Below are 55,545 nucleotides of genomic sequence, written 5' to 3'. Positions count from 1 at the left end.
CATTTGATTACATCATGGCTTGCCTTAATGAACTGTGCCAACCAGCACCGGATATAGACAGCCTGTTACCATGGAATTTTAAAAGATAGGTGTAGTTGCCCGGACGCTTACAAATAATGTATCGACGGGGTTATCTGAACTTGGCATGTCGGCCGCTATGACAGACTTATTCGAGGCGAGTGTTAATGACAATAGAGCAACTGTGGCTAAGCGATAAAAATAGGGGTTCATATCCTCTCCGTGAATATTTACAGTAAATTGATATAACATGCACTAATGGTACAAATCGCAGGCAAATCGCAGGCAAATCGCAGGCAAATCGCAGGCAAATTTTACACCGAATAAAGAGTTACTATTAATCAATTTGGGGACAGGTTTAAGTCATCTGCCTTGCCCCCATATTTCTTATATCCTACTGCGTAAACGTAAAGCTAACCGCTTTAATATCGGTCCATTTCGCTTCCCCTTTGATCAAATCATTAGGAGCGTCCAGCATTTGCATGTTTGGATGTAAATCGGGCTGGGTAAAACCCGTATCTGGATAGCGATCTTCATGCGTTTCAGATGACCAGTTCCAAGGGCCATCAACCCAGCCATCAACTATCGCCGTTTCTGGTTGCGGATAACTAATGTAACTATAAATAAAAATCGGAGTAGATTGATCAATAAATCCCAACAGTGGATGTGTAGTCATATCAACATTAAACGTCAGCACAGAATCGTTTTGTATTACCTGAACCATATGCTCACTACTGCTCGACGCTGTAGTACCGTACCCCTGCGCCTGCTGTCTCGGGACAAAATTCCAAATATTCGCTTTGAGATTTGTTAACGGGGTATCTTCGGTATAACTATTAGCTGATTTGAAGTGATGCAGGTGTACTGCTACGTCTCCAGGATCGACTTTATTATTGCGGTTTATATCAAAATGAACACCGTATTGATATTCCACTCTACCCGTTTCTTGTACGTGGCGATTGATGCGAACGACAGGAGGCAGATAATCCAGTTCTATCGAAAAAGTCATCCGATTAATGTCTGAAGCATTAGTACAGCCATTTGATATATCGGGAAAATCTCCACGAGAAAACTCAAGTGTCATATTTTCTTCCGTAACCAGTAAATTGGTTCCATTCATCGCAAAGCGAGATGTACTACGCTCGCCACTAACTACATCTTCAGAGACTACCGAGTTAGTTGTGCTGGAGACGATATTAAATAAACTGACTTCCGTGCAGCCTAGGACCGGATCATTGATATATGTGGTGATAGAGTGTTCGGAAATACCGACATATGTGTCACCATAGAGTTGCCAGATGCCATAATACGCAGTGCTTAGAGGGGCTGTTTGTCCACCACTACCATTTGTGTCAGTGTCAGCAGAATCCGAACCACCACAAGCTGCCAGCAACCATACGCCAGATAGCCCTAGTATTATTTTATTAAAATCCATTTTTATCCTCTGTGTAAAATGTTGACTTAGAGTTAAATATCAGCAATGTAGCTATGCTATAAACTTCGCCATCAAACATATCCAACACTAAAGGCTTAAGCAATATCATTCGTTGAAATATTGTTGTTATTGTTAAATTTATAAATCAAAATTTAATATTACTTCCTGAAACAAAGTAATAAGTACGCAAACATAATGAGTACAATTTTGCTGTACTCACTTTTACTAAGATGGCCTCGATTATCTGACTATTGATCTTGCCAAATCATCACTTGTGCAGGTTCGCCATTACTGCGAGTTGCACGGTACATTCCTTCAGTATTAAAAGGCGTTGCAATATTGCCTCTGTGATCGACAGCAATCACCCCTCCCGTCCCTCCGGCGGTGATTAAACGCTGATTAATCACCTCATCAGCAGCTTGAATTATCGACTTATGCTGATATTTTACTTTCGCGCAAATGTCACCTGCGACGTGGTAGCGAATAAAATACTCACCATGACCAGTTGCTGAAACCGCGCATACCCCATTTTCAGCATAGGTGCCCGCACCGATTACGGGCGAGTCACCAATGCGGCCAAACCGTTTTGCCGTCATGCCACCCGTCGATGTGCCTGCGGCTAAATTGCCATTTTTATCTAAGGCCACAGCGCCAACGGTGCCAAATTTATAATCGAGATCCTTCGTCTCAATACCTGCAATTTGCGCTGATTTCTCTGCTGTTTGGAGTTTTTGTCTTGCATCGAGTAACTGTTGATAACGCTCATCCGTATCAAAATAGCCATTTTGCACTAAGGTAAAACCTTGGGTGAGAGCAAACTCCTCAGCCCCCGCCCCCGATAACATGACGTGTTCAGACTTATTCATCACGGCTAACGCTAAATCAATAGGATTGGCGATATGACGAACACCAGCAACCGCGCCCGCATTCATGGTTTTGCCATCCATAATAGAAGCGTCTAGTTCATGGCCGCCATCGAAGGTATAAACAGAACCGACACCCGCGTTAAACAAGGGACTATTTTCTAACACATTGATTGCCGTTTGTACGGCAAGCAGGCTATCCCCGCCTTGCTCTAACACTTTAGACCCTTTATCGACAGCCTCCTTTAACTTGTCTTTATATGCTTGACGTTGCTCTGGAGTCAAATTGGCCTTAGAAATCGTGCCCGCACCGCCATGGATAGCGATAGCGAACGGTTTATCATTGGCATTAGTGTTATACGACATAAAAAGTACACTCGAGATAATTAAACTAAAGGTGGCTGATTTTATTTTCATTCTTTACATCCCCTTAAACAGTAACCTCCTTTGTAACCATTTCAATGACTAATTTCAATCATCTCCTTGCCTGTTGCTTTTATTCTGGCGACAATAAAGGCACATCACATGGAGCATAAAGTGCAGCTATTCTTTCAAATCACATCATTATCTTTTCGTCTTAATTTGATTGTTGGTCTGAGTCTAGTCACATCAGTAGCGACTGCCGACAATTTTTTGAAGTTATCTGTATCTGGGGTTGATGAATCGCTGCAGCGTAACATTGTGGCACATTTAGGTACTCTGCCCGACTCAGAAGTTCAACGCCGAGCCTTTTTGTTTAATGTCGAGGAAAATGTCAGTACAGCTTTAGAGTCCATGGGGTATTACCATGGCGAAGTCGAAGAAAAACTAATCGAAAACGAAAAAGGCCCATGGGAGTTGAAGCTGGCTGTGTCAGCAGGAGAACCGACTAAAGTTCAGTGGGTCGATATCAATTTTTCGGGGGAAATGCTAAATGATAGAGCCTTCGAGCAATGGTTATCTCGAGTCAGTATCAAACCAGGAGATACCTTAAATCATGGTCATTACTCTGAATTAAAATCCCAACTTGTCGCCCTTGCTCTCGCCCGTGGTTATTTCGATGGCGAGTTCACGCAATCACGAATTCAGATCAATCGGGATTTAAATACCGCCCAAATCAGCCTGCATTTTGATTCTGGCCAGCGCTATCACTTTGGCCAAGTGAGTTTTGATGGTCATACTTTAGAACCGGATATTTTAACTAAACTGATCCCCTTTAAAGAAAATGCGGCCTATTCGACTCGCCGTGTCAGTTCCCTCAACCGCCAACTACTGGACACTGGCTATTTCGCCAATATCAAAGTTATCCCACAGATTGATTTAGTCGAAGATAACCAGATCCCCGTCAAGGTTGAGTTAACGCCTAAGGCAAGCCATTCAATTGAAGTGGGCCTCGGGGGAGATATTGGTCAGAGTGCTGATGAAACCTTTGATCCAAGGGTACGGTTGACTTGGCGTACACCACAAATCAACAAGTATGGTCATTCCCAAGAAACCAGTTTGGAATGGTCACCCGATCGCCCTAAGTTTTTAACCTCCTATACCATTCCACTGACGCATCCCTTGGATGATCAACTTAAAATCCGTTTAGGATTGTTGCGGGACAAATATGGCGTCACCCAAATTTATGAGCCAAAAAATCGGGATTTTCGCAATACAGGTCAACTCGAATCGACGAAATATTTGCTGGGGTTACTTCGTCAGCAAAGGCTCGATAATCAATGGTTAATGAGTTATTCGCTTGATGCCATTCGTGAAGAATACAATCAATCGGATACCGACTATTTCCCGAGCTTTTATCTGGCTGGGATTAACTTTTCCAAGACAACACGGGGTGATAACTCCCTCGATCCTAAATCGGGTTTTAGACAAATTTATAGTCTCGATTACGCCGATCCCTATTTAGGCTCAGAGACACGCTTGGCAAGGTTACAAGCAAAATTTAAATGGATTGATACCTTCTTCGATAACCACAGAATCGTCGCTCGTATCGATTTAGCCGCTAACATAGCTAATGAAAATGAACTGGCTTTTATTCCTCCCTCGCTCCGTTACTTTGCGGGGGGCGATCAAACCGTGCGTGGTTATGGGTATCAAGAGCTCGGCCCTTATTTGGATTATATCGATACTGACGGTAATACGAATCGCGAAGTTATCGGTGGCCGTTATTTAATGGTCGGAAGTGTAGAGTACCAATATTACCTCACGCCCACTTGGCGGCTCGGCACCTTTATAGATGCGGGTAACGCCTTTGATAATAATCAATTTGAACCTGTAGTCTCTGTCGGGGGTGGTATTCACTGGATATCCCCAATTGGTCCCATTAAATTAGATTTAGGAATAGGTTTGAAAGAAACTGACACTATAGAAAGGTCATGGCGGATCCATTTGACTATGGGAACAGAGCTATGAACCGTCGTCCTGTCAATGATAAAACCAACGAGCAAGTTGATGCGGTATCAATGGAATCAACAGGATCCGCTCAATCTGTTACTCCTGTTTCGGGATTTCAACGTATTTGGCGTTCATTTAAGCTCTTTACTCGCATTATTGTTTATGTGCCATTAACGATTTTAGTACTTATTGCCCTGTTAATAGGCACTGAGATGGGATCGAGGCTCAGTGTAGGGTTAGCCAATCAATTCGTTCCCGATCTGGAACTCACGTACACTTCCGGAGCACTTAATAAAGAGCTCAACTTAGCCCACGCCGTTTGGTCAATGGATGGAATTAAAGTACAACTTGAAGCATTGCACCTTGCTTGGCAACCCACCTGTTTATTGCAAAAGCAATTATGTATAAGTGCACTTACCGCGGCTAAGGTTGAGGTACAAATTAACTCGGAGCAGCTTGCATCAAATCCTGCAGCAGCTTCAGACATAGAAACCATCGATGATACCGAGTCACAACTGACCCTTCCCTTTGGAATAATCCTCGATACCGCTCAGCTTATGGCGGTGAAAGTGCAAGTGGATGAAATGCACTTTACGGCTAATAGTATTGAGACAACAGCCACTTGGCTTACTGAAGGACTCACAATAAAACAGCTCAACAGCGAAGGACTGTCAATATTAATCCCCCTTGATGACGGTTCTAATACTGCGACAAAAACAACAACCAATACGACTAAAGTGAATAGCCCGCCTAATCCAAAGGATGTCACCACGGCGGTGCGAGTAAATGATGCCATTTCTAATACAAACAGCACATCAACAACATCAAACGCTCCACTAAACCCATCAATAGATTCAGTAGATTGGCCGCTAGCCCAATTACCCCAAGTGTTTATGCCTTTCCCTGTGATGGTAGAACAGCTGAACTTGGAAAACACCACCCTTGAAATTGGTGCACGCAAAGATATCTTTAGTCATGCAGAGCTACAGGGCAGCTTCCAACAATATCAATTGACCTTAGCGCATTTACTGATTGAACATACCGATGGTAAAGCCGAAGTCTCTGGGACACTCAACCTCGAGAATGATTATCCACTTTCCCTTGATATTAATGTCACACTTCACCAACTCGCAGAGTTACCTGAGCTTACTCGGCAGGAGCTGGTCTTAAAACTCAGTGACAGCCTAGGCCAACTGCGCATTAATGCACATGCAAAGGGAGATGCGGACTTTATCCTCGATGGGCAGATCACGCTCAAGGATCCAACACTGCCCTATAAAGCCAAACTGGAACAGGCAAGGCTACAGTGGCCGCTAAAGACTGCTGAATATTTTGTCAGCAACCTGAGCATAGACACCCAAGGTAGCCTTAATAAACAGGATGCTAAGGTACAAGGACAGCTAGTCACTCCTTTTAATAAAATGCTCGCCATAGAGACCCTACTTCATCATCAGGATTCAAAACTCACCATTGATAGACTCAACGCCAAGGGTGATATTGGCTCTGTAGAACTACAGGGTGAACTCGATTATCAACAAGCAATCAGTTGGAAGGCCAAAGTACAGCTTGATGCCATAAAACTACAGGAAATATCCCTGCCACAAACAGAGTCTGCCGATGCCTCCAATTTGCCAAATAGCCTGATAAGTGGAAAACTGCACACCATTGGCAAACTCGATAATAACCGTTGGCAAGTCGCACTAACAGAGACGACACTAGAAGGTACGTTGCAGGGATATCCATTTGATATCACAGGTGATATCAGTGTAAATGATGCATTTTATGTCAGTTCCAAGGGACTTAATGCTAACGTGCTCGGCGCAACCTTAGCCCTTAAGGGGGAAGCCAATGCTAACTGGGATTTACAGGGTGAATTACAAGTACCCGATTTTGGCCTTTGGTTACCTAAAGCCAGCGGCCAATTACAGGCCAATATTAATGTGACTGGTGATGCTAAACACCCACAATTAGAAGTCACTGCGCAATTGGTTGATCTTCTCTATCAAAATATCAAATTACGGGAATCAACCCTTAAAGCTTACTACAAACCGTTAGAGCAACATGAATTTGCGCTGTCACTTAAATCCAAGGCACTACACTTAGGCGGGCAAGTACTCGACACTATTACCCTTGGTAGTAAAGGGGATATCAACACTCAAAAGTTAACCCTAAATGTCAGCGGCGATCTGGGGTTAGATCTCAGTGTAGCCAGCCAGTTTGACAAGAAGAAATCACATCTACAAGCCCAAATTAATCGACTCAATCTTGTAACACCGCTCGGACTATGGCAATTGGATAAGGACGTGAGTATTGGCTGGGATCAAAACAAAAGCCAAGGTAATATCACGCCCTTCTGTCTCGTCAATCCCAATAGCCGGCTATGCCTAAATAATCAAACAGTGCTTGGAGAAACCGGAGATGCCCAACTCAGTTACTCAGGTAACCCGGGGAAATTACTCGCGCCCATATTACCCGGCAATGTGAACTGGGATGGTAATGCAGCGTTATTTGCCAACTTCGCTTGGGCAAAAGGACGTAAGCCCATTGCCGATCTGACCCTTAATTTTGCCCCGGGCAGTATTCTGCTCAAACGAGCCAAAAACCGCGAAGTCACCCTTAACTATCAACTACTAACTCTAAATACCACCCTAGATGCAAAACGCCTTATCTCCTCTGTGAATTTTGAATCTGAGGGCGTTGCCAGCTGGCACAGTGAAGTTATCGTGAATGTGACACCGGATCGCATCCTTTCTGGTTATGCCAATATTAAACAGCTCAATCTACAGCCATTAGGTGAATTTTTTCCTCAGTTAAATACTATCGAAGGCCTACTCACCAGCAAATTAAACTTTGCAGGCACACTTCAGGATCCAGAAGTATCGGGGAATATCACACTCACTCAAGGTGCTCTTGCCCTTACTGCAAACCCAACCTTAATCGATAAAATCGATATGTCGATGGATCTTGGTGGACAGCAGGCTGAGCTAAAAGGCCGCTGGATGATGGGTAATGGGTTAGGTCGGGTTTCAGGCAATCTACGTTGGCCACAGGGACAATTTAGCGGAGAACTGGCTATCCAAGGTGATAAACTCGCCGTGATCCAGCCACCGCTAGCCATTCTCGACATATCCCCCGATCTCAGCTTAAGTTTTAGCAGTGAACAGCTAGAGGTCAAAGGCATAGTCAACATTCCTTCGGGTAATATTAAGATAATACAGCTTGCCGAAGGCGGTGTTGCACTATCCGAGGACGTGGTTTTCAATGACTCTATTGCAGCGGCTCAACCTAAAAGCAGTCCCTACGCCATTGTCGCAGATCTTAATATCAACGTAGGAAATGATCTTAGAGTCGATGGTATGGGACTTAAAGGCAAGCTGCAGGGAACACTTAAACTGCAGCAACAAGCGTTCCGTCCCCCGCTCCTATTTGGTGATATAAAAGTACGACAAGGAAGTTATAAATTTATGGGACAAACCCTTAGTATCCGCACAGGAGAAGTACAGTTCGTCGGCCCTGCCTCTGTACCTAATCTGAATATTGAGGCTATTCGAGAAATTAAGAGTGAGGATTTAGTTGCGGGAGTTCGCGTAACAGGAACGCCCGCTCGACCAGTAGTGACCCTCTTTTCCAATCCAGCAAAAGAGCAAGCTGAGATCCTGTCCTACATTATTAAAGGCACTGGTTTCAACAGCACCGATAACGAACAGAATAACTCCTTAATGATGGGAGCCGCCTTAGGGTTAAGTTCACAGGTCGGTGGTGGAGCAATCAATAGTATCGGTAATACTGCCACAGGACTTATTGAAGAATTTGGTTTTTCAAACGTCCAACTCGATACCAATGATGAGGGACGAGTGGCTATAAGTGGTTATATTGGTAAAAACCTAATGGTGAAATATGGCGTAGGCGTTTTTAATCCTGGCTATGAAATGACAGTGAGATATTATCTGTTATCACAACTGTACCTTGAAACCGTATCAGGCACCCTAGGGCAATCCCTTGATATCTATTACAACTTTAATATTAAATAGCATTATGGTATTGGGTATGTTTTGAATGCTATGCCAGAAATAACCATCATGTAGTAGCTAGCCGCCGTCTATATTAATGATATGGACGGCTTGCATACACCATGAAACCTCAAAAAACAGCCACAAAAAAAGCGCCATAAAGGCGCTTTTTGCTTCAGTTACGACAATTAAGCGTAAACGAAGTCAACATGTTCGATAATAGGCTTGAACACGTGGCGTTGCATAGCTTGTGCACGAACACCAACTTCTTTACCATCTAAAACGATAGTAACTACAGAAGTGTAAAAGTCTTCGTTAGCTTGAACGTTAATGATGTCTTTGTGCTCAAAAACAATAGAAACTGGCTCTTTGCCTTGGCCATAAATAACAGCAGGAACTTTACCAGCATGGCGTAGGCGGCGGCTCGAACCTTTCCCTATTTCAGTGCGGGTTTGTGCTTGAATAGTGTAAGACATGTGTTTCTCACTTAAATATTAGAGTAAAAGTTGCCATCATTTTCGACCAATGATGGCTCATATAAAGCGCGCGAATACTAACACAGTAGCCCAGCATCTACAAGAACGGCATAACTCAAACAGTATGCAAAGATATAAAGCATGGTTGTAAATAACAAAGATAATTTGCTGAATTGGGAAACTTGTATCTTGGCTGTTACGAGGGGGAAAAGGCCTTGATCTCAAACGAAAAACACGAGATCTAGATCACGTTTGCTTCGGATCAAGCCTGATAAGCTCGGGCAAATTTTGATAACTGATGTGTTCTAACATGCGTCACGCGCTGTATTTATTGCAACAAGAAAATCGACTTTCATGCCAATTAGCCCGTGAACTCGTGTCTCTTATCGAAACCGTTCCTTACCAGCAAAATACACTCGAATTAAAACTGCTAGAACTATTAGCCTGCACTCAACAAAAAAACCGTAGTTTAATTCAATTGATGCAAACAGGTGTATCAACCGAAGTCGAATGCCAAAGGCAACGACAGTTTCAATTTTCGCAGCGTTTAAGCCAACTGATCAGTGACTGGCAACAACATCGAGAAATGAATAAGCTGGGTCAAGAATTTATGCCACTTCTAAGGTATTATCTGTGCGAATCACAATCCTTGGAATACGCGTTTTACGAGCAGATCCTCCAACAAATTAGCCAGACTACCAGCGTCTCACTGGACCACAATCAACGTGCACAAAACCAGACTTAGGATAGTAACCCACACCACCTAATTTTAATGAAAGTGCCGCATCTCTTAAGGTTTTCAAATTCACACTAGGGATGGCAATATCCATCGCCATTCCCTGCATATGATAACTTTTCTTAGCCACCCCACCACTTTTACTTGCGAGCATACCGTTGGTCTTGGGTGATCGGTAGCCTGAAATCACGTGGATTTCATCATCTACACTTAGGGTAGTTTTCAATGAGTAAAGCAAATCAAATAAACGTTTATCCATTGGCGCCGCAATATTTTGGCGATGATCCCGCAATAACTGGCTAAAATCGGCTAAAACCTCACTTTGGTAATGCCCATCGACCCAATAACTACCGTCGTTACGCTCACCCGTGTGCCGATTATAGAGACTTAACTCGCGGATCCCTTTGGTCGAACGACTCGCAACCGCTTTGGAAGGGAGTAATGAACATAATGCCACGCCACCTAGGCCTAACAACAACTGCCTACGGGCAGGACAAGTCAAAGTCACATCATCACCATTTGTTCGATTTTTGCACATTAAAGAGGCAAATTATACTGAATTAGCACTGGGATCAAGTATCAAACTCGATCTCAACACTCAGATTTACAAATAATTAAAAAGTTCAAACTGTTAAGGAGTGTTAAAAATTGGGCTTGCAACAGCGTTTGTAAACTCAGTCTCCAGATGGTAGACATCATTACGATAATGGGCTTGCCCTTGATCATCAAGCCATGCAGTCCAATAAACGAGATGTACGGGTAATTTTTCAGTCAGTGCAAACCACTGTGGATATGTCACATTTGGGGCGAGTCTATCCCATAAGCCTTTATCTTTAACAAGATTACGTTTAAACCACTGTGCTAGCTCATTGACCTTTTCAATACGAATACAGCCCGATGACAATGCCCTATTCTCTCTTTTAAAAAGAGCTGGCTCAGAAGTGCCATGTAAATAGACGCTAAAACTATTATCAAAATGAAACTTATACTTACCTAATGCATTTCTAGGACCTGGGCGCTGCACTAATTGGTAAGGAAAACGGGAAGATGCAAGCTCTTGCCATTCTTCGGGTGTATGTAAGATTAATTGGCCATTATAGTCATAAACATCAAATTCACGGTCCTGTAGATAATAACCGTCTTTACGAATATGAGGCAAAATATCCCGCCGTAAAATACTGCTAGGTACACGCCAACTGGGATTAAGGACAATACTGGATATTTGACTATCCAGTATCGGTGTTTGCCTTGAGGACTTACCCACAATGACCTTAGAGGTTAAAACAGTTTGCCCCTGCTCGACGAGTTTCATCTCAAAAGCTGGCACATTAATTAAAAGGTAACTGGGTGTTAATTTTCGGCTAAACACTCTCTGCCTTAATTCATTTTTCGCTAGTAATACAGCACGTTGACTGGGTGACTGATTTAACCAATACAAGGTTTGTTTACCAATCACCCCATCGGTTTGTAAACCATGGCGAAGTTGAAAACGCTTAATACCAAGCATCAACTCATCGGTATAGGTTTGTTCAACATTAGGTTCTATTGGCATATCCCCTAATAACCAAAGACGTTTGGCAATAGTGTTCACAGTGGGATGAGTTTGTCCAAGGGTGAGTTTCTCTTCTAGAACTAAGGTTTCCCAAGAAAATTGGGTTTCAAGTTGTATAAGTTGGCTGATCTTCTTAAGCACTGCCTGATAATGGATATCACTAATCGGATCGGCGTTTGCGTTGTTTGCAACTACAGCATCACAACCCGATAAGTCTGACATATGCTGCCAATACGCCGTCACCTGCCCCTGCATACGAGCCATCTCATCGGGTTGAAGTATTTCAGTTTTAGCCCGTGATAAAGTCTGATAATTAACACCAAATAAGGGGTTTACGCCCGCGAGATCTAATAAAAGGGTTTGCTCTACGAGGAAGGGATATTGCTGAAAGGAATTAACATTGATGCGACTATCAAGGGGTGATGTAGCCCTAAGAGTATTGCTTACGAGCACACCTAAAAATAACAAGCTGTAAACGACAATCTTAAATCGTCTCTGCCCATGCTTGTTAAACCAAGATCGCTTTGCAGGCGCCATACACTTCTCCCTGTTCATGCTGCGTAAAGTCTCAATCGTCCTCACCACTGCTTAAACTATTTCACGTAAACACATTTATTGCTAGTGCACGTAACATTTATATAAAAGTATATTTTTTTAGTTTCAATGTATTACGACATATTGATAGTCGATATTGCAACGCCGGTCCCTATTGTTCAACAGACACAAGGAGCATGATCGATATGAGTCCAAGCTATTAGTCAAATTGAAAACATCAGATACAAAAAAGCCCCGACTTATGTCGAGGCTCTATGCTTAATGGTACCCGAGGCCAGACTGCAGCTTGTATCAAAAATGGCACGCAGGCCTGCCATTCAAGGCTGGCAGCAAACACATCAAACATAAGAACATCAGATGCAAAAAAGCCCCGACTTATGTCGAGGCTCTATGCTTAATGGTACTCGAGGCCAGACTGCAGCTTGTATCAAAAATGGCACGCAGGCGTGCCATTCAAGGCTGGCAGCAAACACATCAAACATAAGATGCAAAAAAGCCCCAACTATCGTTGAGGCTTGATGCTATTCATACAGAATAATGGTACCCGAGGCCAGACTTGAACTGGCACGCTGTTACCAGCGAGGGATTTTAAATCCCTTGTGTCTACCGATTCCACCACTCGGGCAAAACTCTTTATATTAACGACGGTGGTTATGTCATCAATATTTTATTCTATGGAGGCGCGACCCGGAGTCGAACCGAGATCGACGGATTTGCAATCCGCAGCATAGCCATTCTGCCATCGCGCCAAATACCAAATTATCAAAAAATTTGGAGCGACATATCGGGTTCGAACCGATGACCTATACCTTGGCAAGGTATCGCTCTACCAACTGAGCTAATGTCGCATTTACATTCTTAAACTTAAAGTGCAAGCTTCAAGGATTGAATTTAACACCCTTTCCCTGACTGCGGATTGGCATTCTACCGATTTAGACCTCAGAGTCAATCAACAATTTTGAAATACTGCGCAGAGCCACATCGTTTGCCCAATATTCAGCCATAAGCTGATCGGTTGATGTCTCAGTACTCAATTTTGTATTGTGGGCAAAGGATAAAATGTTAAATGTTGGACGATATTCAGGGTGTAAAGCAAAAGCGCCCTATTCGGGCGCTTACACTTAATCTCTGCGCATCACTTGCTTTGCACATCATCGGTGACAAAGCATTGAGCACTGACTTAAACAACAGTTAGGCAGGTAACGACAGCGTCGTTAAACCTAACATAGTCTGCATCACACCAACGACTTGGCAGCTATAGCCAAATTCGTTGTCATACCATACGTATAGAATGGCACGCTTACCTTCTGCAATCGTTGCTTGGGAGTCAACTACACCCGCATAACGTGAACCTACCAAATCGCTCGATACAATTTCAGTTGAATCGGTGTAATCGATTTGATTTTGCAGTGGAGACTGCAGCGCTATATCCTTTAAGTATTCATTTAGCTCGTCTTTATTGGTTTCAGCATTCAAATTCATGCTGATAATAGCCATAGAGACGTTAGGCGTTGGCACTCGAATCGCGTTACCGGTTAACTTGCCTGCTAACGCAGGTAACGCTTTGGCGACGGCTTTCGCTGCGCCAGTTTCAGTGATCACCATATTTAATGGAGCACTACGGCCACGACGGTCAGCGGTATGATAATTATCAATCAAATTTTGATCGTTGGTATAAGAGTGAATTGTCTCAACATGACCATTCTCGATACCATATTTATCATTCACGGCTTTCAGGACAGGCGTAATAGCGTTTGTAGTACAGCTCGCAGCAGAGACGATAATATCATCTGCAGTGATATCACCTTCGTTTACACCATAAACAATATTTTTAATCGCACCTTTCGCAGGTGCAGTTAACAATACTTTGCTCGCACCAGGGCTCTTAAGGTGTAAACCTAAGCCAGCTTCATCTTTCCAAATCCCGGTATTATCGACAACTAATGCATCATTAATGTCGTACTTAGTGTAATCCACTTCATCGGGTGAATTAGCATAAATCACTTGGATATAGGTGCCATTGGCGATGATCGCATTGTTTTCTTCATCAACTTCAACTGAACCATTGAATGGCCCATGGACTGAGTCACGGCGCAGCAGACTAGCACGCTTCTCTAAATCACCTTTCTTACCGCCACGCAGCACAATAGCGCGTAATCTTAACTTATTGCTGCGGCCTGTGCGTTCAATCAGCAAGCGTGCCAATAAGCGACCGATACGGCCAAAACCATAGAGCACGACATCGCGCGGTGCGACATCATCGGCATGATCGATAGCATCAGCCAACTCTTTTGCCATATAACTTTCAATTTCATTGGTATCAGTATGATCACGCCAGTAATTAACGGCTAATTTACCAATATCCACTTTGCATTGTTTGACGGCGAGTTTGCTTAATGCTTGAACGAAGGGAAAACTCTCGCGTAAACGTAATTTTTCACCGACATGACGACGAACTAAACGGTGCGCTTTAATGATTTCAATAGTAGAAGCATTGAGTAACGGCTTACCATAGACCACAACTTCAACGCCTTGGTTACGGTACAGCTTACCTAACAAAGGCTGCATAGCCTCTGCCATTTCAAAACGTTCTTGCCAACTTTGTAGGTGTTTATCAGCGCTCATTTATAGATCCTTTATCTCACTTTTCAATAAAATATACTGAAAGGTTTGAGTAACATGACGAAAAGACCAATAATCTTATGTGGGTTTTAGGAAAAACCCTGTTTTGGTCGGCGCCATTGTAATGAAAAGCGTGCTTTCTTGCCAGTAAGATATTTTCTATAAATCTGTAATTTTATTAGAAAATTTGCCATTTGGAGGGTGTTTTGCGTCGAAATCTAGTAATAATTACATCATTTACGCTTGGGATGAGCTTTTTTGGTCTTTTCGGTTGCGATAATGGCCGAAATATTGCAATTATTTGTAAAAATAATCCTGAAATTTGCGCCGATTTGCATAAGGATAGTTGGTGTTTAGCTGAAAAAACACAGCTCATCCGGAACCGTTACAATTTAAAAGACACGACTAATCCCACGGGCAAACAGCTATTTTTACAACTCACCTATCTTGAAGACTACAGCCGTTGTATTGAGCTGGCCGCAGGTGTACAGCATATCATCCATACTAGTCGCACCGCAGATAGGGCAAGAGCCTTTAGGTTAAGTACCGAAAATTTAAATCTACTTCAAGAACAAACACGTGAACGGCAAGATCCTTTTATGTCTTACTACCAATGGACTCGCTTTGCGGATACCGCAGCATTACATCGACTATTAGATCAAGAAAATGCCGGTGACGTTAGCGATCCATTTTTACTCGCACAAGTGGCTACTTACTACAGCAATCGAAATGCCATTAAAGCGCAACAGCTGTATCTTAAAGTGTTCTCAGAAATTCAATACGATGATTTTGATGCTGATTGGTTATTGGGCCTAGCATCGGCTTTTCGCCACGAACAGCAGTTTGATAAGACTTACATGTTAACTAAGGCAAATTTACTTCTCACACAGCAGAAATATTCTGAGGATAAGATGCTCGCCTTGCTGGGTAACAACAAAATTTTGGCAGCAAAACTTGATAAATATGCTCAAACGCTCATTGATGCATTAAAAAATGGCAACTACTCCACAAGCTCTGTGCGAAAGTGGCTCGAACCAGAGTCGATAGCCTCGCCAACAGAAACCATGGCCGAGGAGCCAGTGCCGGAAAAATAGCACTAAAATGGGATCGGCAAAATGTTTGCCATCTTGTAATTTTTCATCCAATTATGGTACTAAAAATGATGATTCCGCGAGCGATGTAAAAAAATCACCTAAATTGTTAACCGAATCCTAGGTAAAATGCCGATTTAGCTTGACGATAGCTGTCAGTTTGGTAATTTTACTACCAGTTGAATTTTATAATCACCAGAGGGATATGAGATGACTATCCGTGTAGCAATAAATGGTTATGGCCGTATCGGTAGAAACGTATTACGCGCCTTGTACGAAAGCGAAAAAGCTTATCCAATCGAAATTGTCGCCATTAACGATCTAGGCGACGCTTCAATTAACGCTCACCTGACGAAATACGATTCAGTTCATGGTCGCTTCAATGCGAAAGTTGACCATGATGCCGAAGCAATTTACGTCAATGGCGATAAGATCTTGACCTTCCAAGAACGTGATCCATCAAAACTGCCTTGGGCTGACTTGCAAGTTGACGTGGTTTTTGAATGTACTGGTATCTTCACTTCAAAAGAAACCGTGCAACCACATTTAACTGCTGGCGCAAAGAAAGTCATTATTTCTGCCCCAGGTAAAAACGTGGATGCTACTGTCGTTTACGGTGTGAACAACAACGTATTGACGTCAGATATGACTGTGATTTCAAATGCTTCTTGCACTACTAACTGTTTAGCGCCTTTCGCTAAGCCGTTAAATGACGAGATTGGTATTGAGTCAGGTTTGATGACCACAATTCACGCTTACACCAACGATCAACGTTTATCTGACGTGTATCATACAGATTTACGTCGTGCCCGTGCTGCAGCACTGTCGATGATCCCAACTAAAACGGGTGCAGCTGCTGCGGTAGGTTTAGTTGTTCCTGAATTACAAGGTAAATTCGACGGTTTAGCAGTTCGTGTTCCAACCGTTAACGTATCACTCGTGGATTTATCTTTCATCGCGGCTCGCGATACTACGGTCGAAGAAGTGAATGCTATTATCGAACGTGCTGCCAGCGTTGCGCCATTGAGCGAAGTGTTAGCGGTAAACAAAGAGCCATTAGTGTCTATCGACTTTAACCACAATCCGTTCTCTTCAAACTTTGACGCCACTCAAACCCGTGTGAAGGGCCGTCTAGTGAAAGTGATGTCTTGGTATGATAACGAGTGGGGCTTTAGTAACCGTATGTTAGATAACGCGGTTGCACTGATGAATGCCAAGTAATTGAATGCGAAATAATCTAGTTTCTAGATAACGCATTACTCAATCAAGCCTCGCATTAGCGAGGCTTTTTATTGTCTTGTATTCGAGAGTTAATGACTGAAAGAAAAAATCCCCGTCATACATAATGACGAGGATCCTATTTCACGCTAGGGGAAATCTTAAGCGTTGCCCTTCACTTTCATATTCAGTGTCTTGGCAAAATCCAGCATACGTGTCAGCGGAATAAGCGCTTTAACTCTTAAGTCTTCATCCACAAAAATCTCATGGGTGGTTTTATCGCTGTCGCTAAGTGACGCTTCAATTGCCTGCAAACCGTTCATCGCCATCCAAGGACAGTGGGCGCAGCTCTTACAGGTTGCGCCATTTCCGCCCGTTGGCGCTTCGATTAAGATTTTACCTGGTGCTGCCTGCTGCATCTTATAGAAAATGCCGCGATCGGTCGCCACAATAAAACGCTCATTTGGCATAGTCTGCGCCGCTTTAATAAGTTGACTGGTAGAGCCAACGGCATCGGCCATAGCCACCACACTGGCGGGCGATTCAGGATGCACTAAAATAGCCGCATCGGGGTAAACGCGTTTTAAATCACGCAGTGCATTGGATTTAAACTCATCGTGAACGATACAATCGCCCTGCCACATCAGCATGTCGGCGCCCGTCTGTTTGGCAATATAGCTACCTAAATGACGATCCGGCCCCCAAATGATCTTTTTACCTTCGCTGTCTAGATGCTCAACGATTTCAAGGGCAATACTTGAGGTCACCACCCAATCGGCGCGCGCTTTAACTGCCGCAGAGGTATTAGCGTAAACCACCACAGTATGATCTGGGTGCGCATCGCAAAAAGCACTGAACTTATCGATGGGGCAACCTAAGTCCAATGAACACGTGGCTTCTAAGGTCGGCATTAAAATGGTTTTTTCTGGGCTTAAAATCTTGGCGGTTTCGCCCATAAATTTGACCCCAGCAACGATTAAGGTTTTTGCGCTGTGATCACGGCCAAAACGCGCCATCTCTAAGGAATCTGAAACGCAGCCGCCCGTTTCTTCGGCAAGGGCTTGGATTTCAGGATCGGTATAATAGTGGGCAACCAGAACGGCATCTTTTTCAATGAGCAGTTGTGTGATCCGCACCTTGTAATCGGCTTTTTGCGCATCGGACAAAGGCACTGGCTTAGGCGGAAACGGGTAATCAATGGTTTCTATTGTTGGAGCAAATGGGCTGGGGGCAAACTGACTCATAACACATCCATCAGGATAACTACGTTCGGGAATTATACGTAATCGGGATCAAAAGATTAACCCATTTGTGCAATGCAGATAAAAAAGGACGCTTTTAGCGTCCTTTTAGTGTCAGTTATTCGTGCCAGCGCCTTAGCGCATCGCTAATAACATCTCTTGCGGCTGCTCAAGATACTGTTTCCACAAATTACAGAAGCGGGCAATCGTGCCACCATCGATAACTCTATGGTCGCCAGACCAGCTCACTTGCATGATTTGGCGGGCTTCGACTTCCCCTTTCGCGTTAAAGCGCGGCAAGGTTTGCAACTTACCTAAGGCCACAATCGCCACCTCAGGTTTGTTGATAATGGGCGTTGCCACTGTGCCACCTAAGGCGCCAATGTTAGAAATAGAAATCGTGCCGTCTTTCAGATCCGCTGGCGCCACGCGGCCACTGCGGGCAGCTTGGGTCAGACGGGTGATTTCTGCCGCAATTTCTAAAATGCTCTTGTCCTGCACATCTTTAATGTTTGGCACTAATAGACCGACTTTAGAATCTACCGCCATGCCGATATTGTGCCGCGCCTTGTAGGTCAGCTCAGTACAATCGGCATTCACTTGGCTATTCATCACAGGGAATTGACCTATAGCCAGCGACATAGACTTCATGAAGAAAGGCATCATGGTCAGCTTTACTTCGTCAGTGGAATACTTAGCCTTCATACTTTCACGCAGCGCGACTAAGTCTGTTAAATCAAACTCTTCGCAATAGGTAAAGTGCGGAATGCTCGATACCGATTCCACCATCATACGTGCCATCACAGCTTTTACGCCGCGAATAGGCTCAACCGTATCGGCGCGTTGAGTCGCAGCAGATGTCGAGACTTGAGCCAGAGATGTTTGAGCTTGAGTCGCTTGAACCTGAGTCGCACTTGGGGCCGCAGAAATAACACTATTAGCACCCTGTTGTTGGAAGCGAGTGATATCTTCCTTGTAAACACGGCCGTGTTTGCCTGTGCCGGAAACTCGGCTCAGATCGATATCTAAGGACCGCGCCATACGGCGAACTGCGGGGCTGGCTAAGGCTTTGCCTTGGCGAGCGGGTTCAGAACTCACTGCCTGCGCTGCGGGTGCCGCACTTGCCACAGTATCAGTATTTGTCGTTGCTGCAGATGCCGTCTGTTCAACTTCAATGGCATATAAAGGCGCATGCACTTTAGCCAGTTGACCTTTGCGATAATGCAGTTTGGCAATTTTACCCGCTTTTATGGCAGGAATTTGCACCAGTGCTTTATCTGTCATCACGTCGGCAATCGGTTGATCTTCCTCAACCCTATCACCTTCGCTCACTAACCATTCGACTAGCTCACATTCAACAATGCCTTCGCCGATATCAGGTAGTAAGAATTCTTCAATGCTAACGGATGAATGAGATAACGTATTAGCGTTTGTCGTCGCAAGGGTCTCTGATGCAATAGGCTCAGCAATCTTTGCAGCAGGTTTAGCCACTACAGACTCTTCGTCAATAATTTCAACGGCACCTTCAATTTGTACGGCATAAAGCGGCGCATGCACTTTAGCAATATCGCCCTTAGCGTAGTAAAGCTTAGTGACCACACCCGCAAAAGGCGCTGGGATTTGCACGAGTGCTTTGTCTGTCATGACATCGGCAATCGGTTGATCTTCAACGACGGTGTCGCCTTCTTTGACCAGCCACTCAACCAACTCACATTCCACCACACCTTCGCCAATATCCGGCAAAATAAAATCTTTAATCATACCGGACTCCTAGAAGGTCACTGATGCTTTGATGGCTTCAAAGGTTTTGAGCGCATCTGGCATATATTCTTTTTCATGAATGAGTGGGTACGGAGTATCTAAACCACAAACGCGGCTGATGGGCGACTCTAGGTACAAGAAACATTCTTGCTGAATCGTCGCGGCAATTTCACCAGCAAAACCACCCGTTAATGGCGCTTCATGATTGACCAGCAAACGTCCCGTCTTTTTGACGGAATCGGCAACTGTATTTATATCCCAGGGTGACAAGGTGCGTAAATCGATAATTTCGCAGGAGATCCCTTCTTTAGCGGCCATGTCGGCGGCTTTTTCAAGGATTTCCATTTGCGCGCCCCACGCCACTAAGGTGATATCTTTACCTTCGCGAACCACTTCAGCCTTGCCCAGTTCGATTTCATAATCGCCCGCGGGCACTTCGCCAACCGATGCGCGATATAAACGCTTAGGCTCGAAGAATATCACCGGGTTTTTGTCACGGATTGACGCCAACAGCAGGCCTTTCGCTTGCTGTGGATTACGTGGCACCACCACTTTCAACCCTGGCGTCTGGGTAAAATAGGCTTCGGGTGATTGCGAGTGATAATGGCCGCCAGCGATGCCGCCGCCATAGGGCGTACGGAACACTAAACCACCGACATCGAATTCATTACCGCTGCGGTAGCGGAACTTAGCCGACTCGTTGACGATTTGATCGAACGCCGGAAAGATATAATCGGCGAATTGGATTTCAGCCACGGCAGTCATGCCATTTGAGGCTAACCCATTGGCAAAACCAGCAATACCTTGCTCTGTCAGCGGGGTATTAAAGCAGCGAGCGCGACCAAATTTTTCTTGAAGACCGGAAGTGGCGCGAAATACCCCGCCAAAGTGGCCCACATCTTCACCAAAAACCACCATGCGTTCATCGGCTTGCATGGCAATCGACAAGGCCTCATTGACGGCCTGTAACATATTCATTTCTGCCACGGCTTATAGTCTCCCTGCACTTTTTGGATAGGCTTGCGGATATTTTTTGATATGTTCTTTAAGATCGCTGAGTTGCTTTTTCAGCACAGGCGTCGGCTTGTCGTACACATCTTCAATAATTTCATCCAGCATAGGGACTGGCAGTTTTTCAGCCACTTTTACCGCTGCTAATACTTCTTCACGATATTTCTCATGCAGTTTCACGTCATCTGCTTCGGCTAACCAACCTTTGTTGATAAGCCATAACTTAAAGCGTTTAACGGGGTCGTGTTGCTGCCACTTGGCTTCTTCATCTTTCGAGCGATAGCCAGAGGGATCGTCTGATGATGAATGTGCACCAAGCCGATAAGTCATGGCTTCAATCAGCACAGGCGCATTATGCTCAATCGCATAGGCACGAGCTTGCTGGGTTGCAGCCAGCACGGCCAACATATCATTACCATCAACACGAATAGTGTGCATGCCATAACCGACACCGCGACTGGCGATACCGTTACCGGCAAACTGTTCTTCGGTGGGTGTTGAAATGGCGTAGCCATTGTTACGGCAGAAGAAAATCACTGGGCATTTCAGTACCGCAGCCATATTTAGACCGGCATGGAAATCCCCTTCCGATGCAGCGCCTTCGCCAAAATAGCAGACGGCGACCTTGCGCTTACCTTGCATTTTTAAACTGTAACCCACACCTGTCGCCTGCGGGATTTGCGTGGCTAACGGTGAAGAAATCGTTTGATAGTGTAATGCCGCACTGCCGTAGTGAATTGGCATTTGGCGACCTTTACCGAGATCTTTCTCGTTACTGAACATCTGATTCATAAACTGTTCAGTGGTAAAGCCGCGATAACGCAGTGCCGCATGCTCGCGATATTGCGCAAGGATAACGTCTTCTTGATCGAGTGCGGCCACACTGCCGACAATCGCCGCTTCTTCACCCGTACAGGTCATGTAGAAGCTGATGCGCCCTTGACGCTGGGCGCCGAGCATACGTTCATCAAGCACCCGAGTGAACACACAGGTATCGTAAATTTTAGTGGCTAAGGTTTCATCTATCGCAGGCAAAACCGCGGTTTCATAGGTAGTGCCGTCGGCTTGTAGAATTCGAAGGATAGGAATGTGTAGCGATGCCTTATCCAAGAAGCCGACACGGTGCACTGTATCAGTGTTGAGTGTTGCTTTGCTCATATTGTGCTCTTGTTATCTCATTACGCATCAAAGCGTTTTGATGCGTCTGTTTATACGAATATGTCGACGAACATTACGTTAACGTAAACTACCTATCAACCATTGGTATAGCTCAAACGACAAGTTATCCCTGACTCACATGTATATATTGCTTTACAAGCCTAATGCACGTCCGCATTCACCGCAGGGATCAGGCAAATCACAGTGCGATTGCCAATAGGCACTTTGGCATTGGGAAACACGACAGACTCAAATTCCTGTTCCACTTTAATTTCTTGCCCACCTTCCCGCGCTAAGACAAAGCCTTTTGGGAAAGATCTGAAGTTTTCGACATCGGTAGCGAAGGTAAATTCAAAATCATCGAAATGTTTATTGATGACTCGACAGACCTGATACAAGTTAACCTTATTGGCATCAAATGCATCCAACTCCAACGGCTTAGCGGTGATCAAGCGCATAAACATTTCATGGGTGGCGATAAAACGCGTCATGTCGTTTTGCCCCATGGGATACACTTTGCCAAGCTCAATGGTAAAGGCATCGGCGCCGTAGCGTTCGGAGGAAAAATAGCTAAAGGTCGTGGTCGGTTCGTGGTGGAACAATACGGTATCTATGCCACTTGCGGCTAAAAACATGATTTGCTCGCCGCTAAAGGCGCGCCCTGGGCGATAGGGATAGATAGCAAACTTTTCATGCTTCGAGGCCCGCATCGCCGTGTGCAGATCATAATGAATGCGCTGACGTCCATCGGCAGCCGCGGTAAAAAATCTGTCCACATAGACTTCGAGTTTTTTCGCGCGTAATCGTTCAGGATTGACTAATCCCGGCGGATTTGAATGTTCACCACTAAACAGACGATTCATATTCTCGTCGATAATCCGCGTGCCATTATTAATAGCTAATGGGTTACCAATAAGGAATAAAGTACGCTGTTTGGCAATATGCTTTTGCTCTAAAAGCTGCGTTATTAATGTGTTACAGAGCTCTATCGGGGCAGTTTCGTTACCATGGACACCACAGGAAAGGATAATATCTTTAGCTTTAGCTTGGACAGGTTCAAAAACGATCACCCCAGTATCCCAAACTTCTACTCGGGTATGTTCCCCTAAATTGAAGCTAAACTCATCGCCGAACTGTTCAGGATTGGCTAGGGTCAGCGCTAAAAAATCCTTTGAATCTAACAGAGCTTGTAACACAGAATTCTCCTTATAATGGTGTGTTAAAGGTAAGAGCCAAGCGGTAAATAACCCTACAACACCTGATCACTACTACTCACCTTCAAAAGCGCTTCAATACTAACACAAGTTTTTCACCGATATATCCGACATCTGGTTGAACTACGTAGTTTTTGCGGTAAAAAATAATGGCTACACTTTCGATAGGTTAAACATCACGCGCGGTGACAACAGTATAAAATTTTACTGCCGTACTTGCTTTTAACGCTCAGTTTAATACAATCCTTAGCCATCTAGACTTCTATTGGATTGATTATGGCGTTAGCAACTTTCGGTGCCGGCTGTTTCTGGGGCGTGGAGTATTTTTTTAGGCAAGTGAATGGCGTATTAAATGCCACATGTGGATACATGGGTGGCAATAATGCGGCGACGACCTACGAAGAAGTGAAAAAGGGCAAAACGGGCCACGCTGAAGTGGTTCAAGTGGAATTTGATCCCGCCATTGTTAGTTATGAGGATTTATTGGATGTGTTTTGGAACAATCACAATCCAACCAGTCTGAACATGCAAGGCGGAGATATTGGTACTCAGTATCGTAGTACCATTTTTTTCCATGACCGCGAGCAAAAAGCCATTGCAGAAGCATCAAAATTGGCTTTCGCCCGTTCGGGCCGCTGGGGATTACGTCACATCGTCACTGAGATTGTACCACTGCAACAGTTCCATGTGGCTGAGGAATATCATCAAAACTATATTGATAAGAATAACTTACCGAGTTGTCATATCGAGTACTAAATACGGTCAAATCAGTATTAGATCAACTACTCACAGCTGAATTAGACACAAACAAAAACGCACTCAAATCTGAGTGCGTTTTTATTTTGAGACGTTAGCTAAACCTACTGCTGCATTAAGCGTTCAGCGCCTTATCAATTAATGCCTGCGCATCTTTGATAATCTCAGCCAAATGCTGCTCACTGATAAAGCTCTCGCCGTAGATCTTAAATAACGCTTCAGTGCCCGATGGGCGCGCGGCAAACCAACCATTGGCTGTGGTTACTTTAATGCCACCAATGGCAGCATTATTACCCGGCGCATGGGTGAGTACATTATCGATAGGCTCACCCGCAAGCACAGTGGCGTTTAAGGTGTCGGCATTTAGCAAAGCAAACTTGGCTTTGTTTTCAAGGCTGATTGGGCTATCGATACGCTTATAGAAGCTTTGGCCAAATTGCTTTACTAACTCTTGGTGACGCTGACCAGGGGTTTTACCCGTTACAGCAAGGATTTCAGCCGCGAGTAAACCTAGGATAAAACCGTCTTTATCCGTGCACCAAGTGGTGCCATCACGGCGTAAAAATGCCGCACCAGCACTCTCTTCCCCGCCAAAGGCAATGGTCGCTTCGGCTAAACCATCGACAAACCACTTAAAGCCCACAGGCACTTCGAGTAACTTTTTGCCATGGAAAGCGCAGATCTTATCGATAAGTGCACTCGACACTAAGGTTTTACCTATGGCTAAGGTATCGCTCCAATCCGGTCTGTGCGTCAGTAAATAATCGATGGCGACTGCGAGATAATGGTTAGGATCCATCAAACCCGTACCTGGGCAGACAATGCCGTGACGGTCATAGTCGGGATCGTTACCAAGGCATAAATCATAATTTTCTTTATGGGCCAGTAATCCAGCCATCGCATAGGGTGATGAGCAATCCATCCGGATTTTGCCGTCTTTATCTAGCGGCATAAAACTAAAGCTTGGGTCAACTTTATCGTTCACTAAGGTGATATCCACACCGTAATGTTTGGCAATGTGTGACCAGTAGAAAATACCCGAGCCACCGAGTGGATCAACACCAATACGTAATTTAGCCTTGGCTATCGCCTGCATATCAACGACGCTTTCTAAATCAGCAACATAAGGCGTGATAAAATCAATTGCATGTACATAGCCAGAAGCCAACGCCTCCGCATAACTTAATTTGTTTACACCCACTAACTGCTGGTGCAAATAGTCATTTGCCCGCGATTCAATCCAAGCCGTGATATTGCCTTCAGCCGGACCGCCATGGGGAGGATTGTACTTGATGCCCCCATCCTGTGGCGGGTTGTGTGAGGGCGTGATAATAAGACCATCGCTAAGTGCCGCGCCGTTAAGATTAGCTTCACGATTGGCACAAATCACCGCATGGGAAACCACTGGCGTTGGCGTGAATCCATCGTTTTGCTGAATGTGCACAGTGACTTTATTCGCGGCCAACACTTCAATTGCCGATAAGTAGGCAGCATAGGATAACGCATGGGTATCAATTCCAAGGATCAAAGGTCCATTGATGTTCACCGATTGACGGTAATCCACCACAGCTTGGGTGATCGCCCAGATATGATCTTGGTTAAAGCTAGCATTAAAGGCGCAGCCTCGGTGACCTGAGGTACCAAAAGTCACTCGTTGCTGCACATAATCCACATTGGGTTTTATGCTGTAATAATGGCTCATCAGTTTTGGAATATTCACCAGATCCATCTGACTTGCGATTTGTCCTGCCCGTTGATGTATTGCCACCTGTAGATCTCCTACTAAAATTACAGTTAAAAAATAAAGTTAACGCAGCATTTGCTACGTTTTGAACACCTACACTCGCTCTGCAATACTGGCAGCAATTTCAGCATCACAACCAAACTGCACTAATACTTCAGACAAAATCGCGCGTTTTTTAGCGGTATTGTTGTTAGTAGTCACCCAAAATCCACTCGAGCCAATTTCCTTTGGATTTGCGGAGGCACTGGCTTCGAGCAACTCTTCACGCGAGCGGGCAAAATACAAGCGATCGCGGCCTTGAATGTGCAAAATCTGTGCGAATTGCTTAGGGGTTAACTGATACAAGCTTTCCAGTAAAAATAAGAAACGCCCCACAGCACCCTTTTGTAGCGATAATTTATGCTCATCAACTAATTGATTGAAGTCATTCAGGGATTGTGCCGCAGCTTGTGTAGGAGCGGAGGCATGAAATGGCGTCTCAGGCTGAACCGCATCTAAACTTGGCTCACTAATCGAAAGTGGCAGTGCTGGTTCGACCCTATCGACGGAAAGGCCGAGTAATCGACGGAGAATGTCAGAGGCGCTCTCACCAATACGTTCTGTTTTGCTGGCAATATGACGATAGAGCTCTTCATCCACTTCGATATATTTCATAACCTTTTATCCTTTGTTATTCGATAGGCTTAACCGAAAAAATGTACCACAGACGATCCCAAAGTGAGATCGTTGGGATCGCACTCAGTGTATCTATGTCTATCAATCTGATAAAGCATCATTAATCTAAAATTGTGTAAAATTGCACATCAAGTTATCAGAAGCATAATAATCGCTGAAAAAGCAGCCAAGTTAGCCCTCTCTCAACCGCAAGACTTGTCAACCCCGTCGCATTAGGAGCACAATCCGCGTCACAAAAGCAAACCTCCCACAGGAAAATCCATGAATTATGTTTCCTCAGGTCAAGGGCATGCGGTACTCGCTATCCACGGCCTGTTTGGTAATTTAGATAATCTCAAGGGCTTAGGCCAAGTGCTAGAAAGCAAGCACCAAGTTATTCGTGTTGATGTGCCTAACCATGGTTTAAGTGAACATTGGGATCATATGGATTACCCTCGCCTTGCCCATGCCATGATAGATTTGCTCGATAACCTTGACATCGCTCACGCGCACATCATCGGTCACTCTATGGGCGGAAAAATCGCCATGGCAACGGCATTAGCCTTTCCTGAACGAATTATCAGCATGGTGGCTGCCGATATCGCACCCGTTGCTTATGAGCCAAGACACGATGCTGTATTCGCAGCCTTAGAAAGCTTACCCTTAGAAGGTCATACCGACCGACGCTTTGCCTTAAATCACTTAATCGAGGGTGGCATTGACGAAGCGACGGCGCAATTCTTGTTGAAAAACCTACAGCGTACCGATACAGGATTTTACTGGAAGATGAACTTGGCTGGTTTAAAAGCGAGTTATCCCAATATTATTGGTTGGTATAATCAAGCCACTGAACCTGTTCAGGTTTATCAAGGCCCAAGCCTCTTTATTCGCGGCGGCGACTCGAACTATGTGACTGGCGAGCACAGAAGTGCGATCATGAGTCAATTCCCCGCGGCACAGGCGAAAACTCTCGAAGGATGTGGTCATTGGTTACATGCCCAAAAACCCGCGATTTTTAATCGAATTGTGTCTGAATTTATTGACAAACAATCAATGTAAATCACGGTCAAACTCGGCCTAAAGCAGGTAGCAGCGGCCATCTTGATGTGATATATTCGCGCCTCTTTTGGCCTTAGAAGTATCTAGAGGACTAAGAAAGTATGTTATCTCAGTATATGGAACAAATAGAAACCATCGGCCTGAACTTGTTTTTTGCCTCGATATTCTTCTTTATCGGCATGGCAATCCACGATGTGCTTAAACAAGGCAATGTGCCGAAATTTGGCCGATATATTGTTTGGTTAGTGTTATTTCTCGGCTGTGCCGGGTTTATTGTAAAAGGTATTATCCAGATTACTTGGGAAGGCTCAGGGATCGGTTAAACAACAAGAACATGGCAAAAGAAGCAACAGACAGAACCACCATTGACCTTTTTGCCAATGAGAAGCGCCGGGGCCGACCACGTAGCAATCCTCTGTCCCGTAGCCAGCAGCTTAAGGTCAACAAGCGCAATCAGATCCAGCGCGATAAAGCCAATGGATTAAAGCGAATAGAGTTAAAGGTGTCACAAGATTTGTATGACGCCTTGAATGAGCAGGCATTGGCCAGTAACATCAGCCGTAGCCAGTTAATCGAATTAATTCTTCAGCAACAGCTTGAATGCTGAACGAGTACCAGCAAGATTAACCTAATAAGTGAACTAGACATTAAAGGGTAGACAATGGCAACTGTAGGTCTTTTTTTCGGTAGCGACACAGGTAACACCGAAGCTGTAGCCAAGATGATCCAGAAAAAACTGGGTAAGAAAATGGTTGAGGTGAAAGATATCGCCAAGAGTACCAAAGAACAGATCGCAGAATATGACCTGCTGCTGTTCGGCATCCCGACCTGGTATTATGGCGAAGCACAATGTGACTGGGATGATTTCTTCCCTGAGCTTGAGCAAATTGATTTTACCGACAAACTTGTTGCAATTTTTGGTTGTGGTGACCAAGAAGACTACGCCGAGTATTTCCTTGATGCCATGGGCATGGTGGGTGATATAGTACAAGCCCGCGGTGGTATTATCATAGGTCATTGGCCTACTGCAGGTTACAACTTTGAAGCATCCAAAGGACAAGTTGATGACGATCACTTTATCGGTTTAGGTATTGATGAAGATCGTCAGCCAGAACTGACCGAAGAACGTGTCGATGCTTGGGTTAAGCAAATTTACGAAGAAATGTGCCTAGCCGAGTTAGAAGATTAATTCTGCTAACCATTTGAATAAAGCGGCCTTAACGCCGCTTTTTTTATGTATATATTTTTATGCATAAAAATTAGATAGTTTCATTGCTGAATAACGAAATACCAAACTCATGATCAAAACGCCCTGCTCCAATCATTGGGATATATTTTGTACCGTTGTCGATAACTACGGTGATATCGGCGTAACTTGGCGTTTGGCCAAACAACTGGCGCATGAATATCAGATCCCCGTTAACTTATGGGTCGACGATCTCAACAGCTTCTCGCACATATTACCTTCACTCGATCCACTGCTAGCATCTCAATCATTCAATGGTGTGAATATTCTTCATTGGAGAACCCCTCTAGTTATCGAGTTTGTGGCTGGAGAAGTGCTCATAGAAGCCTTTGCCTGTGAATTACCCGCAACAGTTAAAAATCAGTTGCTTCATCTACAGCAATTAGACCCTAAACTTGTACCTATCTGGTTGAATTTAGAATATTTAAGTGCCGAAGATTGGGTCGAAGGTTGCCATGGTTTGCCATCGTTACAAGCCGATAGGTTGAAAAAGTTTTTCTACTTTCCTGGCTTTACGGCAAAAACGGGCGGTCTTATCTGCGAGCAAAATTTGTTTACAGAGCGTGATGCCTGGCAAGCCGACCCCTCAAATAAATTGCAACTTTTCAATACACTCGGTCTTACCGGCATTGAGTCGCAGGATACGGTTGTCAGCATCTTTAGCTATGAAACCGAGGCGCTGAGTGCGCTTTGTGAGTTATGGCAGCAATCAGAACAAAAAATTCATGCCCTAATTCCCAAAGGCCGCAGTTTAAATAGCTTAATACATCTATTACCCTGCGACATCGACAATCTCGTTGCCGGACAGCAGATTAACCATGGCAACTTAACTCTGCATATTTTACCGATGACAGATCAGCAGGGGTTTGATCGTCTGCTCTGGAGTTGTGATGTTAATATCGTGCGTGGTGAAGATAGTTTCCTTAGGGCACAATGGGCTGCAAAACCCTTTATTTGGCATATTTATCCGCAAGAAGATGACTACCATCTCGTAAAATTAGAAGCTTTTATCCAACTTTACTGCGATAATCTGCCCCCTGAAATTGCACAAACTTGGACTAAATTGAATCTAGCATTCAACCAAGGATTGCAATCTGCCGTGAAAACTCACTGGCAAAACCTTAATCCAGTTGATTTGCCCTTGTTGCAACATGCTAAACAATGGCCGATTGACGCAATAAATGCTGCAGATCTAGCAACTCGGCTAGTCCAATTCGTTAAAAAAAGCTAAGATGCTGCGCTGAAAATAGAAAATCTACATATAGGAAATAGTGTAATGAAAACTGCTCATGAAATCCGTCCTGGTAACGTGATCATGTTAGATGGCAGCCCATGGGTTGTACAGAAAACTGAAACAACTCGTTCTGGCCGTAACGCTGCTATCGTTAAGTTAAAGTTAAAGAACTTACTGCTTAACTCTGGTACTGAAACCACTTTCAAAGGTGAAGATAAGTTAGAAGACATCGTCTTAGATCGTCTGGATTGTACTTATTCTTACTTTGCTGATCCTATGTTTGTATTTATGGATGCAGAATACAACCAATACGACGTAGAAGCTGAAAACTTAGGTGATGCAGCGGCTTATATCGTTGACGGTATGGAAGAAACTTGCCAAGTGACTTTCTATGATGGCAAAGCTATCTCTGTTGAAATGCCAACCACTATCGTACGTGAAGTGATCTACACTGAGCCTTCAGCTCGTGGCGATACTTCAGGTAAAGTGATGAAGCCAGCGACTATCACTGGCGGCGGCACTGTCAGTGTTGCTGACTTCGTGAAAGTAGGCGATAAAATTGAAATCGACACTCGTACTGGTGAATTCAAGAAGCGCGTTTAATCGCCCTTCCCGTTACCAGACGTTAACAGCCAGTGCTTGCACTGGCTTTTTTATACGCTGGTTTTATCCTATTAGCGGCTTAATCTATCAAACTCGAACGCTGAATATTGCAGCCAAAGTATGCGTATTTGATGAGTTCCTAGCAAAGGATAATAGTCACTGCCTTGCTCACAACTGTATATACTTGCCAAAATATTCACCTATGGCTTCACGGCTGTATTTATCCTCGCCTCGCCAATACTCAGCAAAAACCCAGTCATTTTTGCCCCTTCTGGGTCTATCATAATGACTTGGCTTTAATACCCCCATACTGGCTAAAATTTCAATTAATATCTGTCTTTCTGTTTTGCTGGATTTAATAACTGTCGCTAAGCGTTTTTCAAGTGTACTTGGATAATCTTCTGGCTCTGAGTTTTCAATTGTTTTCAAGATTTCCTTAAAGCATAAAATATCATCAGAAGTGGGCTCAGGAATATCCGTATTGTTGAATTGCTCTAAGTCAAAGAGTATATAAAGGATATTGCCATGACGCACACCTCCCCATTTTATTCGTTCAAAATTAAGAACATTAAGATCAGTGTTAACATAAGTTTCTGCACCCACAACCCCGTATTGAACATCCCTACAAATACTACAAGTGTAAGAATGGGATGTTGCTATCCCCTCTTTATATGAAGTTCCAGAGATAACCGGCGTATATTGATGTGCGGGTATATGTTTAGCAATTGAGTACGAAGACAATGAAGATCTCAGATCCAATCTACGAGACGTCAGGCTACTTAAAAAACCTTTTGCTATTTGTTCTCTGCTAATGTCTCCCACAAAATTAACAATCGATAAAATGCATTCGTCGTGGGAGATTGAAAACGGCTCAAACATAAGCCCCTTTGACTTTGCATATTCAAAATCTTCAGGATTTATGACTCTGTCTTTTGAATCTATCCAGCCGTTTTTCCAGTAAGTAGAAAACAGTATTTTTTTCGCTTTCTTATCCATTCTCGATCCTATTATTCCCTTAATAAATAATGCATTTGCTCATTGTTGTAGATCACCGCTCACATCACTCACTTGCACAGAGATTAGGGATACAACCTGAGTAAGCTTGTAGCAATATACAACATTTCTAGTTCGTCATCTGCCTATACATCTGAATTTGCAAGATGTAAAAAACCAGCCGAAGCTGGTTTTTATTTTGATATCGACAATCCAACTTGTCCGTCGTTTAGGCTATCAATATAAAGCCCACAAAAGCGAGTACCGCAGCGATAAGCGCATAGGGTAACTGGGTTACTGCATGGCTTACTAAGTTACAACCAGAGCCCTGTGCGGCAAGTACTGTGGAGTCAGAATAGAAACACGCTTGGCTACCAAATGAAGATGCGGACAACAGTGCACCAATCACTAATGGGATGTCTGCCCCAACCGATTGTGCTAATGGCATTACGATGGGAATGGTCACCGCAAAAATTCCCCAGCTTGACCCCGTTGCAAATGCAAGCACCGCCATAGAGAGAAAAACCACCGCAGGCAACAGCTTAGGCGTCATAAATGGACTTAAGGATTCAATCACATACTGTGGTAGTAATAATTGATCACAGACATCCTTAAATACAAACGCCGCAATAACAGTACCTATGGCAGGCAGCATGCTCTTAAAACCATCAATCATTTGATCCATCATCTCGGATAATGGCATCAAACGTTGTACGGCATAATAAGGCAGTGTAAATACCAAAGTGGCCAGCAGACCTTTCCACACATCGATGTCAAAGTACACGGTAAAGGCAACTAACAACCCAATCGGCACTAAAAAATTATGCAGCTTGCCATGATTGTTGGCATGCTTAAATTCTTCTTCGATGGCTTTAACCGCATATTCATCCGAAGTTTGCACTTGGTCGAAATCCACTTGCGCTTGGGCGGGTTCGCCCTGTGCTGCGCGTAGCTGTGCCGTTTTCATCGGGCCAATAGCAGGTACAACGCCTAATACCACCAGTAGCACCATAGCCACAGCTAGCCAAGCGTAAAGCATATAAGGAATGGCTTGCATATAGACTGCAATACCCTGACCTTCGGCAGCAACACCGTTATCGACCAGTAACCCACCAAAAAATACTGCCCAGGTTGATAAAGGCACTAAAACACAAACTGGTGCCGCGGTAGAGTCCACAACATAAGCGAGCATTTCTCGAGATACTTTAAACTTATCGGTCACGCGCTTCATGGTTTCACCCACGGTTAGCGCATTGAGATAATCATCGATAAAAATAACGATACCGAGAATAAACGTCATAAAAAGTGATGACTTAGGACCTTTGGCAAATTTCAACGCATTGTGACCAAAGGCTAAAGCACCACCAGTACGCACTAAGAGTGCAATTAAGGCACCAAAACAACCGCACACCAAAATCAACCAACCAATAGTTTCATCCCCCATGACCTTAAGGGATGCACTGGCAAAATTATTCAACACTTGACTAGGGTCGAGTAGCAGCAAACCACTTACTGCACCGATGATCAGGGACAAAATGGGACGGCGTAACCAAATGGCCAACACCAATACCACCAAGGGTGGAATAAGACTTAACGCTGTCGGTTCAGACATGCACTTAGGTCCTCTAATTTAAGTCGCCTAAAAGGCAAAAGGTTTTAGAACAGCGCCTGAAATCACCTTGATACAGAACGCCAAAACTGCTGCTTCATAATGACTAACCTTATAGATAAACTCGCTAAAAGCGTGCAATCTAAAGTGCCTTGCCAAAAACATCGCGCAGAAAATAAAGCCCATCGAATATTGAGTCAACAATAAATTTATTCTCGGGTGAAATAATTTTCATATCTGAGTTGTGGATTTAACCAACCATATGAATAAAAAGGATTTTAGTGTCAAAAAATAAATTAAACCCAGGGAAGGTAATGCTTAATAAACATTCAGTTAATTTGCCTAATTATTATATTGAATACAAAACGCACATTATTGCTAGTTACCAAAAATACCCGCTATAAAATCAGTAATTAAGATTTTGCTTATAAAAATAAGTACCTCAGTTCAAAAATGCCTCCGAGCAACGAACACGGCCTAAACCTAAAACCATCTTACCCGGCTACCCACTCAGCTGCGTTAAGTTGACAAAGGTTAGCTCTTTAGTCGTTCACTACGAAATTAGCGGATTTATAATCTAAAATAGAAACAATAATCAGAACATATAACTTGATCATATTTCATTAATTGACTGTTAAAGCATATTTAACTGATATAAATTTTAAAAAAAGTGGTAATCAGTGCCTACAGCCCCTTCCTTAACCCACAAAATTTCGTTATGGTGCGCTAACTTAAGCCAAAATTAACTGCATGTTTCGAGGTATTAATGCGCCCTATCATCAAATCCAATAAACTGGATACCGTTTGCTATGACATCCGCGGCCCAGTGCACAAGGAAGCCAGACGTTTAGAAGATGAGGGACACAGGATCCTCAAACTCAATATAGGCAATCCAGCCCCCTTCGGTTTTGAAGCACCAGAGGAAATTGTGCGCGATGTGATCCTTAATTTACCCAGTGCCCAAGGCTACTGTGAGTCAAAAGGATTATTCTCTGCCCGCAAGGCCATAGTGCAGCATTATCAAGCCCAAGGGATTTTTGGAGTCGATATCGAAGACATCTATATCGGTAATGGCGTATCAGAGCTCATTATGATGGCGATGCAAGGCTTGTTGAATACCGATGATGAGATCTTAATTCCTTCACCAGATTATCCACTGTGGACTGCTGCGGCCAATCTCGCGGGCGGTAAAGCAGTGCATTATCGCTGCGATGAAGAAGCGGACTGGTTCCCCGATCTTAATGACATTAAAAGCAAAATCTCATCGCGTACTCGCGGTATTGTCCTTATTAATCCAAACAATCCTACGGGCGCAGTGTACAGTCGTGAGTTACTGCTACAGGTTGTTGAACTTTGCCGCGAGCACTGCTTGATCCTGTTTGCCGATGAGATCTATGACAAAATTTTATACGATGAAGCTAAACATATTCCGGCAGCAAGCTTATCGGATGATATTTTGACAGTCACTTTTAATGGACTATCAAAGGCATATCGCGCTGCGGGCTTTCGTGTTGGCTGGATGATGCTCTCTGGCAACCTTAAAGCAGCTAAGAGCTACATCGAAGGCTTAGAGATGCTTTCCTCTATGCGCCTGTGCGCTAACGTACCCAATCAACATGCGATTCAAACAGCGCTTGGCGGTTACCAAAGCATTAACGAGCTAATTTTGCCTAATGGCCGACTCACGGTACAAAGGGATGCCTGCTACGAATTGCTAAACCAAATCCCTGGTGTGAGCGTGAAAAAACCTAAGGGTGCACTGTATGCCTTCCCTAAACTGGATATGAAAAAATTTAATCTGCGGGATGACGAGCGTTTAGTACTCGATTTACTCAGAGAGAAGAAAATCCTACTCGTCCAAGGTACGGCCTTTAACTGGCCAGAACCCGATCACCTGCGAGTGGTTTTTTTACCTTATAAGGAAGATCTTAAAAAAGCGCTCACCGAGTTTGGTGCTTTTCTCGAAAACTATCGACAGTAGTATTGTGGGTTGTTGAAGTCATAGAGCGATCCAAGTGATCGCTTTATTTTTAGCTATTTCAGTAAATCCCGCACACCCAAGCTCACGTGTCATCCAAGGCTGTGATAATCTAGCACTTCATTAGCGTCAACACTGCCCATTCATTCGAGTCACATCTTCAATTGCAGCTTGTCGCCTTCCAAATTCACTCATTAGAAGGAAAACCATGAGTCACTTATTTGCTCACCTCGCCCGAATGAAGCTGATCCAACGCTGGCCTTTGATGTACAACGTCCGCACCGAAAATGTTCAAGAACACTCACTGCAGGTGGCTATGGTGGCCCATGCACTGGTGATCATTAGTAATAAGAAATTCGGCACGATGCTCGATCCCCATCAAGCGACCAGCCTTGCTATTTTCCATGATGCGAGTGAGATCTTAACCGGTGATCTACCCACGCCGGTGAAATACTTCAATAAAGAAATCGAAGCAGAGTATAAAAAAATTGAAGCGATTGCCGAGCAGCGCATGTTGGATATGGTACCAGAGGAATTTAAAGAGGATTATCGCAGTTTATTTATCAGTGATTACACGGATCCAATTTACAAAGCGATTGTAAAATCAGCCGATACTCTGTGTGCATACCTTAAATGTTTGGAAGAAAACCGCGCGGGAAATACCGAATTCAATACTGCCCGTAAGCGCCTAGAAGCTATGCTTGAGGCCAATCCGGATCCTGCAGTAAAATTCTTTATCGATTGTTTTGTTCCCAGTTTCACCTTGAATTTAGACGAAATTAACAAGATGCTTTAATTTTCCACTCTCGCTAGGAATGCATATGACTTCAAGTGTTTGGCAAGAACGCCGCCATGGTGAAGATAAACAAAGGCGTAACGATCACCGTAGTCCCTACCAAAGAGACAGGGCGCGTATTCTTCACTCAGCTGCCTTTCGTCGACTACAGGCCAAGACCCAAGTATTGGGCGTTGGCATGAATGATTTTTATCGTACCCGATTAACCCACTCACTCGAAGTCTCGCAAATTGGCACCGGCATAGCTGCCCAACTGAGGCGTAAATATCCACAGCATAAACAGCTGCTTTGCTCTATGAGTTTATTAGAGTCCCTGTGTTTGGCCCACGATATTGGTCATCCTCCCTTCGGCCACGGCGGCGAAGTGGCATTAAATTACATGATGCGCGACCACGGCGGCTTTGAGGGTAATGGTCAAACCTTTCGAATTTTATCGAAACTTGAGCCCTATACCTTAGATTTTGGGATGAATCTGTGCCGACGCACTATGCTTGGCATTTTGAAGTACCCCTCACCGCGCTCACAGCTGTTTATCGCCGGCAAATATAATGAAATTACCAACCACAGGCAGTTAAAGCCGTCACAATGGCCACCCGTTAAAGGTGTTTTCGATGACGATAACGACATCTTCGCATGGGTACTTGAGCCTTTGTCTGAGCAGGATCGCAGCCGTTTCACTTCGACCCAGCAAGGAATACATCCCGCCCTGCACCACTATCCACATTTACGCACCCAATTTAAATCCTTCGACTGTTCAATAATGGAACTGGCCGATGATATCGCCTATGCGGTGCACGATCTCGAAGATGCGATAGTGATGGGCATAGTCACTGCATCCCAGTGGCAACAGGATGTTGCATCCACATTGACTCAAAGTGGCGATGCTTGGATAAGACAAGAGCTTGCCGATATTGGTATCAAGCTGTTTTCCCATGAACATCACCTACGCAAAGATGCCATAGGCACCTTAGTAAATGGTTTTGTTACCGCCATCATCATTACCGAAGATGAGGCTTTCCAAGAGCCCTTACTGCGCTTTAACGCGACCCTAGAGCCCGAGTTTGCCATTGCACTCAATGTACTTAAACAGCTAGTTTATAAATACGTTATCCGTAAACCCGAGATCCAAATGCTCGAATATAAAGGGCAACAAATCGTAATGGGCTTATTTGAAGCCTTCGCCTCGGATCCCGAGCGTTTACTGCCGCTCAATACCCAAGAGCGCTGGCGCGATAGCGAGAAGCAAGGCTTAAACAGTCACAGAATATTGGCAGATTATATCTCAGGGATGACAGATGAATTTGCGGGACGACTGTATCAGCAGTTGTTTAGCCCAAAAGCGGGATCGAATGTTGAGCTTAGCAAGGAGATGTAAGCCAAGATATTGCTCTGCCTGACTCTCTGCCAAAGCTAGACTCTCTGTCACAGCACAATTTCTATCACTGCTCGATGTCTATCAGAAAGCGAAATGCTAAAAATGAAAAACCACCTTGCGGTGGTTTTTGTATACATGAATTTCACGCTCACCTTGGTCTTACAAAGCGCCTATAGCTTCTTTACAAAGCTGGGTGATACGATCCCAATCGCCGTGTTCCATTGCATCCGTTGGTGCAATCCAGCTACCACCAATACAATCGACGTTTTTCAGTGCTAGATAATCTTTATAGCTGCTTGGCGTAATGCCACCCGTTGGGCAGAAGCGAATATCCGCTAGCGGACCCGAGAAGGCTTTAAGAGCATCCACACCACCAGAAGCTTCGGCTGGGAAGAATTTAAAGTGGGTGTAACCGAGCGCCATACCCGTCATCACTTCCGAAATACTCGCAACGCCTGGGATTAAGGGGACTGGACCATGCATACCCGCTTTGAGCAGTTCAACAGTCGCGCCTGGGGTGATAATAAACTGCGCACCAGCGGCAATCGCAAGATCAAGCTGGGCTTCGTTTAAGATGGTGCCTGCGCCGACTAAAGCTTCAGGTACTTCTTTGGCGATTTTAGTGATAGCTTCGAGTGCACAAGGTGTCCGCAACGTCACTTCTAACACGCTAATGCCACCGGCAACCAGTGCGCGTGCTAATGGCACCGCATGTTCAATCTTGTTAATCACCATAACAGGAACAATAGGGCTGCGTTTAAAAATATCTTGTGGTTGTAATGACCAGTTATTCTCAAGCATTGCGTTATTCTTCCTTTGTATTAATAAAGTTCATCGATGGCATTAGTACAACGCGCACCAGTTTCTGGACTGCTTAGATTTGAACGTAGCGCACTAAATAACTCGCGGCCCATGCCATAACGTGAGCGATGTAAATCCACTATACCCGCGGTTCTGGTAGCAAGTTCAGTTTCTGACACCAGCAGACTCAGTTCGCCTGTTAACGCATCGACACGGATCAAATCGCCATCTTGGACTTTGGCAATTAAACCACCATCTAAAGCTTCAGGCGTTAAATGAATGGCCGCAGGAACTTTACCCGAAGCGCCAGACATACGACCGTCGGTCAGCAGCGCCACTTTAAAGCCTTTATCCTGAAGCGTTCCCAATAATGGGGTTAATTTATGCAGTTCTGGCATACCATTGGCTTTCGGGCCTTGGCCTTTAACCACCACAACACAATCTCTATCCAGTGCACCAGATTGGAATAGTGCATCGAGTTTGTTTTGATCGTCAATCACCACAGCTGGCGCTTCAACGACACGGTGCTGTTCTTGTACCGCAGACACTTTGATCACAGCGCGACCTAAGTTACCTTTAAGTAATTTCAAGCCACCGTTGCCTTGGAAAGGTGATGCGACTGAGGTTAACACTTCAGTATCTAAACTAGTCGTTGGACCATCGACCCAGCGCAGCTCGCCGTCGAGCAGTCTTGGCTCTTGGGTGTAACGGCGTAAACCAAAGCCCGCGACGGTATTCACATCTTCATGTAATAGACCCGCATCGAGTAATTCTTTGATTAAGTACGCCATACCACCGGCGGCGTGGAAATGATTAATATCGGCATGACCGTTGGGATACACGCGCGCCACTAATGGCACGGCATCGGATAACTCCGAAAAATCATCCCAGTTCACGATAATACCGGCAGCGCGTGCCGCAGCGACTATGTGCATCGTCAAGTTAGTTGAACCGCCTGTCGCTAATAGCGCGACTATGCCGTTAACCACAGACTTTTCGCTAACCACTTCGCCAATTGGCGTGTATTGCGTGCCCATTTCGGTTAAACGACACACTTGCTTAGCCGCCATCTTGTTTAAGGCTTCGCGCAGTGGATCGTCTGGATTCACAAAGGAAGAACCTGGTAACTGCAGACCCATCACTTCGAGCATCAACTGATTCGAGTTAGCAGTACCATAGAAAGTACAAGTCCCCGCACTGTGGTATGACTGAGCTTCGGCTTCAAGCAGTTGCGCACGGTCTACTTTACCTTGGGCAAATTGCTGACGAATACGGGCTTTTTCTTTGTTCGGAATACCTGATTTCATTGGCCCTGCAGGCACAAATAACATAGGTAAATGACCGAAACTTAAGGCGCCGATGAGCAAACCTGGCACTATTTTGTCGCAAATCCCGAGCAGTAAAGCGCCATCGAACATGTTATGGGATAGGCCTACAGCGGTTGCCATGGCAATCACTTCACGACTCAGTAGGCTCAGTTCCATACCGGGTTGACCTTGGGTCACCCCGTCACACATGGCCGGAACACCGCCCGCCACTTGTGCCACACAGCCAACTTCCTGACAGGCTTTTTTCAGCAATTCAGGATAGCTTTCATAGGGTTGGTGCGCAGATAACATATCGTTAAATGCCGTCACTATGCCAATGTTTGCTTTATTCAATTGACGCAGTGCATTTTTGTCATCTGGTTTGCAGGCCGCAAAACCGTGGGCTAAGTTGCCACAGCTCAATGAGCTACGGTGTACGCCATGATTACGGGCATCATTCAATGCGGCTAAATAACCTGCACGTGACGCTTTGCTACGGGCAATAATTCTGTCGGTAACTGCTTGAACTACCGAGTGTATTTCTACTGAGTGCATAGTGACTCCTTAAGCGCTCCAGAACACATCAACGGGCGTTTTACGCTGCGCTAATACGGCTCTGATAGGCATAGCATGGACATCATCACTTTCTAACGCTTGACGATATACGGATAATTTCTGTTCCCCAACTAAGTGCAGATAAATCTGTCTACTGTTCAGAATGGCACTCTTAGATAGGGTCATTCTGCCATAGGGCGCAGTCGTTGGATTAGTTGCTACACACAAAGCCTGTGTCGATAATGCTTCATCAAGTTCGGCACTACAAGGGAACCATGAACATGTATGACCATCATTCCCCATACCTAATACGACGACATCGAAGGGGCGAGGAAAATGTGATAATGATTCAGCCGCCATATCGGCGCCCGCCTCTGCGGTTGAAAACATATTCTTTAACCCACGAAACTTGGCATTGGCTGCACGGTTTTGTAATAAATGTTCACGCACGAGACGCTCATTAGAAGCATCTGCGTCGGCTTCAACCCAGCGCTCATCGGCGAGAGTGATGTAGACATCACTCCAATCGATGGACTTCATGCTTAGTAGCTGGAACAACTTAAGCGGTGTTGAACCACCGGATACCACAAGGCTCGCTTTACCTCTAGTATCAACGGCTTCTTGCAACTGGCTCGCAATTCTATTCGCAAGCTGTTGCTCTAACGCACTTGGCGTATCGAAAGATTTGAATACGGTTTCTTTAATCATCAAAGTCTCCTACTCGTCCCACGAACGGCCATCTTTGGTGATCAAAGCAACTGACGCAACTGGACCCCAAGTTCCCGCAGGATAAGGTTTTGGTTTTTCGTTGCTTTGTTCCCAGGATTGGATAATGCCATCCACCCAAGTCCATGCCTGCTCGACTTCGTCACGGCGAACAAATAGCGCTTGGTTGCCGAGCATAGCTTCAAGCAATAGACGCTCGTAGGCATCGGCGATACGTTCATTTTTGAAGGTATCGGAGAAGCTTAAATCGAGTTTAGTGGTTTGTAGACGTTGCTTCTGCTCCAAACCTGGCACTTTATTCATCATTTGGATCTCAACCCCTTCATGGGGCTGCAGGCGAATAGTCAGCTTGTTCGGTGGCAGATTACGGTAACTTGAGCGATACAAGTTATGGGGTGGATTTTTGAAATACACCACAATTTCTGAGCTCTTGAACGGCATACGTTTACCGCTACGTAAATAGAAAGGTACGCCCGCCCAACGCCAATTGTCGATATCCACACGGATCGCTACGAAGGTTTCTGTGTGCGACTGTAAATTAGCGCCTTCCTCTTCTAAATAACCAGGTACAGGACTGCCCTTTAAGAAGCCTGCACTATACTGACCGCGTACGGTATTTTCATACACATTGTCGGAGTTAATCGGACGCAGTGATTTAAGCACTTTCACTTTTTCATCACGGATGCTGTCAGCGTCTAAGTTAACTGGTGGGTCCATGGCAACTAGCGTTAACACTTGCAGCAAATGGTTTTGGATCATGTCGCGCATCTGACCCGCTTTGTCGAAGTAACCCCAGCGGCCTTCGATACCTACTTCTTCAGCAACGGTGATCTGGACATGGTCAATCGTCCGGTTATCCCACTTAGAGGCAAATAAAGAGTTAGCAAAACGCAGTGCAATCAAGTTCTGTACGGTTTCTTTACCTAAGTAATGGTCAATACGGTAAACCTGGCGCTCTTTAAAGTAAGCGGAAACTTGGTCATTGATAACGCGGGAAGAGTCTAAATCGGAGCCTATGGGCTTTTCGAGCACCACACGAGAGTCTGGGTGGATAAGATCTTGTTCGTGCAGACAACGACAGATATCACCAAAAATCGCTGGCGGCGTGGCAAAGTAACTGACCATGACGCGCTCTTCTGGTTTGAGCAAATCATGGAATGCACTGTAACCAGCAGGATCGGTAAAGTTGGTACCTATATAGTGGCAGCGGGACAGGAAGCGTTGAAGAGTCTCTTTGCAAAGGGGTTCTTTGACGAAGGTGTTTAACGCAAGCGTGACTATGTCTCTAAATTCATCCTGACTAAATTCGTCTTTCGCGACACCGATCACTTTCGTATCTTTATCGAGTAATTCAGCCTTATCTAACTGGTATAAAGAAGGTAACAACTTGCGTCGTGCCAAATCGCCTTTAGTACCAAAGAGTACGAAGTCACAAGCTTTGGCGCCTGATGTTGTTTTGCCCATTGCGTTACGCTCTCCTTTGTCTGTCGTGTCCCTTCATGTCGCTGAAGAAATCCACATTTTGTTGTAATATAACAACAGAATTTGTTAAATGCATCTATTTTTATCAATATTAACATTCTGGCTAACTAGGCACTTACAGCATAAATCTGGTATGCTTTTTGTGCTTAAATTACTGAAGCTAGTAAAATCTTATTTCAAAATTGTACTAAAAACTTACTACAAAGCGTTGATTAGTGGAATAACGGATTTGATCTGAGCCACTAAACCAAAATAAATAAAATTACATTCTCAATTTAGCGGACGTACGCGCATGAATACCCTAGAAAAGGTTCAAAAAAGCCTCACCCATTTTAGTAAATCAGAACGCAAAGTAGCAGAGGTGATCTTAGCATCACCGCAAACGGCTATTCATTCTAGCATCGCCACTCTCGCTAAGATGGCAGATGTGAGTGAACCTACTGTGAATCGTTTCTGTCGCCGCTTAGATACTAAAGGCTTCCCTGATTTTAAGTTACATCTGGCTCAAAGTCTTGCAAACGGCACACCTTATGTGAGTCGCCATGTTGAAGAAGATGACTCTACAGAGTCATATACTACAAAAATCTTCGAATCTTCAATGGCTTCGCTAGATACTGCAAGGCAAAGTTTAGATGTTTCTGCGATAAATAAAGCGGTTGATATTCTGACTCAAGCTAAGACTATTTCTTTCTTTGGCTTAGGGGCATCCGCTTCTGTTGCCCATGATGCACAAAATAAATTTTTCCGTTTTAATGTGCCTGTCATCTGCTTTGACGATGTTTTAATGCAACGCATGAGTTGTATTAACAGTAATGAGGGCGATGTAGTGGTATTGATTTCCCACACGGGCCGCACTAAGTCATTGATTGAAATAGCGCGTTTAGCCAGGGAAAACGGTGCAGCAGTTATCGGTATTACCGCACGCAACTCACCGTTATCCATGGAGTGTACACTGCCAGTGACAATGGAAGTGCCTGAAGATACAGATATGTATTTACCTATGGCCTCGCGTTTAGCCCAATTGGTGACTATAGATGTATTGGCTACAGGTTTTACACTACGCCGTGGCCCACGTTTCCGTGACAATCTCAAACGCGTAAAAGAAGTGCTAAAAGAGTCTCGTATCAATAAAGATCCGATACTGTAATTCACTTCCTATCCTAAATATGGCTAGTGCGAATGCTCAACCTAGCCATGTTTAGTGCAAATTTCAGCTGTACCTCACAAAATTGGTACATAACTTTAGATCAATTTGTTTGTAACTTTACTACATAATTTGGAATGGCATGGTAATATAGTCTCAAGATTTTTTAACTTTAACGGAGTATCTTATGTTCCGCAGAACCAAAATCGTCACCACTCTAGGTCCCGCCACAGATCGTGATGATAATCTACGCCGCATTATCGCGGCAGGTGCAAATGTTGTACGTCTTAACTTCTCCCACGGCTCCCCTGAAGACCATCTAAAACGCGCGACTCAAGCTCGTGAAATAGCGAAGGAATTAGGTGTTCATGTTGCCATTCTTGGTGACTTACAAGGGCCAAAAATTCGAGTTTCTACTTTCAAAGACAATAAGAAAGTTCAACTTAAATTAGGTCAAGCCTATGTTTTAGATGCTGAACTAGCTAAAGGTGAAGGCGACGAAAACCAAGTCGGTATTGATTACAAGCAACTACCTGACGACGTGACTATCGGCGATATTCTGATGTTAGATGATGGTCGTGTGCAATTACGTGTGGAAGGTGTTAAAGGCCGTAAGGTCCACACCACAGTGACTGTTGCGGGTCCTTTATCGAACAACAAGGGTATTAACAAGCAAGGTGGTGGACTATCTGCTGCAGCGCTGACCGAAAAAGACAAAGCAGACATACTGACTGCCGCGTTGATCCAAGTAGATTATTTAGCCGTGTCTTTCCCTCGTAGTGGTGCGGATTTAGATTACGCTCGCGATCTTGCCCGTCAAGCTGGCTGTAATGCCCTTATCGTTGCTAAGGTTGAACGTGCTGAGGCCGTCGCCAGTGACGAAGCAATGGATGATGTTATCCTCGCTTCTGACGTTGTTATGGTTGCCCGTGGTGACTTAGGTGTAGAAATCGGTGATGCAGCACTCGTTGCTGTACAAAAGAAACTCATCGCCCGTTCACGCCAACTGAACAAAATCGTCATTACTGCAACACAAATGATGGAATCGATGATTTCAAGTCCAATGCCAACCCGCGCTGAAGTCATGGACGTGGCAAACGCAGTGCTTGATGGTACAGACGCAGTGATGTTGTCAGCTGAAACGGCTGCGGGAGATTTTCCTGAAGAAACCGTTAAAGCAATGGCAAACGTTTGTGTAGGCGCAGAGTCTCACCCAAGTGTTAAAGTGTCTAAACACAGATTAGATGCACGCTTTACCTCGGTGGAAGAAACCATTGCCCTATCAACTATGTATGCAGCAAACCATTTAGAAGGCGTTAAAGCGATTATCGCATTAACCGAATCGGGTGCTACACCACAGATGATGTCACGCATCAGTTCTTCACTACCCATCCTTGGTTTATCACGCCACGCAACAACGCTAGCCAAAATGGCATTATACCGCGGCGTATTACCAATCTACTTCGATTCAACTATCCACCCAGCGGATGAATTAGCGCAAAAAGCGTTAGAAGCATTAACTGTCGCAGGTTATTTGAAGAGCGGTGATCTGGTGCTAATGACCAAGGGCGATGCAATGGAAACTATCGGCGGCACAAACACTTGTAAAGTGTTGATTGTTGCCTAAGTTTCCTCTAGCGACTAAAGCTCGTTAGAATACAAAGCCAATAAAAAACCACCTCAATGAAGGTGGTTTTTTTATGCCTACATTCTTCTAGGCCTCTTGCTTGTATTAGAGGAAATCAAAACGGCTGAGTTATACAGCTTGGTTAAACCGCTTAGACTAGACTCTCTACAGCGCTTCGAAATCATTCACATTAATTGCCGCTAAACGCAGTTTATCAGCATGTTGTAGTTTTTGATGCTCATCATCACCGATAACTCCAGCTGCTAATGCCTTTTCGAATAATACTTGACTCGGCACTTTTGCAGGTAACTCGCCCGCGCGCTGTGCTTTTTTCAGCTTTTTGTAAATCTCTTTGCAGGCATATTGCGCGATAAACGCTTGCTCAACTTCAGCAATCCCGCCCGTATCTCCTTCAAATTCAGGACAAAGGAAAGTAATACGCTCACGTGCAGGGCCTGGTTTTAACATGCCGCTGGCTAGTTCCGTCGCCATTTTATCGCTCGGCGCATTAAAATGATTGCCTAGCGGGAAGATTAAAGCACGGAGTAACCATGCCACAGGACGACTTGGGAAGTTACGAATCGTGTCCTCCAAGGCTTTTGCCGCTAAATGCAAACGGTTAGCCATCACATAACGCACCGCAGGCAAATCATCTTGCTGACGACCATTGTCCTCAAAGAGTTTTAGGGTTGCAGAACCTAAGTACAATTGACTCAGAACATCCCCCATACGTGCCGAAAGCATTTCTTTACGTTTTAAATCGCCGCCCATGATCAGCATGGATAAATCTGTCATTAACGCTAAGGCAGATGAAATGCGTGACATATCTTTATAATATTGTTTAGTTTCACCACTGACCGGTGCATTACCGAAACAGCTACCTGTTAATGCATTAAACAAGGCGCTAAAGGCGTTACGAGCGGCATAACCCATGTGGCCCATGAGTAATGCATCAAAACGCTCTAATGCTTCATGTTGGTTTTCCATCGCTGCGGCTTCCATCTCGGCAAGCACATAAGGATGGCAACGAGTCGCGCCTTGTCCGAATATCATCAACGAGCGGGTTAAAATATTCGCGCCTTCCACAGTGATTGAAATCGGATTCGAAATATAAGGGTGGCCTAAATAGTTTTTAGGCCCCAATTGAATGCCCTTGCCCGATTGAATGTCCATAGCATCGTTCATCACAGAACGGCCCAATTCAGTCATATGATACTTAGCAATCGCAGTCACGACCGACGGTTTTACTTTAAGATCGATACCCGTGGTGGTTAGACGACGCGCGGCTTCTAACTGATAGGTGTTAGCAATAATACGCGCAAGCGCCTCTTGCACCCCTTCAAACTGACCAATCGCCATACCAAACTGGTGACGTACATAGCTGTAAGCCGTTGTCGTTTTTGTCGCCATATGACCAGAGGCCGTTGCCAATGCAGGCAGTGAAATACCGCGGCCAGCAGATAGACACTCAACCAGCATGCGCCAGCCTTTACCCGCAAACTCAGGGCCACCAATAATCCAATCCAGCGGAATAAACACTTCGGTCCCTTGGGTCGTACCATTCATAAACGCCATACCCAGGGGGTTATGGCGACGACCAATCACTACACCAGGATGATCCGTTGGGATCAGGGCACAGGTAATGCCAAGATTCTTTTTCTCCCCGAGCAAACCATCGGGATCACGCATTTGAAATGCTAAACCAAGAACCGTAGCCACAGGAGCCAGCGTTATATAGCGCTTATCCCACGTCAGTTTTAGACCTAAAACCTCTTCACCATTAAAGGTATCGCGGCAGACTATACCGACATCGGGGATAGCACCCGCATCACTGCCAGCCTCGGGACCTGTTAATGCAAAACAAGGGATTTCATCGCCTTTTGCTAAAGCTGGTAACCAACGTTCTTTTTGCTCGCTCGTACCATAGTGGGTCAACAACTCACCAGGACCTAAAGAGTTTGGCACCATAACCGTCACTGCAGCACTGACACTACGACTGGCTAATTTGCTCACAATTGTTGAGTTAGCGTAGGCAGAAAAAGCTTTACCACCAAATTTTTTCGGAATGATCAGCGCAAAGAAACCTTCTTTTTTGAAGTATTCCCATAACTCGGGTGGTAAGTCTTTGCGATTATGCACTATGTCAAAATCATCGATCATCGTCAGTGCTGTCATCACTTGATTATCGATAAAGTCTTTTTCCTCTGCACTAAGCATTGGTTTGCCATAGCTGTGCAAGATATTCCAGTTAGGGTTACCGCGGAACAACTCGCCTTCCCACCATACATCGCCCGCTTCCATCGCTTCGCGTTCTGTATCAGATAGTGGCGGTAGTACTTTTTTAAAAAAACTAAACACTGGCCGAGTAATAAACTGCATTCTGATATTTTTTACCGCAAACAATACGACAATCGCTATCAGGACAAGGATTACAATAGTCAACATAATCAAGACCTTTTATTGAGGTGAAACGGGGACTGACACACCAGCCGCCATGTATGGGATCACTTTACGGATAACGGCTTCGATATCGTTATGCTCGCCAAATTCAGCTGCAGCAATATCATTTAAGGCATCGGCAGACGCCATAGTGAATACGATAGTGCCTAAGGTAAAGTGTAGGCGCCAAAACATTTCAGCGGGAGGAATATGCGGCGCGCTAGCTGAAACAGCTCTCACGAAGGCATCTAAATGCTGACCGTAATGGGTGGTGATAAACCAGCGTAAATGCCCTTGGCTTTCGATATACCCACGTCCAAGCAATTGCAGGAAAATCGTCGTGCCTTCTGTTCGCAACTGATTAAGGTCTAATAGAGGAGCGACAAGAGAAGATAGGATTTCTTCTAAAGTAGCTTGTGTCGGCACAGCATCTAGGCGTTTGATTTCAGTTGAAGCGGCGGGCATAAACACATCTAGATATCGTGCTAAAACAGCGCGGATCAATTCTTTTTTAGAACCGAAGTGATAATTGACTGATGCGAGATTTACCTCAGCTTTGCTGGTAATAAGTCGCAAGGAGGTCTCGGAAAAGCCCCTTTCGGCGAACAGTTTTTCTGCGGCATCAAGTATTCTAGTTTTTGTATCGGATCGACTTGCCATTCCGTGACCTTGGATTAATTTAAAACACTCGTTTAAATTAAACATTGACACTGAGGATGTCAAACTAAAAATAGTTAAATAAGCGCCTTTACCCCGAATAAGACCCAAGCATATAAATTTCGGCTATGTCATCGTTAAACTATCTCTTTAGATACAGGCAAAAACACTAGCACTGCTAATGTTGATCCTTCATGACATGGATAACTCACACTGCGAAGCTCCATTTATGGATTCATGCATGTCCGTGTTTGAGGTAGGCCCCCGAGTCTACTATTCGAAACCGCTGTTTAATCATTTCAGCCAGAGAAAATTAAAAACAAACACCCAAGCAAGTTGGACATATTTAATAACGTGAATTAGATAAGCGGGCTTTAACGCCAACCCATACCTTTGCGATTGGCTTCTCGATTCTCCAGTTTGAGCTGTTCCGATTTAGTCAACATCACATAGAGTACTCCCGTTCCACCCTGCTCGGTTTTCGCAGAATGATAAGCTAAAACCATATCAAGTTGGGATAACCAATAACAAACGGCTGATTTAAGCAAACCTGCGAAAGGTTTACTTTGATACCCTTTACCGTGGATTAACATGACACATCGCTCGCCGTGGGTCTGCGCGGCTAACAGATAGTTCAGAACTGCATCGCGGGCCTGACTCAATCGATAGGCATGTACATCAAGCTCCATTTTTATGGGATATTGCCCAAGGCGTAGACACTTAAAAACCGCACCTTGTACCCCTTCTCGCTTAAAACTCACAACATCATCTGGGGCAATAACAGGAATGGCACTTAAATCCAGAGGCATACAGGCTAAATATGCCTCTCGCTGCAATGTTTGACGCCGTTGTAATTGCTCCGCAGTTAACCCTGTTGGCAGCAAATTAACAACAGGCCTATCCCCTTTTAGCGGTACTACACCCGTCATTTCCTCAAAAAACAGTGCTGTTCCATCTTCGAGCATGGCAAACTCCCCCCCACTATTTTTACGTCTATGCACTTTTATTGTGCAGAAACACACTTTGTAAACATTCAACTCTTTAGTTCACAGAGCGCCTCCATTATAGTGGCGCCATGATTGTCAGATTAGAATAATGTAATGAGATTTTTGCTACTAGCCTTGATATGCCTATTGTCGCACCCCAGCTTCGCCAATCCAGCTAAAAACCCATCGGTCGCATCTGTAGATCGATTGATCAACGCCAATTATCCGAAATTTATCAAAGCATTTACCGCACTGGAAGCTGAAGTCACCCGTGATATTTATGCGGAAGATGCAAGCTATCTTTCTGAAAGTCAAAGTAAAGAAATCTATTATGGTCGCGAAAATATTGTCGGCATTTATCAGAAGTTTTTCGATAAAATTAGAACTAAAAAAGCACATATCGATGTAGACTTTCGTATTTTAAATCGCAAAATCATGGGTAATAGCGCTATAGATACGGGTTATTATTTAGTACGATTCTACCCTGCCGAAGAAACAGGTGAACCTGTGAGTGAATTTGCTGGCAAGTTTGCAATTGGCACACGAAAAGTCGCAACAGACCTATGGCAAATTACCCTAGATACCAATAATCGCGCGGAACCTAGCTTCTATCATAATGCCAAGCCAGTGCCTAATTTATACTATGGTCGCCAATTTCCGTCTTTGCCTGTTAACAGTAAAAAAGTACCTAAATCTTAAATAGTTACAAAGTAATATACTGTAAATTAATAAGTTAACAAAAATGAATCAAGCATATATCTGCCCCTGTGGTACGGGCAAACCCTATCAACACTGTTGTGAGCCACTGCATCTTGATAGCGCTGTTGCCCATACAGCAGAGCAGCTAATGCGCTCTCGCTACAGTGCTTTTGCATTGAAAAAATTTGATTACATAATCAAAACCCAACATCCTGACTTTATTGGCGACCTCACCTTAGCCAACCTTAATGTAGGCCCTCACCCACACTGGCTTGGGCTCGATCTCATCGCTAACGAAGAATTTGTAAATACAGATGCACTAAAACAAGGCACTGTCATCTTCAAGGCCTGGTATAAACTCGAAGGTGAAATCGATGCGATCTATGAGCATTCAGAATTTATCTATCAGGATAGCCGTTGGTATTACACAAAGGGAGTACAAATGGCGGCCAAATTACCGGGTAGAAATGATCCCTGTGTTTGCCATAGTGGTAAAAAATTCAAACAATGCTGTTTAAAATCCCTGTAATTAACACATAACAAAAAGCAACCCAGTACAATATTATTTTTGTTTCTATCGAAGTAATTTTTAATAGTTCAAGGGTGAAACAACACTTAATGTGTCAGCACTGAAGGACTTTTTGCTGAAAGTAAAAATTGGGCAAACTCAGGTTCCCGCAGTGCCGGGCTGTATAAATATCCCTGAGCCTGATGGCAGCAACTTTTTGCCAAAAAGGCTTCTTGCTCGGCGGTTTCAACCCCTTCTGCCGTTAGGGAAATATTCAGCGCATTCGCCATAGCAATAATCGCAGAAACAATTTCACGACTTTCGCGGCTAATGGTGAGATCGGAGATAAAGGAACGGTCAATTTTCAACTTACTGATCGGGAATTGCTTTAAGTAACGCATCGAGCTATAGCCAGTACCAAAATCATCAATAGCAAGCCCAACACCTAATTCAGCCAACTCTTGGCATAGTAATGTGGCATGGCGAATATCCCCCATCAGCTCTGTTTCAGTAATTTCTAAGATCAAAGTTTTAGGTTTTAGACGATAACGGGTCAGTAGCTGCCACACTTGTTCGTATAAATTGCCGCTAAAGAATTGTCGCGCCGAGACGTTTACATGCATAGTCAGATCGGCATTATGGTGTTGCCAAAGATTCAGCTGGCGACAAGCAGCCTCAAGTACCCAACTGCCAATCGCATTGATCATTCCAGACTGCTCAGCAATATCGATAAAAGCACCGGGATATAAGACCCCTTTTTTGGGATGATGCCAGCGGATCAACGCTTCGGCACCAATATAGGTTTGCAGCCCAAGATCCCTAAGCGGTTGATAATAAAGTTCGAATTGTCGTCCACGAATGGCGCTGTGCAAATCACGCTCTATTTGTGCATCTTCCTTAAAGGCGCTGAGCAAAGTGCTGTTAAACACTTGGATAGCAGTACTTTTTTTCTTCTTAGCGTATTGCACGGCAATATCCGCACAGGTGAGTGGCGCAAATAAATTGGCAACTGAGGCAATATCCACTACAGCTAAAGCAGGTTTGGGTTCTATTTGCTCACGACCGATTAGAATTGGCATTGCGAGATGTTGGTATAAACGGGTACTGAAATAGTCGAGATCATAAACCGCATTATCGTCCGTCAGCAGTACCACAAACTCATCACTGCCTACGCGGGCAATTTCCGTGGCTTTGTTGATTTCAGAAAAATGTTTCAAGCGACGTGCAATTTCAATTAATAAACTATCACCATTTTCATGACCATAGGTATCGTTAAAACGTTTAAATCCCACAAGATCAACCAATAACAGCAAACCTTTGCTGGTGCGCTCTAGTACTCGATTAAAATGACTGCGGTTATGTAACCCCGTTAAACTACAACGCCAAGCAAGCCGCTCTAGTTCTATTTTGTAATTGCGTTCATCAGTACTTTCTTCACCAGAAACTAAGGCGTAGTGATTTCCTCGCTCAGTAATAAATTGGCTAACCACATACTTAAGCCAATAATGACTGCCATCAACGCGACTAAATTGCACTTCACCTCTTGCTTGCTCTCCCCTAAAAATCTGCGCGAGCGTTTCCTCTGCTAATTGGGGATGCTGTTTAAAAAAGGCCAACTCCCGCAAGTTACCACCAATACTTTGCTCCCGCAAAAGTCCGGTGATCTCACCATGGGCTTGATTAACATATTCCACTTTTTCAGTATGCAAATTAATCAACATACTCATTTGTTGAGACTGTTCTGTTGCACAGCGAAAAAGGCTTAGCCGTTCTTCTTTATCGTAGGCGTGTTTTGTGGCGAGGGTTAATGCGAGCTGATCGGCCATCTGACAAGCCAAGTGTATTTCACTGTCATGCCAGTGGTGTGTAACTTGAGCGCGTTCAATACAGAGCACACCTTCAAGATGGCCGTTAATGCGAATTCCCACATCAAGGCAGGAAAACACCTGCCGTGGGTTAAAATACACTTGAGATAGTTCACTCAGACGCGGGTCAATCAGCGTGTTACCTGCATCGATATGCCGACGGGTTTTAAGTTCGTATAAATACCGAGGGCAAGCCTGCAATAATTTAGGTCTATGGATGTCTTGCAACATCATAGAACCAAATTGTGCAACGAGTGATTGGCTTTGTTGATCAGTTGAAAAGGTCCACACAGAAACCGAAGAAACCGTTAAATTCTGACACAACAACTCTGTCGCTAATTCTGCGGTCTTAGCAAAATCGCCCTGCTGTTTGGCAGCCGAATGCACTAAAGACTCTAATAAATGCTGATGCTGACGTCGCTTCACGCTGATCCCTACAAAACTTCGTGTGGGTTACTGATTTTCTGCTGCAATTAATGCGCTTTTTAAGGCACATTAATTGAGCTGATTTAGAATGATTTATTTGACGCAGATTACACTATCTCAGTTAAACACAGCAACATGGCGCACAATTTATTACAATTTAAGCAACATTTGCATCAAGATACGCAGGTATTTACAGGCCATTTTCTAGCTGAAAGATCATTTTTTCAGCACTAACATCAAACACTAGTTGTAAGCAAGTGCCCGTTTCAACTGTCACAAACTTGGCTTGTGTCTTGTCAAAGCGAGCTTTAGCCCGCTCAGCCATATTTTCGGCATCATCTTTAGCTGACGCACCAGTAAAATGTATCTCTAATAGAATATCGTGCTCATCAATCACAGCACCAATATCGACAAAACTACCGCAATCTGTACATGTGTCATTCACGGTTGGGGATTGCGCAGCAATAATACCTTTCATTTTGTCTTCCTCTGAATTTGGAGTGATAAAAATATCGTCCCACTATATAAGATAACCCGTAAACACCTTAATTAAATGGGTTAAGGATGATTCTGGCGATAATTATAGATAATTCGGATCCTATTGACTCGGTTTTAGCTCACGCTTGTGACTTTTGAATGGTTTAGCATTGCGAAAAATGGATAACAGCGAGTCTATTTAGGCAATTGCTTGAAGAGGAATAAGATTACGTTGAATCGCTAATTGATCCGCAAAGTGCATGACTTCAATCTTAGGTGTGGTTAATCGCCCTCGCTGACGCAATTGAGTGGTCAAATCGCAGTTACTCAAGGTTTCAGCCATCGCCATAGGTTCTGCGCCACGGATAACTAACGCCTCAGGTCGCAAAGCTTGTTTGAGTTGAAAAGCCCTCGCCCCTTGAGCCATAAACACTTGACTATTATCAACAATAGGCTCAAACAAGGATAAATCTGTCAGTAAGGGCTGCTTAGGTGGGAGCTCAAATTGCTGCTGTAATTTTTCAGAGGTATCAAGGTCTTTTTGCCATTGAAACTGCGCCATATCCCTCGCATCAACCGATAATAACGACAACAATAGCGCAAACTCACCCCGTCTGTTGTGTTCTATCGCCGCATTTAAGCGGGTGCCAATTTGGGCTTCGTTGACTAAAGGAACATCAATTTGCATAAAAAAACATCATTAAAACAATTCGTTGTTAGTTAATCGACCACTTGGGATATAACTTTAGGAAAATTTTTAAGTTGGGTCTTTACATGCAAAAGGTTTCTGACTACTATGGCCGCCGCAATTGAGGAGGGGTTCCCGAGTGGCCAAAGGGATCAGACTGTAAATCTGACGGCTCAGCCTTCGAAGGTTCGAATCCTTCTCCCTCCACCATTTGCACTGAAAGCTCTGAAAGTTAGTTTAGTAATGAAGTAGTTAAGTAAGAGATATCTGTGGAGGGGTTCCCGAGTGGCCAAAGGGATCAGACTGTAAATCTGACGGCTCAGCCTTCGAAGGTTCGAATCCTTCTCCCTCCACCATCTTATCTCAGCCTTTGCTCGCTATTTTCAGCATCTTTTAAAAACCTGTTTAACGCTTAAATTAGGCCAAATTATTTAAGTGAGTGTAAGAGTGTGTAGAAAAATCATGTGGAGGGGTTCCCGAGTGGCCAAAGGGATCAGACTGTAAATCTGACGGCTCAGCCTTCGAAGGTTCGAATCCTTCTCCCTCCACCATTTCTGCTTTATCTGTTCTGCTTTACCTTTAGATACGACTTCCCAACTATCCCATTCCGTTTTCTAGTATATTCGATTTTTTATCTTCATCTATCTGCTATTTCAACCAATAAAATCCCTAAAAATATGCCCCATAAAAATGAGGCTAGGACTATACCAAGTTGTTAAAAACCTTAATCAATATCTAAATATTTATGGGTTTGGATTGATAAGCGCCAATTGCGGGCAATACACACTTTCATTGCCAGTTCAGTCGCTCTGGGCTTTTGGCTAATCGGCTGCAGGCAAATGGTTTTAGCTGAAATATCGATGTCTTGCAGTAACTCATCAAGTTCCGCGATATGATTTTCTGTCGCGATAGGATGTTTGATCTCATTGGCACGATTCAGCGCCTGCGCTAATACCTTATAACCCCCTTTCATGTTCACCTTTGGTGAAACTGTCACCCAAGTGTTATCAGCACACTTAACTTCAAAGGTGCCGCTGGTTTCTATTTGGGTGGTAAAGCCTTGGCTGTGCAGGGTTTCAGTCAATTCACGTAAATCGTACATACAAGGCTCACCGCCGGTGATCACTATATGGCGCGCGGTAAAACTTTTAGCATTAAAAGCAACAATCAAGCTATCCGCCGTATGTTCAGCCCAGCGTCCAATAGTGCCGTCCACGGCAATCACTTGCTCTGGGGTCACTTTATTGGCTTCAAGCACATCCCATGTCTGTTTAGTATCGCACCAAGCGCATCCCACGGGACAACCCTGCAGGCGGACAAATATGGCGGGCACTCCGGTAAAGGCACCTTCACCTTGAATGGTTTCAAATACTTCGTTGACTGGGTAGTTCATGCTGGCGTTCCACTTTTCTGGGGCGGCATTTATAGTGGATTTTAGCTTGGGCTGCAAGTTTTTGCGTCGATAACAGCCTATAGCAAACAACGAGCAAGAGTTTGCAAGCCCTATAGCCTGAGTTACACTAACGCCCTATTTATACCTGTTCTACGGTTAAGTGAAATCCTTTATGTCAACGAGCTTAGAGTCAAAAACGGTAGCATCCAAAGCAGTAGTCGTATTCAGTGGCGGACAGGACTCGACAACCTGTCTTATTCAAGCCCTAACCCAGTACGATGAAGTACATGGGATCACCTTTGACTACGGTCAACGTCACCGCGAAGAAATTGAAGTCGCCAAATCCTTAGCAAAACGCTTGAAGATCACCAGCCATAAAGTCAT

The 55,545-nt window shown here is 44.4% G+C and carries 47 protein-coding genes and 6 tRNA genes (1 of these 53 cut by a window edge); 23 read left to right on the top strand and 30 right to left on the bottom strand.

Annotated elements, in window-relative coordinates:
- Positions 1-78: 78 nt before the first annotated feature.
- The 3 genes from L2744_RS07545 to L2744_RS07535 form a co-directional block, all read right to left on the bottom strand.
- Positions 79-231: a hypothetical protein gene (locus L2744_RS07545; protein ID WP_248991334.1), complete on the bottom strand. Its 153-nt coding sequence runs from the start codon at positions 229-231 to the stop codon at positions 79-81.
- Positions 232-412: 181 nt separating this feature from the next.
- Positions 413-1,453, bottom strand: coding sequence for a hypothetical protein (locus L2744_RS07540; protein ID WP_248991333.1), 1,041 nt, complete (start codon positions 1,451-1,453; stop codon positions 413-415).
- 248 nt (positions 1,454-1,701) lie between these two features.
- Entirely contained in the window at positions 1,702-2,733 is a 1,032-nt protein-coding gene (locus L2744_RS07535) for an isoaspartyl peptidase/L-asparaginase family protein (RefSeq protein ID WP_248991332.1), read from the bottom strand.
- A 120-nt stretch (positions 2,734-2,853) separates the two neighbouring features.
- Between L2744_RS07535 and L2744_RS07530 the strand changes: the two genes are divergently transcribed.
- Together L2744_RS07530 and tamB are read left to right on the top strand one after the other, a co-directional pair.
- Positions 2,854-4,707, top strand: coding sequence for an autotransporter assembly complex protein TamA (locus L2744_RS07530; RefSeq protein WP_248991331.1), 1,854 nt, complete (start codon positions 2,854-2,856; stop codon positions 4,705-4,707).
- A complete protein-coding gene (gene tamB / locus L2744_RS07525; RefSeq protein WP_248991330.1) occupies positions 4,704-8,720 on the top strand; it encodes an autotransporter assembly complex protein TamB in 4,017 nt (1,338 codons plus the stop codon). The genes L2744_RS07530 and tamB overlap by 4 nt, the downstream gene beginning before the upstream one ends.
- Positions 8,721-8,887: 167 nt before the next feature.
- Here tamB and rplY read toward each other — a convergent pair whose 3' ends face one another.
- On the bottom strand, positions 8,888-9,175 hold the full coding sequence (gene rplY, locus L2744_RS07520; RefSeq protein ID WP_248991329.1) for a 50S ribosomal protein L25: 288 nt from the start codon (positions 9,173-9,175) through the stop codon (positions 8,888-8,890).
- 310 nt (positions 9,176-9,485) lie between these two features.
- Between rplY and L2744_RS07515 the strand changes: the two genes are divergently transcribed.
- Positions 9,486-9,920, top strand: a complete 435-nt coding sequence (locus L2744_RS07515; RefSeq protein ID WP_248991328.1) for a hypothetical protein — start codon at positions 9,486-9,488, stop codon at positions 9,918-9,920.
- Here the strand turns inward: L2744_RS07515 and mepK are convergent.
- The 6 genes from mepK to L2744_RS07485 all read right to left on the bottom strand — a co-directional run bounded on the left by mepK (position 9,871) and on the right by L2744_RS07485 (position 14,643).
- Positions 9,871-10,419: a peptidoglycan L,D-endopeptidase MepK gene (mepK, locus tag L2744_RS07510; protein WP_248991327.1), complete on the bottom strand. Its 549-nt coding sequence runs from the start codon at positions 10,417-10,419 to the stop codon at positions 9,871-9,873. The genes L2744_RS07515 and mepK overlap by 50 nt on opposite strands.
- A 123-nt stretch (positions 10,420-10,542) precedes the next feature.
- Positions 10,543-12,000 (bottom strand): L,D-transpeptidase family protein, encoded by a 1,458-nt coding sequence (locus L2744_RS07505; protein ID WP_248991326.1) that lies wholly within the window; start codon positions 11,998-12,000, stop codon positions 10,543-10,545.
- A gap of 556 nt (positions 12,001-12,556) precedes the next feature.
- A tRNA-Leu gene (locus L2744_RS07500) sits at positions 12,557-12,643 on the bottom strand.
- Between the two features lie 50 nt (positions 12,644-12,693).
- Positions 12,694-12,767 (bottom strand) — tRNA-Cys (locus tag L2744_RS07495).
- Between the two features lie 23 nt (positions 12,768-12,790).
- Positions 12,791-12,866, bottom strand: a tRNA-Gly gene (locus L2744_RS07490).
- A 343-nt stretch (positions 12,867-13,209) separates the two neighbouring features.
- Positions 13,210-14,643: a glyceraldehyde-3-phosphate dehydrogenase gene (locus tag L2744_RS07485; protein WP_248991325.1), complete on the bottom strand. Its 1,434-nt coding sequence runs from the start codon at positions 14,641-14,643 to the stop codon at positions 13,210-13,212.
- A gap of 203 nt (positions 14,644-14,846) precedes the next feature.
- Between L2744_RS07485 and L2744_RS07480 the strand changes: the two genes are divergently transcribed.
- Positions 14,847-15,734, top strand: coding sequence for a DUF2989 domain-containing protein (locus L2744_RS07480; RefSeq protein WP_248991324.1), 888 nt, complete (start codon positions 14,847-14,849; stop codon positions 15,732-15,734).
- A 207-nt stretch (positions 15,735-15,941) separates the two neighbouring features.
- A complete protein-coding gene (gene gap / locus L2744_RS07475) occupies positions 15,942-16,952 on the top strand; it encodes a type I glyceraldehyde-3-phosphate dehydrogenase (protein WP_248991323.1) in 1,011 nt (336 codons plus the stop codon).
- A gap of 158 nt (positions 16,953-17,110) precedes the next feature.
- On the opposite strand, the gene nadA is transcribed toward gap, so the two are convergent.
- The 5 genes from nadA to astE all read right to left on the bottom strand — a co-directional run bounded on the left by nadA (position 17,111) and on the right by astE (position 23,316).
- Positions 17,111-18,193: a quinolinate synthase NadA gene (nadA, locus tag L2744_RS07470; protein ID WP_248991322.1), complete on the bottom strand. Its 1,083-nt coding sequence runs from the start codon at positions 18,191-18,193 to the stop codon at positions 17,111-17,113.
- A 132-nt stretch (positions 18,194-18,325) separates the two neighbouring features.
- Entirely contained in the window at positions 18,326-19,951 is a 1,626-nt protein-coding gene (locus L2744_RS07465) for a dihydrolipoyllysine-residue acetyltransferase (RefSeq protein WP_248991321.1), read from the bottom strand.
- A 9-nt stretch (positions 19,952-19,960) separates the two neighbouring features.
- Complete coding sequence (locus tag L2744_RS07460) at positions 19,961-20,938, bottom strand: alpha-ketoacid dehydrogenase subunit beta (RefSeq protein WP_248991320.1); 978 nt, start codon at positions 20,936-20,938, stop codon at positions 19,961-19,963.
- Between the two features lie 3 nt (positions 20,939-20,941).
- Positions 20,942-22,120 carry a thiamine pyrophosphate-dependent dehydrogenase E1 component subunit alpha gene (locus L2744_RS07455; protein ID WP_248991319.1) on the bottom strand — a complete coding sequence of 393 codons (1,179 nt, stop codon included), beginning with the start codon at positions 22,118-22,120 and terminating at the stop codon, positions 20,942-20,944.
- Positions 22,121-22,281: 161 nt separating this feature from the next.
- The gene (gene astE / locus L2744_RS07450) at positions 22,282-23,316 is read right to left on the bottom strand and encodes a succinylglutamate desuccinylase (protein ID WP_248991318.1); all 1,035 of its coding nucleotides are present in this window, start codon (positions 23,314-23,316) and stop codon (positions 22,282-22,284) included.
- Positions 23,317-23,610: 294 nt separating this feature from the next.
- Here astE and msrA point away from each other — a divergent pair, with 294 nt between their 5' ends.
- Positions 23,611-24,090: a peptide-methionine (S)-S-oxide reductase MsrA gene (gene msrA / locus L2744_RS07445; protein ID WP_248991317.1), complete on the top strand. Its 480-nt coding sequence runs from the start codon at positions 23,611-23,613 to the stop codon at positions 24,088-24,090.
- 115 nt (positions 24,091-24,205) lie between these two features.
- Here msrA and pgm read toward each other — a convergent pair whose 3' ends face one another.
- Both pgm and seqA read right to left on the bottom strand, forming a co-directional pair.
- Positions 24,206-25,858: a phosphoglucomutase (alpha-D-glucose-1,6-bisphosphate-dependent) gene (gene pgm / locus L2744_RS07440; RefSeq protein ID WP_248991316.1), complete on the bottom strand. Its 1,653-nt coding sequence runs from the start codon at positions 25,856-25,858 to the stop codon at positions 24,206-24,208.
- Positions 25,859-25,927: 69 nt separating this feature from the next.
- On the bottom strand, positions 25,928-26,488 hold the full coding sequence (seqA, locus tag L2744_RS07435) for a replication initiation negative regulator SeqA (RefSeq protein WP_248991315.1): 561 nt from the start codon (positions 26,486-26,488) through the stop codon (positions 25,928-25,930).
- Between the two features lie 282 nt (positions 26,489-26,770).
- Between seqA and L2744_RS07430 the strand changes: the two genes are divergently transcribed.
- From L2744_RS07430 to efp, 6 genes are all read left to right on the top strand, one after another.
- Complete coding sequence (locus L2744_RS07430) at positions 26,771-27,547, top strand: alpha/beta fold hydrolase (RefSeq protein WP_248991314.1); 777 nt, start codon at positions 26,771-26,773, stop codon at positions 27,545-27,547.
- Positions 27,548-27,648: 101 nt separating this feature from the next.
- Positions 27,649-27,870, top strand: coding sequence for a DUF2788 domain-containing protein (locus L2744_RS07425; protein ID WP_248991313.1), 222 nt, complete (start codon positions 27,649-27,651; stop codon positions 27,868-27,870).
- An 11-nt stretch (positions 27,871-27,881) separates the two neighbouring features.
- On the top strand, positions 27,882-28,154 hold the full coding sequence (gene ybfE, locus L2744_RS07420; protein ID WP_248991312.1) for a LexA regulated protein: 273 nt from the start codon (positions 27,882-27,884) through the stop codon (positions 28,152-28,154).
- Positions 28,155-28,208: 54 nt separating this feature from the next.
- A complete protein-coding gene (fldA, locus tag L2744_RS07415; RefSeq protein WP_011789429.1) occupies positions 28,209-28,736 on the top strand; it encodes a flavodoxin FldA in 528 nt (175 codons plus the stop codon).
- 109 nt (positions 28,737-28,845) lie between these two features.
- A complete protein-coding gene (earP, locus tag L2744_RS07410; protein ID WP_248991311.1) occupies positions 28,846-30,024 on the top strand; it encodes an elongation factor P maturation arginine rhamnosyltransferase EarP in 1,179 nt (392 codons plus the stop codon).
- Between the two features lie 45 nt (positions 30,025-30,069).
- Positions 30,070-30,630 (top strand): elongation factor P, encoded by a 561-nt coding sequence (efp, locus tag L2744_RS07405; protein ID WP_248991310.1) that lies wholly within the window; start codon positions 30,070-30,072, stop codon positions 30,628-30,630.
- Between the two features lie 168 nt (positions 30,631-30,798).
- On the opposite strand, the gene L2744_RS07400 is transcribed toward efp, so the two are convergent.
- Both L2744_RS07400 and L2744_RS07395 read right to left on the bottom strand, forming a co-directional pair.
- Complete coding sequence (locus L2744_RS07400; RefSeq protein ID WP_248991309.1) at positions 30,799-31,626, bottom strand: hypothetical protein; 828 nt, start codon at positions 31,624-31,626, stop codon at positions 30,799-30,801.
- A gap of 226 nt (positions 31,627-31,852) precedes the next feature.
- Positions 31,853-33,235 (bottom strand): Na+/H+ antiporter NhaC family protein, encoded by a 1,383-nt coding sequence (locus L2744_RS07395; protein ID WP_248991308.1) that lies wholly within the window; start codon positions 33,233-33,235, stop codon positions 31,853-31,855.
- 763 nt (positions 33,236-33,998) lie between these two features.
- Here L2744_RS07395 and L2744_RS07390 point away from each other — a divergent pair.
- The 3 genes from L2744_RS07390 to L2744_RS07380 all read left to right on the top strand — a co-directional run bounded on the left by L2744_RS07390 (position 33,999) and on the right by L2744_RS07380 (position 37,381).
- Positions 33,999-35,213, top strand: a complete 1,215-nt coding sequence (locus L2744_RS07390) for a pyridoxal phosphate-dependent aminotransferase (protein WP_248991307.1) — start codon at positions 33,999-34,001, stop codon at positions 35,211-35,213.
- A gap of 205 nt (positions 35,214-35,418) precedes the next feature.
- On the top strand, positions 35,419-36,006 hold the full coding sequence (gene yfbR, locus L2744_RS07385) for a 5'-deoxynucleotidase (protein ID WP_248991306.1): 588 nt from the start codon (positions 35,419-35,421) through the stop codon (positions 36,004-36,006).
- A 25-nt stretch (positions 36,007-36,031) separates the two neighbouring features.
- Positions 36,032-37,381 (top strand): anti-phage deoxyguanosine triphosphatase, encoded by a 1,350-nt coding sequence (locus L2744_RS07380; protein WP_248991305.1) that lies wholly within the window; start codon positions 36,032-36,034, stop codon positions 37,379-37,381.
- A gap of 159 nt (positions 37,382-37,540) precedes the next feature.
- Here L2744_RS07380 and L2744_RS07375 read toward each other — a convergent pair whose 3' ends face one another.
- Genes L2744_RS07375 through zwf form a run of 4 tightly spaced genes read right to left on the bottom strand, consistent with a single transcriptional unit; the run spans position 37,541 to position 42,234 of the window.
- Positions 37,541-38,182 (bottom strand): bifunctional 4-hydroxy-2-oxoglutarate aldolase/2-dehydro-3-deoxy-phosphogluconate aldolase, encoded by a 642-nt coding sequence (locus L2744_RS07375; protein ID WP_248991304.1) that lies wholly within the window; start codon positions 38,180-38,182, stop codon positions 37,541-37,543.
- A 20-nt stretch (positions 38,183-38,202) separates the two neighbouring features.
- The gene (gene edd, locus L2744_RS07370) at positions 38,203-40,029 is read right to left on the bottom strand and encodes a phosphogluconate dehydratase (RefSeq protein ID WP_248991336.1); all 1,827 of its coding nucleotides are present in this window, start codon (positions 40,027-40,029) and stop codon (positions 38,203-38,205) included.
- 24 nt (positions 40,030-40,053) lie between these two features.
- A complete protein-coding gene (pgl, locus tag L2744_RS07365; protein ID WP_248991303.1) occupies positions 40,054-40,752 on the bottom strand; it encodes a 6-phosphogluconolactonase in 699 nt (232 codons plus the stop codon).
- A 9-nt stretch (positions 40,753-40,761) separates the two neighbouring features.
- Positions 40,762-42,234 carry a glucose-6-phosphate dehydrogenase gene (gene zwf, locus L2744_RS07360; RefSeq protein WP_248991302.1) on the bottom strand — a complete coding sequence of 491 codons (1,473 nt, stop codon included), beginning with the start codon at positions 42,232-42,234 and terminating at the stop codon, positions 40,762-40,764.
- 310 nt (positions 42,235-42,544) lie between these two features.
- Here zwf and L2744_RS07355 point away from each other — a divergent pair, with 310 nt between their 5' ends.
- The gene (locus tag L2744_RS07355; protein ID WP_011789441.1) at positions 42,545-43,399 is read left to right on the top strand and encodes a MurR/RpiR family transcriptional regulator; all 855 of its coding nucleotides are present in this window, start codon (positions 42,545-42,547) and stop codon (positions 43,397-43,399) included.
- A 184-nt stretch (positions 43,400-43,583) separates the two neighbouring features.
- Positions 43,584-45,023, top strand: a complete 1,440-nt coding sequence (gene pyk, locus L2744_RS07350) for a pyruvate kinase (RefSeq protein ID WP_248991301.1) — start codon at positions 43,584-43,586, stop codon at positions 45,021-45,023.
- A 165-nt stretch (positions 45,024-45,188) separates the two neighbouring features.
- Here the strand turns inward: pyk and L2744_RS07345 are convergent, their stop codons facing one another.
- The 3 genes from L2744_RS07345 to smrA all read right to left on the bottom strand — a co-directional run bounded on the left by L2744_RS07345 (position 45,189) and on the right by smrA (position 49,084).
- Positions 45,189-47,468 (bottom strand): acyl-CoA dehydrogenase, encoded by a 2,280-nt coding sequence (locus L2744_RS07345; RefSeq protein WP_248991300.1) that lies wholly within the window; start codon positions 47,466-47,468, stop codon positions 45,189-45,191.
- A gap of 12 nt (positions 47,469-47,480) precedes the next feature.
- The gene (gene psrA, locus L2744_RS07340; RefSeq protein ID WP_248991299.1) at positions 47,481-48,122 is read right to left on the bottom strand and encodes a TetR family transcriptional repressor PsrA; all 642 of its coding nucleotides are present in this window, start codon (positions 48,120-48,122) and stop codon (positions 47,481-47,483) included.
- Positions 48,123-48,493: 371 nt separating this feature from the next.
- Positions 48,494-49,084, bottom strand: coding sequence for a DNA endonuclease SmrA (smrA, locus tag L2744_RS07335; protein WP_248991298.1), 591 nt, complete (start codon positions 49,082-49,084; stop codon positions 48,494-48,496).
- 135 nt (positions 49,085-49,219) lie between these two features.
- Here smrA and L2744_RS07330 point away from each other — a divergent pair, with 135 nt between their 5' ends.
- Entirely contained in the window at positions 49,220-49,804 is a 585-nt protein-coding gene (locus L2744_RS07330) for a YybH family protein (RefSeq protein WP_248991297.1), read from the top strand.
- A gap of 43 nt (positions 49,805-49,847) precedes the next feature.
- On the top strand, positions 49,848-50,333 hold the full coding sequence (locus L2744_RS07325) for a YchJ family protein (protein WP_248991296.1): 486 nt from the start codon (positions 49,848-49,850) through the stop codon (positions 50,331-50,333).
- An 86-nt stretch (positions 50,334-50,419) separates the two neighbouring features.
- On the opposite strand, the gene L2744_RS07320 is transcribed toward L2744_RS07325, so the two are convergent.
- From L2744_RS07320 to L2744_RS07310, 3 genes are all read right to left on the bottom strand, one after another.
- On the bottom strand, positions 50,420-52,603 hold the full coding sequence (locus L2744_RS07320; RefSeq protein WP_248991295.1) for a sensor domain-containing phosphodiesterase: 2,184 nt from the start codon (positions 52,601-52,603) through the stop codon (positions 50,420-50,422).
- 190 nt (positions 52,604-52,793) lie between these two features.
- Positions 52,794-53,081, bottom strand: coding sequence for a DUF406 family protein (locus L2744_RS07315; protein WP_248991294.1), 288 nt, complete (start codon positions 53,079-53,081; stop codon positions 52,794-52,796).
- A gap of 198 nt (positions 53,082-53,279) precedes the next feature.
- Positions 53,280-53,768, bottom strand: a complete 489-nt coding sequence (locus L2744_RS07310; protein ID WP_248991293.1) for a VC2046/SO_2500 family protein — start codon at positions 53,766-53,768, stop codon at positions 53,280-53,282.
- A gap of 125 nt (positions 53,769-53,893) precedes the next feature.
- On the opposite strand from L2744_RS07310, the gene L2744_RS07305 reads away from it, so the two are divergent.
- The 3 genes from L2744_RS07305 to L2744_RS07295 all read left to right on the top strand — a co-directional run bounded on the left by L2744_RS07305 (position 53,894) and on the right by L2744_RS07295 (position 54,319).
- Positions 53,894-53,978, top strand: a tRNA-Tyr gene (locus tag L2744_RS07305).
- A gap of 61 nt (positions 53,979-54,039) precedes the next feature.
- A tRNA-Tyr gene (locus L2744_RS07300) sits at positions 54,040-54,124 on the top strand.
- A 110-nt stretch (positions 54,125-54,234) separates the two neighbouring features.
- Positions 54,235-54,319: transfer RNA gene (locus tag L2744_RS07295), tRNA-Tyr, on the top strand.
- Between the two features lie 173 nt (positions 54,320-54,492).
- Here the strand turns inward: L2744_RS07295 and queE are convergent.
- Entirely contained in the window at positions 54,493-55,161 is a 669-nt protein-coding gene (gene queE / locus L2744_RS07290; protein WP_248991292.1) for a 7-carboxy-7-deazaguanine synthase QueE, read from the bottom strand.
- Between the two features lie 172 nt (positions 55,162-55,333).
- On the opposite strand from queE, the gene queC reads away from it, so the two are divergent.
- A protein-coding gene (gene queC / locus L2744_RS07285) for a 7-cyano-7-deazaguanine synthase QueC (protein ID WP_248991291.1) crosses the window boundary here: on the top strand, positions 55,334-55,545 show its beginning. 511 nt of this gene lie beyond the right edge of the window; the window shows 212 of its 723 coding nt (coding positions 1-212); it begins with the start codon at positions 55,334-55,336; the stop codon falls past the right edge of the window.

The organism is Shewanella profunda, from assembly GCF_023283765.1.
Classification (GTDB): Bacteria; Pseudomonadota; Gammaproteobacteria; order Enterobacterales; family Shewanellaceae; genus Shewanella; species Shewanella profunda.
Note: the sequence above shows the minus strand (reverse complement) of the source record. Positions and strands in the feature narration are given on the sequence as shown.

Bases quoted from the DNA above. Each gene is read 5' to 3' on its own strand.
- L2744_RS07545 (WP_248991334.1), bottom strand. From the start codon at position 231: ATGAACCCCTATTTTTATCGCTTAGCCACAGTTGCTCTATTGTCATTA.
- L2744_RS07540 (WP_248991333.1), bottom strand. From the start codon at position 1,453: ATGGATTTTAATAAAATAATACTAGGGCTATCTGGCGTATGGTTGCTG.
- L2744_RS07535 (WP_248991332.1), bottom strand. From the start codon at position 2,733: ATGAAAATAAAATCAGCCACCTTTAGTTTAATTATCTCGAGTGTACTT.
- tamB (WP_248991330.1), top strand. From the start codon at position 4,704: ATGAACCGTCGTCCTGTCAATGATAAAACCAACGAGCAAGTTGATGCG.
- rplY (WP_248991329.1), bottom strand. From the start codon at position 9,175: ATGTCTTACACTATTCAAGCACAAACCCGCACTGAAATAGGGAAAGGT.
- L2744_RS07515 (WP_248991328.1), top strand. From the start codon at position 9,486: ATGCGTCACGCGCTGTATTTATTGCAACAAGAAAATCGACTTTCATGC.
- L2744_RS07505 (WP_248991326.1), bottom strand. From the start codon at position 12,000: ATGGCGCCTGCAAAGCGATCTTGGTTTAACAAGCATGGGCAGAGACGA.
- L2744_RS07485 (WP_248991325.1), bottom strand. From the start codon at position 14,643: ATGAGCGCTGATAAACACCTACAAAGTTGGCAAGAACGTTTTGAAATG.
- gap (WP_248991323.1), top strand. From the start codon at position 15,942: ATGACTATCCGTGTAGCAATAAATGGTTATGGCCGTATCGGTAGAAAC.
- nadA (WP_248991322.1), bottom strand. From the start codon at position 18,193: ATGAGTCAGTTTGCCCCCAGCCCATTTGCTCCAACAATAGAAACCATT.
- L2744_RS07465 (WP_248991321.1), bottom strand. From the start codon at position 19,951: ATGATTAAAGATTTTATTTTGCCGGATATTGGCGAAGGTGTGGTGGAA.
- L2744_RS07455 (WP_248991319.1), bottom strand. From the start codon at position 22,120: ATGAGCAAAGCAACACTCAACACTGATACAGTGCACCGTGTCGGCTTC.
- msrA (WP_248991317.1), top strand. From the start codon at position 23,611: ATGGCGTTAGCAACTTTCGGTGCCGGCTGTTTCTGGGGCGTGGAGTAT.
- seqA (WP_248991315.1), bottom strand. From the start codon at position 26,488: ATGAAATATATCGAAGTGGATGAAGAGCTCTATCGTCATATTGCCAGC.
- L2744_RS07430 (WP_248991314.1), top strand. From the start codon at position 26,771: ATGAATTATGTTTCCTCAGGTCAAGGGCATGCGGTACTCGCTATCCAC.
- L2744_RS07425 (WP_248991313.1), top strand. From the start codon at position 27,649: ATGTTATCTCAGTATATGGAACAAATAGAAACCATCGGCCTGAACTTG.
- ybfE (WP_248991312.1), top strand. From the start codon at position 27,882: ATGGCAAAAGAAGCAACAGACAGAACCACCATTGACCTTTTTGCCAAT.
- fldA (WP_011789429.1), top strand. From the start codon at position 28,209: ATGGCAACTGTAGGTCTTTTTTTCGGTAGCGACACAGGTAACACCGAA.
- earP (WP_248991311.1), top strand. From the start codon at position 28,846: ATGATCAAAACGCCCTGCTCCAATCATTGGGATATATTTTGTACCGTT.
- efp (WP_248991310.1), top strand. From the start codon at position 30,070: ATGAAAACTGCTCATGAAATCCGTCCTGGTAACGTGATCATGTTAGAT.
- L2744_RS07400 (WP_248991309.1), bottom strand. From the start codon at position 31,626: ATGGATAAGAAAGCGAAAAAAATACTGTTTTCTACTTACTGGAAAAAC.
- L2744_RS07395 (WP_248991308.1), bottom strand. From the start codon at position 33,235: ATGTCTGAACCGACAGCGTTAAGTCTTATTCCACCCTTGGTGGTATTG.
- L2744_RS07390 (WP_248991307.1), top strand. From the start codon at position 33,999: ATGCGCCCTATCATCAAATCCAATAAACTGGATACCGTTTGCTATGAC.
- yfbR (WP_248991306.1), top strand. From the start codon at position 35,419: ATGAGTCACTTATTTGCTCACCTCGCCCGAATGAAGCTGATCCAACGC.
- L2744_RS07380 (WP_248991305.1), top strand. From the start codon at position 36,032: ATGACTTCAAGTGTTTGGCAAGAACGCCGCCATGGTGAAGATAAACAA.
- L2744_RS07375 (WP_248991304.1), bottom strand. From the start codon at position 38,182: ATGCTTGAGAATAACTGGTCATTACAACCACAAGATATTTTTAAACGC.
- pgl (WP_248991303.1), bottom strand. From the start codon at position 40,752: ATGATTAAAGAAACCGTATTCAAATCTTTCGATACGCCAAGTGCGTTA.
- zwf (WP_248991302.1), bottom strand. From the start codon at position 42,234: ATGGGCAAAACAACATCAGGCGCCAAAGCTTGTGACTTCGTACTCTTT.
- L2744_RS07355 (WP_011789441.1), top strand. From the start codon at position 42,545: ATGAATACCCTAGAAAAGGTTCAAAAAAGCCTCACCCATTTTAGTAAA.
- pyk (WP_248991301.1), top strand. From the start codon at position 43,584: ATGTTCCGCAGAACCAAAATCGTCACCACTCTAGGTCCCGCCACAGAT.
- L2744_RS07345 (WP_248991300.1), bottom strand. From the start codon at position 47,468: ATGTTGACTATTGTAATCCTTGTCCTGATAGCGATTGTCGTATTGTTT.
- psrA (WP_248991299.1), bottom strand. From the start codon at position 48,122: ATGGCAAGTCGATCCGATACAAAAACTAGAATACTTGATGCCGCAGAA.
- smrA (WP_248991298.1), bottom strand. From the start codon at position 49,084: ATGCTCGAAGATGGAACAGCACTGTTTTTTGAGGAAATGACGGGTGTA.
- L2744_RS07330 (WP_248991297.1), top strand. From the start codon at position 49,220: ATGAGATTTTTGCTACTAGCCTTGATATGCCTATTGTCGCACCCCAGC.
- L2744_RS07325 (WP_248991296.1), top strand. From the start codon at position 49,848: ATGAATCAAGCATATATCTGCCCCTGTGGTACGGGCAAACCCTATCAA.
- L2744_RS07315 (WP_248991294.1), bottom strand. From the start codon at position 53,081: ATGAAAGGTATTATTGCTGCGCAATCCCCAACCGTGAATGACACATGT.
- L2744_RS07310 (WP_248991293.1), bottom strand. From the start codon at position 53,768: ATGCAAATTGATGTTCCTTTAGTCAACGAAGCCCAAATTGGCACCCGC.
- queE (WP_248991292.1), bottom strand. From the start codon at position 55,161: ATGAACTACCCAGTCAACGAAGTATTTGAAACCATTCAAGGTGAAGGT.